The sequence below is a fragment of the Streptomyces sp. NPDC091377 genome (genome assembly GCF_044757045.1).
Lineage (GTDB): Bacteria > Actinomycetota > Actinomycetes > Streptomycetales > Streptomycetaceae > Streptomyces.
Genome location: NZ_JBIVUE010000001.1, coordinates 683,612 through 740,608 on the forward strand (window position 1 = coordinate 683,612; position 56,997 = coordinate 740,608).

The 56,997-nt window shown below is 71.7% G+C and carries 46 protein-coding genes and 1 pseudogene (2 of these 47 only partly in view); 19 read left to right on the forward strand and 28 right to left on the reverse strand.

Features of this window, described 5'->3' with window-relative positions; translation table 11 throughout:
* The 10 genes from ACIQNG_RS03050 to ACIQNG_RS03095 all read right to left on the reverse strand — a co-directional run.
* On the reverse strand, positions 1-1,569 hold the 5' portion of the coding sequence (locus tag ACIQNG_RS03050) for a SpoIIE family protein phosphatase (protein WP_401429679.1). Its footprint begins 567 nt before the window's first position; only the first 1,569 of its 2,136 coding nucleotides appear in the window; the start codon lies at positions 1,567-1,569; the stop codon falls past the left edge of the window.
* A gap of 319 nt (positions 1,570-1,888) precedes the next feature.
* The gene (locus tag ACIQNG_RS03055) at positions 1,889-2,581 is read right to left on the reverse strand and encodes a DUF402 domain-containing protein (protein ID WP_401429681.1); all 693 of its coding nucleotides are present in this window, start codon (positions 2,579-2,581) and stop codon (positions 1,889-1,891) included.
* Positions 2,582-2,698: 117 nt separating this feature from the next.
* Positions 2,699-4,108, reverse strand: a complete 1,410-nt coding sequence (locus ACIQNG_RS03060; RefSeq protein ID WP_401429684.1) for a class II fumarate hydratase — start codon at positions 4,106-4,108, stop codon at positions 2,699-2,701.
* A gap of 81 nt (positions 4,109-4,189) precedes the next feature.
* A complete protein-coding gene (locus ACIQNG_RS03065; RefSeq protein WP_401482383.1) occupies positions 4,190-4,936 on the reverse strand; it encodes a GntR family transcriptional regulator in 747 nt (248 codons plus the stop codon).
* A gap of 28 nt (positions 4,937-4,964) precedes the next feature.
* Positions 4,965-5,969, reverse strand: a complete 1,005-nt coding sequence (locus ACIQNG_RS03070) for a proline racemase family protein (protein ID WP_401429689.1) — start codon at positions 5,967-5,969, stop codon at positions 4,965-4,967.
* A 64-nt stretch (positions 5,970-6,033) separates the two neighbouring features.
* Entirely contained in the window at positions 6,034-6,930 is an 897-nt protein-coding gene (locus tag ACIQNG_RS03075; protein ID WP_401482384.1) for a dihydrodipicolinate synthase family protein, read from the reverse strand.
* Positions 6,927-8,384: an FAD-dependent oxidoreductase gene (locus ACIQNG_RS03080; RefSeq protein WP_401482385.1), complete on the reverse strand. Its 1,458-nt coding sequence runs from the start codon at positions 8,382-8,384 to the stop codon at positions 6,927-6,929. The genes ACIQNG_RS03075 and ACIQNG_RS03080 overlap by 4 nt, the downstream gene beginning before the upstream one ends.
* A complete protein-coding gene (locus ACIQNG_RS03085) occupies positions 8,374-8,703 on the reverse strand; it encodes a (2Fe-2S)-binding protein (RefSeq protein ID WP_401482386.1) in 330 nt (109 codons plus the stop codon). The genes ACIQNG_RS03080 and ACIQNG_RS03085 overlap by 11 nt, the downstream gene beginning before the upstream one ends.
* Positions 8,700-9,854, reverse strand: a complete 1,155-nt coding sequence (locus tag ACIQNG_RS03090) for an NAD(P)/FAD-dependent oxidoreductase (RefSeq protein ID WP_401482387.1) — start codon at positions 9,852-9,854, stop codon at positions 8,700-8,702. Before ACIQNG_RS03090 ends, ACIQNG_RS03085 begins: the two co-directional genes overlap by 4 nt.
* 418 nt (positions 9,855-10,272) lie before the next feature.
* Positions 10,273-11,940 (reverse strand): fumarate hydratase, encoded by a 1,668-nt coding sequence (locus tag ACIQNG_RS03095; RefSeq protein WP_401482388.1) that lies wholly within the window; start codon positions 11,938-11,940, stop codon positions 10,273-10,275.
* Positions 11,941-12,157: 217 nt separating this feature from the next.
* Between ACIQNG_RS03095 and ACIQNG_RS03100 the strand changes: the two genes are divergently transcribed.
* Positions 12,158-12,910: a DUF1707 domain-containing protein gene (locus ACIQNG_RS03100; RefSeq protein WP_401482389.1), complete on the forward strand. Its 753-nt coding sequence runs from the start codon at positions 12,158-12,160 to the stop codon at positions 12,908-12,910.
* A 228-nt stretch (positions 12,911-13,138) separates the two neighbouring features.
* The gene (locus ACIQNG_RS03105) at positions 13,139-13,516 is read left to right on the forward strand and encodes a WhiB family transcriptional regulator (RefSeq protein WP_401429703.1); all 378 of its coding nucleotides are present in this window, start codon (positions 13,139-13,141) and stop codon (positions 13,514-13,516) included.
* 404 nt (positions 13,517-13,920) lie between these two features.
* On the opposite strand, the gene glpX is transcribed toward ACIQNG_RS03105, so the two are convergent.
* A complete protein-coding gene (gene glpX / locus ACIQNG_RS03110) occupies positions 13,921-14,952 on the reverse strand; it encodes a class II fructose-bisphosphatase (RefSeq protein ID WP_401482390.1) in 1,032 nt (343 codons plus the stop codon).
* 128 nt (positions 14,953-15,080) lie between these two features.
* On the opposite strand from glpX, the gene ACIQNG_RS03115 reads away from it, so the two are divergent.
* Positions 15,081-15,614, forward strand: a complete 534-nt coding sequence (locus ACIQNG_RS03115; RefSeq protein ID WP_401429707.1) for a DUF4245 domain-containing protein — start codon at positions 15,081-15,083, stop codon at positions 15,612-15,614.
* A gap of 86 nt (positions 15,615-15,700) precedes the next feature.
* Here the strand turns inward: ACIQNG_RS03115 and ACIQNG_RS03120 are convergent, their stop codons facing one another.
* The 4 genes from ACIQNG_RS03120 to ACIQNG_RS03135 all read right to left on the reverse strand — a co-directional run bounded on the left by ACIQNG_RS03120 (position 15,701) and on the right by ACIQNG_RS03135 (position 19,496).
* A complete protein-coding gene (locus ACIQNG_RS03120; protein WP_401429709.1) occupies positions 15,701-16,291 on the reverse strand; it encodes a malonic semialdehyde reductase in 591 nt (196 codons plus the stop codon).
* Between the two features lie 278 nt (positions 16,292-16,569).
* The gene (locus tag ACIQNG_RS03125; RefSeq protein WP_401482391.1) at positions 16,570-16,818 is read right to left on the reverse strand and encodes an exodeoxyribonuclease VII small subunit; all 249 of its coding nucleotides are present in this window, start codon (positions 16,816-16,818) and stop codon (positions 16,570-16,572) included.
* On the reverse strand, positions 16,815-18,035 hold the full coding sequence (gene xseA, locus ACIQNG_RS03130) for an exodeoxyribonuclease VII large subunit (RefSeq protein WP_401482392.1): 1,221 nt from the start codon (positions 18,033-18,035) through the stop codon (positions 16,815-16,817). Before xseA ends, ACIQNG_RS03125 begins: the two co-directional genes overlap by 4 nt.
* An 87-nt stretch (positions 18,036-18,122) precedes the next feature.
* Entirely contained in the window at positions 18,123-19,496 is a 1,374-nt protein-coding gene (locus tag ACIQNG_RS03135; RefSeq protein WP_401482393.1) for an APC family permease, read from the reverse strand.
* 707 nt (positions 19,497-20,203) lie between these two features.
* On the opposite strand from ACIQNG_RS03135, the gene ACIQNG_RS03140 reads away from it, so the two are divergent.
* Both ACIQNG_RS03140 and ppgK read left to right on the forward strand, forming a co-directional pair.
* Positions 20,204-21,241: a 4-hydroxy-3-methylbut-2-enyl diphosphate reductase gene (locus tag ACIQNG_RS03140; RefSeq protein WP_401482394.1), complete on the forward strand. Its 1,038-nt coding sequence runs from the start codon at positions 20,204-20,206 to the stop codon at positions 21,239-21,241.
* A 29-nt stretch (positions 21,242-21,270) separates the two neighbouring features.
* On the forward strand, positions 21,271-22,017 hold the full coding sequence (gene ppgK, locus ACIQNG_RS03145) for a polyphosphate--glucose phosphotransferase (protein ID WP_401429722.1): 747 nt from the start codon (positions 21,271-21,273) through the stop codon (positions 22,015-22,017).
* Positions 22,018-22,028: 11 nt separating this feature from the next.
* Here the strand turns inward: ppgK and ACIQNG_RS03150 are convergent, their stop codons facing one another.
* The gene (locus ACIQNG_RS03150) at positions 22,029-22,469 is read right to left on the reverse strand and encodes a DUF6542 domain-containing protein (protein WP_401429724.1); all 441 of its coding nucleotides are present in this window, start codon (positions 22,467-22,469) and stop codon (positions 22,029-22,031) included.
* Positions 22,470-22,967: 498 nt separating this feature from the next.
* Here ACIQNG_RS03150 and ychF point away from each other — a divergent pair, with 498 nt between their 5' ends.
* Complete coding sequence (ychF, locus tag ACIQNG_RS03155) at positions 22,968-24,056, forward strand: redox-regulated ATPase YchF (protein ID WP_401429726.1); 1,089 nt, start codon at positions 22,968-22,970, stop codon at positions 24,054-24,056.
* A 146-nt stretch (positions 24,057-24,202) separates the two neighbouring features.
* Here the strand turns inward: ychF and ACIQNG_RS03160 are convergent.
* The 7 genes and pseudogenes from ACIQNG_RS03160 to ACIQNG_RS03190 form a co-directional block, all read right to left on the reverse strand.
* Positions 24,203-24,463 (reverse strand): annotated as a pseudogene (locus ACIQNG_RS03160) (type II toxin-antitoxin system RelE/ParE family toxin); the annotation flags it as partial.
* Entirely contained in the window at positions 24,456-24,725 is a 270-nt protein-coding gene (locus ACIQNG_RS03165; RefSeq protein WP_389115842.1) for a type II toxin-antitoxin system Phd/YefM family antitoxin, read from the reverse strand. The gene ACIQNG_RS03165 and the pseudogene ACIQNG_RS03160, both read right to left, overlap by 8 nt.
* A gap of 294 nt (positions 24,726-25,019) precedes the next feature.
* Entirely contained in the window at positions 25,020-26,342 is a 1,323-nt protein-coding gene (locus ACIQNG_RS03170) for a hypothetical protein (RefSeq protein WP_401482395.1), read from the reverse strand.
* Positions 26,339-28,324, reverse strand: coding sequence for a hypothetical protein (locus ACIQNG_RS03175; RefSeq protein ID WP_401482396.1), 1,986 nt, complete (start codon positions 28,322-28,324; stop codon positions 26,339-26,341). The genes ACIQNG_RS03170 and ACIQNG_RS03175 overlap by 4 nt, the downstream gene beginning before the upstream one ends.
* On the reverse strand, positions 28,321-29,124 hold the full coding sequence (locus tag ACIQNG_RS03180; protein ID WP_401482397.1) for a toll/interleukin-1 receptor domain-containing protein: 804 nt from the start codon (positions 29,122-29,124) through the stop codon (positions 28,321-28,323). Before ACIQNG_RS03180 ends, ACIQNG_RS03175 begins: the two co-directional genes overlap by 4 nt.
* A 1,030-nt stretch (positions 29,125-30,154) precedes the next feature.
* A complete protein-coding gene (locus tag ACIQNG_RS03185; RefSeq protein ID WP_401482398.1) occupies positions 30,155-30,631 on the reverse strand; it encodes an NUDIX domain-containing protein in 477 nt (158 codons plus the stop codon).
* Between the two features lie 24 nt (positions 30,632-30,655).
* Positions 30,656-31,558, reverse strand: a complete 903-nt coding sequence (locus ACIQNG_RS03190; RefSeq protein ID WP_401482519.1) for a LysR family transcriptional regulator — start codon at positions 31,556-31,558, stop codon at positions 30,656-30,658.
* Between the two features lie 120 nt (positions 31,559-31,678).
* Here ACIQNG_RS03190 and ACIQNG_RS03195 point away from each other — a divergent pair, with 120 nt between their 5' ends.
* The 8 genes from ACIQNG_RS03195 to ACIQNG_RS03230 all read left to right on the forward strand — a co-directional run bounded on the left by ACIQNG_RS03195 (position 31,679) and on the right by ACIQNG_RS03230 (position 41,759).
* Positions 31,679-32,509, forward strand: a complete 831-nt coding sequence (locus tag ACIQNG_RS03195) for an oxidoreductase (protein WP_401429736.1) — start codon at positions 31,679-31,681, stop codon at positions 32,507-32,509.
* Positions 32,510-32,898: 389 nt separating this feature from the next.
* The gene (locus ACIQNG_RS03200; protein WP_401482399.1) at positions 32,899-34,482 is read left to right on the forward strand and encodes a S8 family peptidase; all 1,584 of its coding nucleotides are present in this window, start codon (positions 32,899-32,901) and stop codon (positions 34,480-34,482) included.
* A gap of 319 nt (positions 34,483-34,801) precedes the next feature.
* Positions 34,802-36,004, forward strand: a complete 1,203-nt coding sequence (locus ACIQNG_RS03205; RefSeq protein ID WP_401482400.1) for a DUF4190 domain-containing protein — start codon at positions 34,802-34,804, stop codon at positions 36,002-36,004.
* A gap of 146 nt (positions 36,005-36,150) precedes the next feature.
* Entirely contained in the window at positions 36,151-36,903 is a 753-nt protein-coding gene (locus ACIQNG_RS03210) for a GntR family transcriptional regulator (protein WP_401429742.1), read from the forward strand.
* 440 nt (positions 36,904-37,343) lie between these two features.
* Complete coding sequence (locus tag ACIQNG_RS03215) at positions 37,344-37,541, forward strand: SPOR domain-containing protein (protein WP_401429744.1); 198 nt, start codon at positions 37,344-37,346, stop codon at positions 37,539-37,541.
* 299 nt (positions 37,542-37,840) lie between these two features.
* Positions 37,841-38,254: a (deoxy)nucleoside triphosphate pyrophosphohydrolase gene (locus ACIQNG_RS03220; RefSeq protein ID WP_401429746.1), complete on the forward strand. Its 414-nt coding sequence runs from the start codon at positions 37,841-37,843 to the stop codon at positions 38,252-38,254.
* Between the two features lie 171 nt (positions 38,255-38,425).
* On the forward strand, positions 38,426-38,869 hold the full coding sequence (locus ACIQNG_RS03225) for an ATP-binding protein (RefSeq protein WP_401482401.1): 444 nt from the start codon (positions 38,426-38,428) through the stop codon (positions 38,867-38,869).
* Positions 38,870-39,119: 250 nt separating this feature from the next.
* On the forward strand, positions 39,120-41,759 hold the full coding sequence (locus tag ACIQNG_RS03230; protein ID WP_401482402.1) for a SpoIIE family protein phosphatase: 2,640 nt from the start codon (positions 39,120-39,122) through the stop codon (positions 41,757-41,759).
* A 317-nt stretch (positions 41,760-42,076) separates the two neighbouring features.
* On the opposite strand, the gene ACIQNG_RS03235 is transcribed toward ACIQNG_RS03230, so the two are convergent.
* The 5 genes from ACIQNG_RS03235 to ACIQNG_RS03255 all read right to left on the reverse strand — a co-directional run bounded on the left by ACIQNG_RS03235 (position 42,077) and on the right by ACIQNG_RS03255 (position 47,666).
* Positions 42,077-43,636, reverse strand: a complete 1,560-nt coding sequence (locus ACIQNG_RS03235) for a hypothetical protein (protein WP_401482403.1) — start codon at positions 43,634-43,636, stop codon at positions 42,077-42,079.
* 108 nt (positions 43,637-43,744) lie between these two features.
* Positions 43,745-44,518, reverse strand: coding sequence for a succinate dehydrogenase/fumarate reductase iron-sulfur subunit (locus ACIQNG_RS03240; protein ID WP_401482404.1), 774 nt, complete (start codon positions 44,516-44,518; stop codon positions 43,745-43,747).
* Entirely contained in the window at positions 44,515-46,470 is a 1,956-nt protein-coding gene (locus ACIQNG_RS03245; RefSeq protein ID WP_401482405.1) for a fumarate reductase/succinate dehydrogenase flavoprotein subunit, read from the reverse strand. The genes ACIQNG_RS03240 and ACIQNG_RS03245 overlap by 4 nt, the downstream gene beginning before the upstream one ends.
* Entirely contained in the window at positions 46,470-47,303 is an 834-nt protein-coding gene (locus tag ACIQNG_RS03250; RefSeq protein ID WP_401429758.1) for a hypothetical protein, read from the reverse strand. Before ACIQNG_RS03250 ends, ACIQNG_RS03245 begins: the two co-directional genes overlap by 1 nt.
* A gap of 72 nt (positions 47,304-47,375) precedes the next feature.
* A complete protein-coding gene (locus ACIQNG_RS03255; RefSeq protein ID WP_401429760.1) occupies positions 47,376-47,666 on the reverse strand; it encodes a hypothetical protein in 291 nt (96 codons plus the stop codon).
* Between the two features lie 360 nt (positions 47,667-48,026).
* On the opposite strand from ACIQNG_RS03255, the gene ACIQNG_RS03260 reads away from it, so the two are divergent.
* From ACIQNG_RS03260 to ACIQNG_RS03280, 5 genes are all read left to right on the forward strand, one after another.
* On the forward strand, positions 48,027-50,165 hold the full coding sequence (locus ACIQNG_RS03260) for an ABC transporter family substrate-binding protein (RefSeq protein WP_401482406.1): 2,139 nt from the start codon (positions 48,027-48,029) through the stop codon (positions 50,163-50,165).
* Between the two features lie 587 nt (positions 50,166-50,752).
* Positions 50,753-52,660: a translational GTPase TypA gene (typA, locus tag ACIQNG_RS03265; protein ID WP_401429764.1), complete on the forward strand. Its 1,908-nt coding sequence runs from the start codon at positions 50,753-50,755 to the stop codon at positions 52,658-52,660.
* 549 nt (positions 52,661-53,209) lie between these two features.
* Positions 53,210-54,259 carry an ABC transporter permease gene (locus ACIQNG_RS03270; protein ID WP_401482407.1) on the forward strand — a complete coding sequence of 350 codons (1,050 nt, stop codon included), beginning with the start codon at positions 53,210-53,212 and terminating at the stop codon, positions 54,257-54,259.
* A 103-nt stretch (positions 54,260-54,362) separates the two neighbouring features.
* The gene (locus ACIQNG_RS03275) at positions 54,363-56,159 is read left to right on the forward strand and encodes an ABC transporter substrate-binding protein (RefSeq protein WP_401482408.1); all 1,797 of its coding nucleotides are present in this window, start codon (positions 54,363-54,365) and stop codon (positions 56,157-56,159) included.
* A gap of 99 nt (positions 56,160-56,258) precedes the next feature.
* A protein-coding gene (locus ACIQNG_RS03280) for an ABC transporter permease (RefSeq protein ID WP_401429772.1) crosses the window boundary here: on the forward strand, positions 56,259-56,997 show its 5' portion. Its footprint extends 239 nt past the window's final position; only the first 739 of its 978 coding nucleotides appear in the window; it begins with the start codon at positions 56,259-56,261; the stop codon falls past the right edge of the window.

Genomic DNA, 56,997 nt, shown 5'->3' on the forward strand with positions numbered 1-56,997 from the left:
CAGGCCGTCGGTGTACAGCAGCAGGGTGGCCCCGGCGGGGGCGTCCAGCTCCACCGCCTCGAAGTCCACACCGCCGACACCGATCGGAGCGCCCGCGGGCACCCGCAGCACCTCGGCCGCCCCGCCGAGGTGGAGCAGCACGGGCGGCGGATGTCCGGCGTTGGCGATGGTGATGCGGTGCGAGACCGGGTCGTAGACGGCGTACAGGCAGGTCGCCATGCGGTCGGTGCCCAGCCGCTGGGCCTGCTCGTCGAGGTGGTGCAGGACCTCCTGCGGCGGCAGATCGAGTCCGGCGAGGGTCTGGGCGGTGGTGCGCAGCTGACCCATGATGGCCGCCGAGGTCATGGAGTGGCCCATGACGTCACCGACGACGAGCGCGACCCGGCTGCCGGGCAGCGGGATCGCGTCGTACCAGTCGCCGCCGACCCGGGCGGTCTCGGCGGCGGGCAGATAGCGGGAGGCCAGCCGCACACCGGTGGGGCGGGGCAGGGTCTCCGGGAGCATGGTGCGCTGGAGTTCGTCGGCGATGTACGCCTCACGGCCGTAGAGCACCGCTTTGTCGATGCCGAGGGCGCTGTGGGTGGCGAGCTGGGCGGCCACCAGCAGATCGTCGGGTTCGAACGCGATGCGCTCGGGGCGGCGCAGGAACACGGCCGCGCCGATCACCCGGCGACGGCCCCGCAGCGGCGCGAGAATGGCCCGCTGACCCGCCGGTACGACGAGTTCCGCGTCGTCGCCGAGGAGTTCGGGGAGCGCGGCGCGGGCGGCGGGCGCGTCGGCGAAGACCGGCCGCACCCCGCGCAGCACCTCGGCGAGGGCGCCACCGGGCCGCACCTCGCACAGCTCGGCGGTGACCGCGGACAGCTCGCTGGGCTCGGGGATCTGCGCGGGCAGGAAGCCGCCTTCGGTGTCCCGCTCCTCGGGGATGCGGTCGGTGCGGCGCAGCCGCAGCACCACCGGTCCGGTCGGCCGCTCGTCGCCCACCGGCAGCGGGTCACGCAGATAGACCAGGATGGCGTCGGCGAAGGTCGGCACGGTGGCCCGGCACAGCCCCATGACGATCTCGTCCAGGTCCATGCCGCGGGCGATCCGCCGGGTCGCCGCGCCCACGAAGCGCAGCCGGTCCCCGTCGCGCCGCATCGGGGTGGGCTGACCGGCCGGGACCCCCTGTCCGCTGCGCCGCTCGGGGCCGGGGCCGCGGCCGGAGGCGTCCGGCTGGGCCGGGATGCCCTCCGGCACCGGGCGCGGGCGGTGGTCGCCCATCGCGGCGGTCACCGGGCCGGGGGCGGTGGCGAGGGGCTCGTCGGGGGCCGGCTGGGAGTGCTCGGGGCCGGTGTCGCCGTCCGGGGCCGCCGGAGCGCCCGGCGGGGTCTCGCCGGCCCGGGCCTGGGCCGGCCGCACGGGCGCGGGCTGAGCCGGCTGAGCGGACGGCGCCGGCTGAGCGGGCTGGAGGGGCTGGACGGGCTCTCCTGGAGCGGAGGGCGGCGGGGTGTGCAGCAGTGCCCCGCGGGGATCCACGGGGTCGACGCCCGGCTGGGGGCGTTCATAGGAGGTGGGATTCTCCGTCACGCGTGTCGCATCCGTCCGTCGGGGGCCGCGCGCCGCGCCCGTTCGGTGCCTGCGCGCCGCGCGTGTTCGTCCCGCAGAAGTCCCGATACCCGGAATACCTGCCCCAGGAACGGGATTCCCGCGTGGTCAGAGGCTTTTCCTGTCCGTGTGACCGCCGCCCGCTCGCGTCCCGCACGGGTGGTGCCGTCGTACCGCTCGCTCACGTCCGGTCGCCCCTTTGTGACATCTGGTCAGACTCCGTGCACGCTCCGGCAGTTGCCACCCTGCTCCCTTGCGGAGGACGATCCTACGTTTCTTGCCCGGGGGCGCATCAAGGGTCTCATGAGGACACATGCGCGGGCGTACGGTCCCAGTCGTCCGGCAGTGACGGTACCGCCCAGCCGGGGTCGGGGCGAAAGTCCTGCCAGCCGTCCGAGAACGGCGGGCCCCACGCGTGAATCACCTCCACCGCGGCCAGTCCCGCCGCCCGCACCCGCCCGGCCAGCGCGTCGTCCACCAGCCCGTCCCGCCGGGCCTGGGCGAACTCGTCCTCGTCGCGCCAGTACCAGGCGCGGTCCGGGTGCACGGAAATGTCCAGGAAATGATCCTCGGAGTCCACACCGCCCGCCCAACGGGCCAGCGGCTCCTCCAGGTTGACGTACCAGTTCTTGAACCGCCAGCCCGGTTCCCAGAACAGCCACACCGACCACGGTTCACCCGGCCGGGCCAGCTTCAGCACCCCGGTGCCGAACCAGCGGTCGCGCTGGACCGCGCGGGGCTTGGTGTAGCGGGTCTCCAGCGGTTCCAGATGCACGGGCGTGCCGTCGGCCAGCACCGGTTTCACACACTCCGTCCCCGGTGCCAGCCACACCGCCAGCAGTTCCGCGTCGTCCCGTACGACGGTGACCGGCCGGACGATGTGGAAGTCCGCGCCGCCGTTCTCCCGGTAGCGCCAGAGCACCTGGCTGCCCGGGGTCCAGTACGCCGTGCCTCCGCCCTCCGCCACCGCGCTCACCGTTCCCTCGTCCGTCATGCGCAGATATTAGGTGTCCTCGGCATACGACGCTGCGGTCCCGGTCACGGTTCACCCCAGGGCCGCATCACCCGTCCCGTCCGTCACACGGGCCCCGGTGGCTTCGCCCGCGGGCCGTCAGGGGCGGGTCATGCGCAGAACGTCCAGTGCCTCGTCCAGTTCCTGTTCGGTCAGGGCGCCGCGCTCGACGTAGCCGCCCTCCAGCACCGTCTGCCGGATCGTCTTCCGTTCCGCCAGCGCCTTCTTCGCGACCTTGGCGGCCTCCTCGTAGCCGAGGTACTTGTTCAGCGGGGTGACGACGGACGGCGACGACTCGGCGTACTCGCGGGCCCGCTCGCGGTCGGCGGTGATGCCGTCCACGGTGCGGTCGGCCAGCAGCCGGGACGCGTTGGCCAGAAGGCGGATCGACTCCAGGACGTTCCTGGCCAGCACGGGCAGCATCACGTTCAGCTCGAAGTTCCCCGCCGCCCCCGCGGTGGTGACGGTGAGGTCGTTGCCGATGACCTGTGCGCACACCATCAGCACGGCCTCGGGGACGACCGGGTTCACCTTCCCGGGCATGATCGAGGAGCCCGGTTGCAGATCGGGCAGCGCGATCTCGGCGAGGCCGGTGCGCGGCCCCGACGCCATCCAGCGCAGATCGTTGGAGATCTTCGTGAGGCCGACCGCGACGGTACGGAGCTGACCGCTGGTCTCCACCAGGCCGTCCCGGGCGCCCTGCGCCTCGAAGTGGTCGCGCGCCTCGGTCAGCGGCAGCCCGGTGGCCCGCGCGACCTCCTCGATCACCGCGGCGGAGAACCCGGGCGGGGTGTTGATGCCGGTGCCGACGGCCGTACCGCCCAGCGGCAGCTCGGCCAGCCGCGGCAGTGCGGCGGTCAGCCGTTCGACGCCGTACCGCACCTGTGCGGCGTACCCGCCGAACTCCTGTCCGAGGGTGACGGGTGTGGCGTCCATGAGGTGGGTGCGCCCCGACTTCACCACATCGGCGAACTCCGCCGCCTTGCGCTCCAGGGCGGTGGCCAGTCGGTCGAGGGCCGGGATCAGATCACGGGTGACGGCGGCCGTGGCGGCGATGTGGATGGAGGACGGGAAGACGTCGTTGGACGACTGCGAGGCGTTGACGTGGTCGTTGGGGTGCACGTCCCGGCCCAGCCGCTCGCCGGCCAGGGTCGCGATCACCTCGTTGGTGTTCATGTTGGACGAGGTGCCCGACCCGGTCTGGAACACGTCGATCGGGAAGTGCGCGTCCCACCGGCCCTCCGCGACCTCGCCGGCCGCCTCCTGGATCGCCTCCGCCACGTCCGCGTCGAGCACCCCGAGCCGCGCGTTCACCTTGGCGGCGGCGCCCTTGATCCGGGCGAGCGCCTCGATGTGGGCGCGTTCGATGCGCTGCCCGGAGATCGGGAAGTTCTCGACGGCGCGCTGGGTCTGCGCCCGCCACTTCGCGTCCGCGGGGACCCTCACCTCGCCCATCGAGTCGTGCTCGACGCGGTAGCCCTGCTCGTCGCCGCCGGCGGTCGTGGTCATCGTGCTCCTGCCTCCATGAGTGCGTACGGCCCCGAACGGGAGAGCGCGCGGCCCAGCAGGCGTATTCCCCGTCCGGCCCGGTCAGTCGCGCACCTCGGCGGAGCGGGCCGGTCCGGCCCACAGTCCGCGCACATGGCCCAGATGCCGGGTCATCACGGCCCGTACGGCGTCCTCGTCCCGGGCGAGCAGCGCGTCCAGCAGCTCCAGGTGCTCCTCGGCGGAGGCTTCCAGCCGGCCCTCCGCCACCAGCCGGGTCAGCCCGTACAGCCGGGACCGGCCGCGCAGCTCACGGACCACCTCCACCAGAGGGGCGTTGTCCGAGAGCGCCAGCAGCCCCAGATGGAAGCGGGTGTCGGCCTCGACGTAGGCGATGAGGTCCCCGGCCGCGGCGGCGGTGACGATCGCGTGGGCCAGAGGCCGCAGCGCCTCCAGGGCCGCCGGGTCGGCCGTCGCCGCGAGCGCCGCCGTCGTCGGGATCTCGATGAGCGCGCGGATGTGCTTGTACTCGTCCAGTTGGCGGTCCGACACCGCCGTCACCCGGAAGCCCTTGTTCGGGACCGGGTCGAGCAGGCCCTCCTTCGCCAGGTCCAGCAGGGCCTCGCGCACCGGGGTGGCCGAGACCCCGAAGCGGGCGGCCAGCGCCGGCGCCGAGTGCACCTCCCCGGCCCGCAGCTCACCGGCGATCAGCGCGGCCCGCAGCGCGTCGGCGACCCGCTCGCGGTAGCTGGCCCGCGGGCCGCCCAGATCGGGCAGGGGCGGGGAGGCGGCCGGCCGGGACAGGGGCGGGGAGGGGGGCCGGAGCCGGGGCGGGGGTGGGGGCGGGGTCATGCGGGGTCACTCCTCGAAGGTGCGCGCTTCAGAGTACGAATCCGGCCGGGAACGGGTCGTCCGGGTCCAGCAGATACTGCGCGGTGCCGGTGATCCAGGCCCGGCCGGTGAAGCTCGGCAGCACGGCCGGCCGGCCCCCGACCTCGGTGGTGCCGAGCAGCCGGCCGGTGAAACGGGTGCCGATGAACGACTCGTTCACGAACTCGGTGCCGAGCGGCAGCTCCCCGCGCGCGTGCAGTTGGGCCATGCGGGCGCTGGTGCCGGTGCCGCACGGGGAGCGGTCGAACCAGCCCGGATGGATCGCCATCGCGTGCCGGGAGTGCCGGGCGTCGGAGCCCGGGGCGAGCAGATGGACGTGGTGCACCCCGTGGATGGACGGGTCCTCGGGGTGGACCGGCCCGTCCCCCTCGGCCTCGATGGCGGCCATCAGCGACAGCCCCGCCTTCAGGATGTCGTCCTTGTACGCCCGGTCGAAGGGCAGCCCGAACTCCTCCAGCGGCAGGATCGCGTAGAAGTTGCCGCCGTAGGCGAGGTCGTACGTCACCGTCCGCCCGTCGGCGAGGGTCGCCTCGCGGTCCAGGCCGACGGAGAACGACGGCACGTTCCGGAGGGTGACGTCCCGCGCCCGGCCGTCCTCGACGGCGACCTCGGCGACGACCGGGCCCGCCGGGGTGTCGAGGCGGATGGTGGTGACCGGCTCGGTGACCTCCACCATGCCGGTCTCCACCAGGACCGTCGCCACCCCGATCGTGCCGTGCCCGCACATCGGCAGATAGCCGGAGACCTCGATGTACAGCACCCCCCAGTCGCAGTCCGGGCGGGTCGGCGGCTGGAGGATCGCGCCGCTCATCGCGGAGTGACCGCGCGGCTCGTTCATCAGCAGCCGCTTGACGTCGTCGCGGTGCTCACGGAAGTACAGCCGCCGCTCGTTCATCGTCGCGCCCGGGACGGTGCCGATCCCGCCGGTGACGACCCGGGTCGGCATGCCCTCGGTGTGCGAGTCGACGGCGTGCAGGACGAGCTTGCTGCGCATGAGGTCTCCTCGTTGATCCGCTCGTTGGTCCGCTCGTTCGTCCGCTCGTCGGTCCGCGGTGCGGTCAGACGAGCCCGGCGGCGACGGCCTTCTCGGTCGCCGTGCGCACCGCCGCCTCCTGCTCCGGCAGCAGCGGCATCCGCGGCGGACGGCACGGGCCGCCGTAGCGGCCGACGACGTCCATGGACACCTTGATGGACTGCACGAACTCGATCCGCGAGTCCCAGCGCAGCAGCGGGTGCAGCAGCGTGTACAGCTCGCGCGCGGTCTCCAGGTCCCCGGCGACGGCCGCCCGGTACAGCCGTACGCACGCCTTCGGCAGGGAGTTGGGGAAGCCCGCGATCCACCCCTTGGCGCCGGAGAGCGCCAGCTCCAGGAGTACGTCGTCGGCGCCGACCAGCAGATCGAGGTCCGGGGCGAGTTCGGCGATCCGGTAGCCGCGCCGCACATCGCCGGTGAACTCCTTCACCGCCCGCACGTACCCCTCCCCGTGCAGCTTGGCCAGCAGTTCCGGGACGAGGTCCACCTTGGTGTCGATCGGGTTGTTGTACGCCACCACCGGCACGCCCGCCTTCGCCACCTCGGCGTAGTGCGCGAGCACCGAGCGCTCGTCCGCGCGGTAGGCGTTGGGCGGCAGCAGCATCACCGCGCCGCAGCCCGCGTCGCGCGCCTGCTCGGCCCAGCGCCGGGACTCCGCCGAACCGTAGGCCCCGACCCCCGGCATCACCCGGTCGCCGCCGATCGCGGCCACCGCGGTCTCCACCACTTTCCTCCGCTCCTCGGGCGTGAGCACCTGGTACTCGCCGAGCGAGCCGTTGGGCACGACGCCGTCACAGCCGTTCTCGACCAGCCAGGCGCAGTGCTCCGCGAACCGGCCGTGGTCGACACGCAGGTCCTCGGTGAGGGGGAGGGCCGTGGCGACGAGAACACCGTGCCAGGGGCGGGCGGGGGAGACGGTCATGGGTTCCTCCTGTGAGTGGCGGTACGGGTGTCGGTCCGGGGGCGCGCGCGGGCCGGGTCGTCGGCCGGCGCGGGGGCGGTCGCGGGGGGTTCCTCGGCGGCGGGTCCGGGACCGGCCAGCACCCCGAGCGGCACCGGCCGGGCGAGCGAGCGGCGGCCCGGGGTGAGCGCGCACCCGGCGACCCCGGCGACACCCGGCGCGCACATCCGCCCCTGGCACCAGCCCATCCCGGCCCGGGTCAGCAGCTTCACGGTCCGCAGATCCCGTGCGCCGAGCGCGTCGACGGCCTCCCGCACGGTCCCGGCGGTGACCTCCTCGCACCGGCACAGCACCGTCGGGTCCGTGACCCGGTCGGGCCAGTGCGGGTCGGGGACGTAGACCCGGTCGAGCACCTCGGCGAACCGGCGCATCCGCGCCCGGGCCTTCGCGGCGGCGGACCAGCCACCCGGGTCGGGGTCCCGGCCCGCCAGCCGCGCGGCGATCGAGCGTCCGGCGACATGTCCCTCGGCGAGTGCGAGGGCGGCCCCGCCGACCCCGGTGCTCTCGCCGGCGGCCCAGACGCCGGGGACGTCGGTGCGCTGCTCGTCGTCCACGGCGACGACGAGCCCGTCGAGCCGGCAGCCGAGCGCCTCGGCGAGATCGGTGTGCGGCAGCATGCCGTGGCTGACGGCGAGGGCGTCGCAGCGGATCCGGCGGGCGGCGCCGCCCGCGAGGGGGACGACGGTCACCGCCTCGACGCGCTCGGTGCCGTGCGCCGCGACGACCGTGTGCCGGGCGAGGAAGGGGACGCGGTGGCGCAGCAGCCCGGCCGCGTACCCCGCCCCTTCGGGCGCCTTGGCCGCGAGGGCACGGCCGTACCGCAGGAAGTCCCTCGGGTCCGCCGACTCCACCAGCGCGGCGACCCGCGCGCCCGCCGCCGCGAGCCCGGTGGCCACCGGCAGCAGCAGCGGTCCGGTCCCGGCCACGACGACGGTACGGCCCGGCAGCACCAGCCCGCCCTTGAGCATGGCCTGGGCGCCCCCGGCCGTGACGACCCCGGGCAGGGTCCAGCCGGGGAAGGGCAGCACCCGTTCGTAGCCGCCGGTCGCCAGGAGCACCGCGTCCGCGTGCACGGCGGTCGCCTCCTCCTGGAGCGGGCCGAGCAGCGCGTGGACGGTGAAGCCGCCCTCCGGACGCCGTTCGACGCACCACACATGACGGTCGGGGAGACGGATGACGAGGCCGTCGTCCGCCAGGTCCTCCAGCCCGGCGCGCAGCCGTTCCCAGGTCCGCCACTGATGGTGCAGCGCCTCGGGCCGACGGGCGCCGAGGCCGGGCGCGGGCCGGCGGTAGAACTGCCCGCCCGCCGCGGGCGCCGCGTCCACGAGCGCGACCCGCACCCCCCGGGCCGCCGCCGCGAGGGCCGCCGCGAGCCCGGCGGGACCCGCGCCGATCACCGCGAGGTCAGTCCTCATGACCGGTCCCCTCCTGGGTGCGGACGGCGGCGCCGGGGACGGCCGGGACGAGACAGGCCCGCTGGTTGGGCCGTCCGTCGACGGTGACCAGGCAGTCGTAGCAGACCCCGATCCCGCAGAACACGCCGCGCGGGCGGCCGGCGTCGCGGGTGGTGCGCCAGGAGGTGATCCCGGCGGCCCACAGCACGGCGGCGACGGTCTGTCCGGGCAGGGCGGGCAGTTCACGGCCGTCGAAGGTGACGGTGAACGGGGGGCCGGGCCGCGCCCGGGCGAGCCGGAGCGGACCGGAGACGGCGGCGTTCGGGTCGTGGGACGTCATACGGGCTCGGCCTCCGGGAAGCGGTCGGGGCGCAGGGGGTGGAGATCGAGGTCGGGGCGCTGGCCGCCGAGCACCTGCGCGATCAGATGGCCGGTGCCGGTGGCGAGCCCGATGCCCGCGCCCTCGTGCCCGCAGGCGTGGAAGAGCCCCGGCGCCCGGGGGTCGGGTCCGATCGCGGGCAGATGGTCCGGCAGATACGGCCGGAAACCGGCGTACGTCCGCATCACCCGCACCTGTTCGAGGAAGGGGAAGAGCCGGGTCGCCCCGGCGGCCAGCGCGCGCACGGCGGGCAGGGAGAGGCTCCGGTCGAAGCCGACCCGCTCCCGGCTGGCGCCGATCAGCACCGGTCCGGCGGCCGTGCCCTCCACGACCGGCGAGGTCTGGAGCGCGGCGGAGTCGCTGGCGACGTCGGCGACATAGGCGGCGGCGTACACCTTGTGCCGGACGCGGACCGGCAGCGGTTCGGTGACCAGGACGAAGCCCCGCCGGGGCAGCACCGGCAGCCGCACCCCGGCGAGCGCGGCGACCTCGCCGCCCCAGGTCCCGGCGGCGTTGACGACATGGGGCGCGCGCACCTCCCCGTGGTCGGTCCGCACCCCCCGCACCGCCCCGTCGGGGCCGCGCGGCACGCCGGTCACGGTGCGGCCGGTGAGCAGCCGGGCGCCGGAGGCCCTGAGCAGCCGCGCGGCGGCGAGCGCGGGCATCACCTGGGAGTCCTGCGGATACAGCACCCCGCCGGCCACCTCGGGCGACAGCCAGGGCTCCAGTTCCGCGAGCCGTTCCCGGCCGACGCCCACCGCGTCGACCCCGGCACCGCGCTGAGACGTGGCGAACGCCTCCAGCGCGGCGAGTTGTGCACCGTCCTCGGCGACGACGATCCCGCCCTTGGCCTCGTACTCGACCGCGGCGCCGAACTCCCGCGCCAGTTCGGTCCACAACCGGTGGGACAGCAGGGCGAGTTCCAGTTCGGGCCCCGGTTCCTTGTCGGAGACGAGCAGATTCCCCTCCCCGGCCCCGGTGGTGCCCCCGGCGACGCCTCCCCGGTCCACGACGACCACGTCGAATCCGGCGCGGGCCGCGTAGAACGCACAGGCGGCACCGACCATGCCGGCGCCCACGACGACGATGTCGCAGGTCAATTGCTTGCCCATGGCAGTAATATGTCACACGCTACTGCTACTGGGAATGCTCCGGACGACACCGGACGACACCGGACGACACCGGACGACACCGGACGACACCGGGGGGAGGCGGGGCGACGGCGGGGCGGGACGGCCGGGCGCTACGGCGGGGCGGGGCGGCCGGGCGCTACGGCGGGGCGGGGCGGCCGGGCGCTACGGCGGGGCGGGGCGGGACGGCCGGGCGGGGCCGAGCGCTGCGGCCGGGCGGGCGGAACGCGAAAGGGCGGTCGGAGGCGTGAGCCTCACGACCGCCCCGGACACGAGCACGCGGGCGAACCCGCCTGTGCCCGCGCCCGTGTTCGTGCCCGTGTTCGTGCCCGTGTTCGTGCCCGTGTTCGTGTCTGTGTTCGTGTCTGTCTCTGTCTCCGTCCGCCCGTCCGGTGTTCCCTCAGCCCAGCCCGGGACCCCGCACCGGGATCGAGGTGAACGTCGGCGCGGGCGCCGGGTCCTGGAAGAAGTCGTTGCCCTTGTCGTCCACCACGATGAACGCCGGGAAGTCCTCGACCTCGATCTTCCAGACCGCCTCCATCCCCAGCTCCTCGTACTCCACGACCTCGACCTTCTTGATGCAGTCCTGGGCGAGCCGGGCGGCCGGGCCGCCGATGGAGCCGAGGTAGAAGCCCCCGTGCGCGTCGCAGGCGTCGGTGACCTGCTGGGACCGGTTGCCCTTGGCGAGCATCACCTTGGACCCGCCGGCCGCCTGGAACTGCTCCACGTACGAATCCATCCGCCCGGCGGTCGTCGGGCCGAAGGACCCGGACGCGTAACCCTGCGGGGTCTTGGCCGGACCGGCGTAGTACACCGGGTGGTCCTTCAGGTACTGCGGCATCCCCTCGCCCGCGTCGAGCCGCTCCTTGATCTTGGCGTGCACGATGTCCCGGGCCACGACCAGCGGACCGGTGAGCGAGAGCCGGGTCTTGACCGGGTACTTGGTCAGCTCGGCGAGGATGTCGTCCATCGGCTGGTTGAGGTCGATACGGACCACGTCGCCGTCGGCTTCGAGGTGCTCGTCGGTCGTCTCCGGCAGGAACCGCGCCGGGTCCGTCTCCAACTGCTCCAGGAAGACGCCCTCGGCGGTGATCTTCGCGACGGCCTGCCGGTCGGCCGAGCAGGAGACGGCGATGGCGACGGGGCAGGACGCGCCGTGCCGGGGGAGCCGGACCACCCGGACGTCGTGGCAGAAGTACTTGCCGCCGAACTGCGCGCCGATCCCGATCCGCTGTGTCAGCTCGAAGACCTTCTCCTCCAGCTCCTTGTCCCGGAAGCCGTGGCCGAGCGGCGAGCCCTCGGCGGGGATCTCGTCCAGGTAGTGCGCGGAGGCGTACTTCGCGGTCTTCAGCGCGTACTCGGCCGAGGTGCCGCCGACCACGATCGCGAGGTGGTACGGCGGACAGGCGGCCGTACCCAGCGAACGGATCTTCTCCTCCAGGAACTTCATCATGGAGGACTCGTTCAGGACGGCCTTGGTCTCCTGATAGAGGAAGGACTTGTTGGCGCTGCCGCCGCCCTTCGCCATGAACAGGAACTTGTAGGCGCCGCCGTCGGCCGCGTACAGCTCGATCTGCGCCGGGAGGTTGGAGCCGGTGTTCTTCTCCTCCCACATGGTGAGCGGGGCCATCTGGGAGTACCGCAGGTTGAGCCGGGTGTAGGCGTCGTAGATGCCCCGGCTGAGGGCCGCCTCGTCGCCGCCCTCCGTCAGCACCTGCTGCCCGCGCTTGCCCATGACGATCGCCGTGCCGGTGTCCTGGCACATGGGCAGCACGCCCGCCGCCGCGATGTTGGCGTTCTTCAGCAGGTCGAGCGCCACGAACTTGTCGTTGCCCGACGCCTCAGGGTCGTCGATGATCCGGCGGAGCTGGGCGAGGTGGGCCGGGCGCAGATAGTGCTGGATGTCGTGGATGGCCTCCTCGGCGAGCTTGCGCAGCGCCTCCGGCTCGACCTTGAGGAACGTGCGCCCGTCGGCCTCGAAGGTGGAGACACCCTCGGCGGTCACCAGCCGGTAGGGGGTGGTGTCCGCTCCCATCGGGAGCAGATCGGTGTACGCGAACTCAGGCATCTCGGCCCATTCCTCACTCACGGCAGACAGCGGCTGGCAACCATTGGCAGCGTCCACCAGCGTAGGCCGTGCCCCGGACGGCGGGCCGGTGAGGTAAGGCTCAGTTCTCCCGGGTCTCCCGGGTCTCCCGGGTCTCCCGGGTCTCCCGGGTCTCCCGGGGCGAGGCGGCGGGGATTCCGGGGTGTCGCGATCTATCGTGTGTGGGTAGTCTGCTGCCGTGGACCTTCACAAGCAGAGCAGTCCCGAGCCGCCGCGTCCCCAGGCCCCGGTCCGCCAGGACGCCGAGGTGGCCCCCGCCGAACTGCGCGCCTCCGACGCCGAGCGCGACCGGATCGCGGACATCCTGCGCGAGGCCCACGCGGAGGGCCGGCTGACCGCCGAGGAGCACGCCGAGCGGATCGGCGGGGTCTACGAGGCGAAGACGGTCGGCGAGCTGGAGCCGCTGATCCGCGATCTGCCCGGCGCCCACCAGCGCCGCCCGGCGCCGACGCGCACCACCGCGCCGAACCGCCCGGCCGACGGCGAGATACCCGCGGAGGCGGACGACAACGTCGTCGCGGTGTTCTCCGCCTCGGTCCGCAAGGGGCGCTGGCGCGCGGGCCGCCGTATCCACGCGTACGCGGTCTTCGGCAGCGTGGAGATCGACCTCAGCGAGGCGCTGTTCGAGTATCCGCGGGTCATGATCAAGGCGTTCTCGGTCTTCGGCAGCGTGGAGGTCCGCGTCCCGGAGAATGTGTCGCTGCGCGGCACCGGCGGGGGTGTGCTCGGCAACTTCGAGGTGTCCACGCTCGATTCGGACGATCCGGACGCGCCCGTGGTCTTCATCGACGGCTGGGCGATCCTCGGCAGCGTCGAAGCCCGGCCCAAGCGCGGCAAGTTCGTGGCGGACATAGCCGACAAGCTGGGCATCTCGGACAAGGCGGGCAAGGGTCGGCGCAAGACGGAGAAGACAGAGCGCAAATATCTGTGACGACCCCTCGGGGGCGTGGAGGGCGTGCGCCCGCGGCAGGGGTTTGCGTGCGCGGCGCCGATCATTGGCGGTTGCGAACTTCCGCCCCGAAACGAACGCGTCCGCTTCCCGCAGCGGAAAAGAACCGCCATGCTCTGGCGATTGGGAACTCCCTGCATAGGCACGCGCACAGCGGGTAGACCTTGCTGCATCGTCTCTCGCTCGCGAAGCCGTCGTCAGGAGTAGACCGTGCTGCAACCGCCGCATTCGTCCCTGCAGGTAGCCGCTGTTCCGGCCCAGCGGGTGCCAGCGCGAGACAGGGACCAAGACGCTCCCTGGCACACCGAGGCGGTGTGCCGACGCGACGAGGCCGGCCTGTTCTTCGCCCCCTCCAAGGAACCCACCGCGGCGCGGCTCTCCCGCGAGGAAGCCGCCAAGCGGGTGTGCGCCCGCTGTCCGGTGATGGTCGAGTGCCGCGAACACGCGCTGCTCCAGCCCGAGCCGTACGGCGTCTGGGGCGGCCTCACCGCCGCCGAACGCCGGGTCGTCCTGGCCCGCCGCCGCCGACGGGACCTGGAACTGCAGAAGGCGGCCAGGACGACGGGCCGCATAGCCCAGGCCGGCTGACCCACACGGCACCGGGAGCGCCCCCACCGCACCGGGGACGCTCCCACCCACCCCAACACCGGGTCCCCTGACAACCGGCGACACGAAGTCCGACCTCGGGCGACGCCGGATTCCGGCCGCCGGGAGGCGACTTCTACGGACGCCGGCTCCCCGACGACCGAGGGCCCGGGCTCCCACCCCAGGGGCGCGGGGAACTGCGCGACCAGCCCCCCACGACGGCCGCCCGCCCACAAACCCCAGCCCCCACCCAAAGGGGCGCGGGGAACTGCGCGACCAGCCCCCACCCACCCGCACCCGCCCACACACCCCAGGCCCCCGGGGCAGCCGCGCCCCAAGCTCCCGAGCACCCCCACCCCCCCCGCACCCCACCCCTAGCGCAGCCGCGCCCGCCCCCCGCCCCCACATCACCGCGCCCGCCCGAAATCCACCGCGCTGTAGGCCCGCAACTTGCTCAACCGATGCTCGGAGTCGATCCTCCGCACCGTCCCCGACTTCGACCGCATCACGATCGAGTCGGTCGTCGCCGTCTCCGACCGATACCGCACCCCCTGCAACAACTCCCCGTCCGTGATCCCCGTGGCGACAAAGAACACGTTCTCGCCCGACACCAGATCGTCCGTGGTCAGCACCCGGTCCAGATCGTGTCCCGCGTCCAGCGCCCGCTGCCGCTCCTCGTCGTCCTTGGGCCACAACTTGCCCTGGATGGTGCCACCGAGGCACTTCACGGCACACGCCGAGATGATGCCCTCCGGCGTACCGCCGATACCGAGCAGCAGATCCACCCCGGTGCCCTCGCGCAGCGCGTAGATCGAACCGGCCACATCGCCGTCCGAGATCAGCTTGATGCGCGCGCCCGCGTCCCGGATCTCCTGGATGATCCCCTGGTGCCGGGGCCGGTCCAGGATGACCACGGTCACATCCTCGGGCTGGCGCCGCTTCGCCTTCGCGATCCGCTTGATGTTCACCGCCACCGGCGCGTCGATGTCCACGAACTCGGCGGCCTCGGGGCCGGTGACGAGCTTGTCCATGTAGAAGACGGACGACGGGTCGAACATCGACCCGCGCTCGGCGGCGGCCAGCACGGAGATCGCGTTCGGCATGCCCTTGGCCGTCAGCGTCGTACCGTCGATCGGGTCCACCGCGATGTCGCACTCGGGGCCGGTGCCGTCGCCGACCCGCTCCCCGTTGAACAGCATCGGCGCTTCGTCCTTCTCGCCCTCCCCGATGACGACGACGCCGTTCATCGACACGGTGGACACGAGGGTGCGCATCGCGCGCACGGCGGCGCCGTCGGCGCCGTTCTTCTCCCCGCGCCCGACCCAGCGACCGGCGGCCATCGCGGCGGCCTCGGTCACCCGGACCAGTTCCAGCGCGAGGTTGCGGTCGGGGGCTTCGGAGGGGACGTCCAGTTCGGACGGCAAGTGATGCTCGGTCATCGGAGCGCACCTTTCTGATACGACGACGGCCGGATGAGGGTTTCGAACATCGACTCTATCGTCAGACCGACAAAATGAGCAGGGCCCCCCACGGATGAGCGCAACGGGCACCTGCGACGATAGGGGGCGTGGCAGGTACGAACGGCAAGCAGAAGACGGCCCGGGACATGATCCTCTCCCTGGGCCTGATCGTGCTGGCGGCATGGGTCATATACCTCTTCATCCCGCACGACGACTCGGAGCCCGATCTCAAGCCGGTGGACTACCGGGTGGAGCTGCTCACGGCCCAGCGGGCGGCGTCCTACCCGGTCGCCGCGCCCGAGGGACTGCCGGACAGCTGGAAGGCGACCTCGGTCCGGTACCAGGGCCAGGAGGGCGAGGCGTGGCACCTGGGCTTCCACTCGCCGCGCGGTGAGTACGTGGCGGTGGAGCAGTCCACCCAGGCGCGCGCCAAGTACATCGACGAGACCAGCCGGGGCGGCACCGAGACCAAGGTCACCCAGGAGATCGACGGCCGCAACTGGACCCGCTACACCGGCGGCCGGTACAGCGCGCTGGTCCTGGACGGCGCCGACGGCAAGCAGGGCTCGACAACTATGGTCATCGGCACGGGTTCGTTCGGCGAACTGACGAAGATGGCGACGGCCCTGAAACTGGACTGAGCCGCGCCCGCGCGCATCGCCCCTCCCGGCACCCCGAGACACGGAAAAGCCCCCGGCATCGCGCCGGGGGCTTTCTCGTGTCGGGCTCAGAGCGTCGTCACGACCTGCTCGTACGCCAGCCGCGGCGAGCGCGGGAACCAGGCGTCCGGGCCCGGCCTGCCGATGTTGACCACCATCAGCGGGGCGTGGTCGTCGTCCAGGAACTCCTTGCGCACGCCCTCGAAGTCGCACCCGGTCATCGGACCGGCCGCCAGGCCCGCCGCGCGCACGCCGATGATGAAGTACGCGGCCTGGAGGGAGGCGTTGAACGCGGCGTGGTCCTCGCGCACCACGCGGTCGGCGAAGACGGTGTCCTTGGCCTGCGGGAAGTGCGGGAAGAGATGCGGCATCTCCTCGTGGAACTCGTTGTCCGCGGAGAGGATCGCGACCAGCGGGGCGGTGGCGGTCTTGGCCCGGTTGCCCTCGGACATGAGGGGGACGAGACGCTCGCGGGCCTCGGCGGAGCGGATGAGGGTGACCCGCAGCGGCGACTGGTTCATGGAGGTCGGGCCGTACTTGACCAGGTCGTAGATCGCCTGCACCTGCTCCTCGGTGACGGGCTCGTCGGTGAAGGCGTTGGCGGTACGGGCCTCGCGGAACAGCAGGTCCTGGGCGGTGGGGTCGAGGACGAGGGACATGCGTGTGCTCTCCGGTGCGGGTGAAGGGAGGGGAAAGGGGTGCCGGCCCCGGGGAGAGGTCGGCGGGCTTACGGAGGACGACAGTACGCCGTAGAAGATTCAAGCTTCAACAAAAAGCGGGGTGTCGTGATCCGCTTCACAGAAACGGACCCTGGTCCGCATGTCTCTCGGCGGCTGGCCGCCCGTCGGCGAACGCCCTTCAGCCCAGCCGCCTGCTCAGCCGAGCGGCCCCCCGCTCGCAGCCGAGGCGCCGCCCCTCTCCCCCTCCCCGTGTCCGGCTACTCGCCCTCCCCCTCGACGCCCTCCCCGTCCGGGCGCCCGTCCTCGCCCTCCGCGAGGGCCGCGTCCAGCCGGGCCCGCGCCCCCTCCAGCCAGCGCCGGCACACCTTGGCCAGCTCCTCGCCGCGCTCCCACAGCGCCAGCGACTCCTCCAGCGTCGTACCGCCCGCCTCCAGGCGCCGCACGACCTCGATCAGCTCGTCGCGGGCCTGCTCGTAGCCGAGCGACTCTTCCACCTTGCTGCTCATCCACCCACCTCGGGATCCACACGTACGGAGAACTCGCCCTCGGCCACCCGCGCCCGCAACGGCTCGTCGGCCGTGACCTCGCCGGGGGCCCGGACCACATGGCCGTCGGCCTTCTGGAGCACCGCGTAGCCGCGCTTGAGGGTCGCCGCCGGGGAGAGGGCCACCACGCGGGCGTGCGTGTGGGCCAGCTCGGAGTCGGCGCGGTCCAGGAGATGGCCGAGGGTACGGCGCCCGCGCGCGAGCAGGGCGTCCACCTGCTCGGCGCGCCCGTCGATCATCCGGTGCGGGTCCTGTATCGACGGACGGCTCAGCGCCTGCGCCAGCCCGCGCTCCTCGCGCTCGACGTACGCCTCCACGCACCGCCGCGCCCGCGCGCGGAGCTGCCCCACCCGCTCCAGCTCCTCGCCCACGTCCGGGACGACCTTCTTCGCCGCGTCGGTGGGCGTGGAGGCCCGCAGATCGGCCACGTAGTCGAGCAGCGGGGTGTCCGGCTCGTGCCCGATCGCGGACACCACCGGCGTACGGCAGGCGGCGACCGCGCGCACGAGCTGTTCGTCGGAGAAAGGCAGCAGATCCTCCACGCTGCCGCCGCCGCGCGCCACGACGATCACATCCACGTCCGCGTGCTCGTCCAGCTCCTTCACCGCCTGCGTGACCTGCGCGACCGCGTGCACGCCCTGCACCGGCACATTGCGCACCTCGAAGCGGACGGCGGGCCAGCGGTGCCGCGCGTTCTCCAGCACATCCCGCTCGGCGGCCGAGGCCCGCCCGCAGACCAGCCCGATGAGCTGCGGCAGGAACGGCAGCGGCTTCTTGCGCTCGGGCGCGAACAGCCCCTCCCCGGCCAGCTTCTTCTTCGTCTGCTCCAGCCGGGCCAGCAGCTCACCGACGCCCACCGGCCGTATCTCGGCGGCCCGCAGCGACAACTGCCCACGCGGCGCGTACCACTCCGGCTTCGCCAGCACGACGACCCGCGCGCCCTCGCCGACCACGTCGGCCACCGCGTCGAACACCTGCCGGTAACAGGTCACCCCGACCGAGATGTCGTACGACGGGTCGCGCAGCGTCAGGAACACCACCCCGGCGCCCGGCCGCCGCGACAACTGGGTGATCTGCCCCTCGACCCACACCGACCCCAGCCGGTCGATCCAGCCCCCGATGAGCCGCGAGACCTCCCCGACGGGCATGGGGGTCTCGGCGGACGTGTTGACAGCCATGTCCGCGAGCGTAGCCCCCACCACTGACAGCCGGGCCGTGCCCGGCCGTACCGGTCCGGGCGGGCGCGGCCGGGACCGCCGCGCGGCTCAGGCCGGCTCCTTCCACCCTCGCTGCACGAGCAGCACCCCGATCCCCAGCACCAGCCAGACCACGCCCACCACCTGCGCCGTACCGGACGCCTCCACGATCACGGCGATGGTGATGGCCGCGCCGAGCAACGGGATCAGGACGTGCTTCCACCAGATCACCGGCCCGCCCCGGCGCCGTACCGCGAACCAGCCGATCACACTGGCGTGCAGCAGCGTGAAGGCGGTCAGCGCGCCGATGTCGACCACCGACACCAGATGGTCCATCCCGTCGCTCGCCCGCGCCGCCCACACCGCCGCGACCAGGGTGATCACGGCCGCGCACAGCAGCGCCACGCGCGGCACGCCCGCGTCGGTCCGCGACAGGACGCGCGGCAGGCGCCGGTCGCGGCCCATGGCGAACAGCAGCCGCCCGGCCGCCGCCTGCCCGGCCAGCGCGGCGAACGCCGCCCCGATCGCCTTGCTGGCCGCCACCAGATCGTGCAGCCAGGTCCCCACCGAGGCGTCCACGGCGTCGTAGAACGCCGAACCCTGCTTGCTCGGGTCGGCGGCGAACTCGGCGGACGTCGTCGGCTCCAGCAGGGCCACCAGATACGTCTGCACGATGAACAGGAAGCCCGCGAGCGCCAGACAGAACAGCACCGCGCGCGCGACCTTCCGCGAGCCCCCGGTGACCTCCTCCGCGAAGGAGGCGATCGCGTCGAAGCCCAGATACGACAGCACCGCCACCGACACCGCCCCGAGCACCGCCGACAGCGCGAACGCGCCCTGCGAGCCGTCCCCGGACAGCGGCGACAGCCAGCCCCGCTCCGCGCCGTCCCGCACCAGGACGACGATCGCGGACACCACGAACACCAGCAGGACCACGATCTCCATCGCCAGCACCAGGAAGCCCACGCGCGCGGCGGCCCGTACGCCCCACAGGTTCAGCAGGGTCGTGATGACGACGGCGATGGCCGTCCACACCCAGCGCGAGACCTCCGGGACCAGCGCCTCCATGGCGATCCCGGAGAAGAGGTAGGCCACCGCGGGGATGAGGAGGTAGTCGAGCATGGCCATCCAGCCGGCGATGAAGCCGACGTCCCGGCCGAGCGCCGCGCGCGCGTAGGCGAACACCGAGCCCGCCAGCGGCACCACCCGCACCATCTGCGCGTAGCTGAACGCGGTGAACGCCATGGCGACCGTCGCGACGATGTAGACCAGCGCCACCGCGCCGTGCGAGCGCGCGTCCAGGGTGCCGTAGATACCCACCGGGGCCATGGGGGCGATGAACAGCAGACCGTAGACGACCAGGTCCCGGAAGCCCAGACTGCGCTTGAGCCGGTGCTCGGCGTCGGCGGGGGGAGCGGCGGCGGTGGTGCCGGGGTCGGACATCAGTTCCTCCGCGGGTCGGATCGACTTCCCTGCGAGCCGGAACGACGGCCGTGCGGGCCGCACCGACCGCTGTGCGCGGCGGATCGACCGCTGAACGGCCGCACGGACCGACCTCCACGGCCCGTCCGACCGCGGCGCGGCCCGCCCGACCGCGGTCGCACAGGCCGCGCCACCGTGACGCGGCCCACGCGACCGCGCCACGGCCAAGCGACCGCGCTACGGCCACCCAGCCGAGCTACGGCCACCCAGCCGAGCTACGGCCACCCAGCCGAGCTACGGCCACCCGGCCGAGCCACGGCCCACGCGACCGTGACGCGGCCCGTGAGACCGTGTCCCGGCCCACGCGCCCGTGACGCGGCCGTTCGCCCGTGACGCGGCCTATGCGACCGCGGTACGGCCCTGCCCGACCGTGACGCGGCCGGCATGGGCACGCGCGGCCCGGCCGGGCAGGGCCACAGCGCGGCCCCGTACGACCACAGCGGGCCTGCCCGACCACAGCGCGGCCCCGTACGACCACAGCGCGGCCCTACGACCGCCGCCCGGCGCGGCCTGCTGTTGCGGGCGGGCCGGATCGATCGCGGTGGGGCTGGATCGACCGGCGGACGCCGCACCGCACCGCACCGCGCGGACCCCGTCCGACTCCTGCGGCCCAGTCTCCCGGTGATGCGCCGGGGAGACGCTCTCGACCCGCCGAACACGGCCGTACGATGGTTCGCATGACTGCTTCGACTGGCCGCCGTGTCCTGCTCGCCGCCCCCCGTGGCTACTGCGCGGGTGTGGACCGCGCGGTGATCGCCGTCGAGAAAGCCCTGGAGCAGTACGGGGCCCCGATCTATGTCCGGCACGAGATCGTGCACAACAAGTACGTCGTCCAGACCCTGGAACGGAAGGGTGCCGTCTTCGTCGAGCGGACCGAGGAGGTCCCGGCCGGGAACATCGTGATGTTCTCCGCGCACGGTGTGGCCCCCGTCGTCCACGAGGAGGCCGCGCGCGGGCAGCTCGCCACCATCGACGCCACCTGCCCCCTGGTCACCAAGGTCCACAAGGAAGCCGTCCGCTTCGCCGACGAGGACTACGACATCCTCCTCATCGGCCACGAGGGCCACGAGGAGGTCATCGGCACCTCCGGCGAGGCCCCCGACCACATCCAGTTGGTCGACGGCCCCGCCGACGTCGCCAAGGTCCAGGTCCGCGACGAGTCCAAGGTCGTCTGGCTCTCCCAGACCACCCTCTCCGTGGACGAGACGATGGAGACCGTCGACGCCCTCAAGGAGAAGTTCCCGCAGCTGATCGCCCCGCCGAGCGACGACATCTGCTACGCCACGCAGAACCGCCAGCTCGCCGTGAAGCAGATGGGCGAGGAGGCCGACCTGGTCATCGTCGTCGGCTCCCGCAACTCCTCGAACTCCAAGCGGCTTGTGGAGGTCGCCAAGCTGGCCGGCGCCCGCGCCGCCTACCTGGTCGACTACGCCAGCGAGATCGAGGAGGCATGGCTGGAGGGCGTGACCACGGTCGGTGTCACCTCGGGTGCCTCCGTGCCGGAGGTGCTGGTCGAGGAGGTCCTGGAGTGGCTGTCCCAGCGCTCCTACCAGGACGTCGAGCTGGTCAAGGCGGCCGAGGAGACCATCACCTTCTCGCTGCCGAAGGAACTGCGCCGGGATCTGCGCGACGAGGCGGCGGCCCTGGTCGCCGAGCGCGGCGGCGCGGGCACCGGGGCCGCCCCGGGTGAGCGATCCGGGGAGTGACCGTCAGTCGTCCGTCGTAACGTGGAGCCATGCAGATCTTCGGCGTGGACATCGGCGGATCCGGCATCAAGGGTGCCCCTGTGGACCTCGACAGGGGTGACCTGGCCGAGGAGCGCTTCAAGGTGCTCACCCCGCACCCGGCGACGCCCGAGGGCGTGGCCGACGGAGTGCGGCAGGTCGTGGAGCACTTCGGCTGGACGGGCCCGGTCGGACTGACCTTCCCCGGGGTCGTCACGGGCGGCGCCATGGTCCGTACGGCGGCCAATGTGGACAAGAGCTGGGTCGACAGGGACGCGCGCGCGTTGTTCTCCGACGCGCTGGGCGGGCTGCCGGTGACGGTGGTCAACGACGCGGACGCCGCGGGCGTCGCCGAGATGTCGTTCGGCGCCGGGCGCGACCGCCAGGGCACGGTCATCCTGCTCACCTTCGGCACCGGCATCGGCAGCGCCGTCTTCGTGGACGGCGTCCTGGTCCCCAACACCGAGCTGGGCCATCTGGAACTGCACGGCCACGACGCCGAGAAGCGGGCCTCCAGCAAGGCCAAGGAGGACCACGAGCTGACGTGGGAGCACTGGGCCCACCGGGTCCAGAAGTACCTCGCGCACGTGGAGATGCTGTTCTCGCCCGAACTCTTCATCATCGGCGGCGGCGTCAGCCGCAAGTCCGAGAAGTTCCTCCACTACATCGAGGGCATCACGGCGGAGCTGACCCCGGCACAGCTCCAGAACAACGCGGGCATCGTGGGCGCGGCGATGCGGGCGGCCAAGTCGGAGTGACGGGTCCGGGGCTACGGCCCCGAGGGCGCCCGGCGCCGGACGGGCGCCGCCTCCGCCCGGCGCCGGGCCATGAGGCGGACCTTCCGCACGGTGGCGATCGAACCGGCGACGAGGGTGCCGCCGTAGAGCCAGCCCGCGTGGGTGGCGAGGGCGGTGAAGAGCCCCATCAGACGGGCGAGGAACCCCGCCCCCTCGGCGATGGGGAACAGCCCGACGGCGAAGGCGATCGGTACGACGACGGGCGCGGTCACCAGATCGCCCGGCCGCACCCACAGCGCGGTCAGCGCGCACACGGGCAGGAACAGGACGCCGTAGACCGTCGGCGACGAGCCGAGGAGCAGCGCGTCGAGGCAGGCGAGGACGAGCATGGTCGCCGTGCAGAAGAGCCCGCCGCCCAGACCGGTGAGCCGGGGACCGGGAAGGCCGGGGGCCGGGGGAGCGGGGCGTCGCACGGCGGCGGGCCGGCGGGGCGAGACCCGGGACGGCCGCGAGGCTTGCGCCCCTCGGGGGGCCCGGGAGCCGCGTGCCGCGTTTGCGGGCGGGTCGGCCGTACGGGCCCTGGGCGGCGCGGGACGATCCGCGGGCCCCGGGCGACCGGCGGAGGCATCGCGGGCACTGCGGGTGTCGCGCGCGGCCTGCGGCGGCAGGGGCGGGACGCCGCGGCGCGGTCCGGGCTGAGGGGGACGCGTCCTGGGTTGCTCCACCGGACCAACTTAGGTCGGTTTATGTGCCGAATAGGCCGACAGACACGCCGTGGGGCGGAGCTTGTCGGAGAGCGCGTGGGACAGTGCGGGCACCTGTTCGAGCGGGGCGGGTGCGGGGCGGGTGCGGGGCGGCCCGGCGCGGGCAGGCACCCCGTAGACTGGTGGATCGGCCAGTCAACGCCGTGCCGGGCCGGCCCCGGCCCGCCGGCCCCTCCCCAGGCCCTCTCACGTACGGGAAGACGCAACGTGTCGCTCACGATCGGAATCGTCGGTCTGCCGAATGTCGGCAAGTCGACCCTGTTCAACGCCCTGACCAAGAACGACGTGCTGGCGGCCAACTACCCGTTCGCCACGATCGAGCCCAACGTGGGCGTGGTCGGCGTCCCCGACGCGCGCCTCACGAAGCTGGCGGAGATCTTCTCCTCGGACCGGATCCTCCCGGCGACGGTGGACTTCGTGGACATCGCGGGCATCGTGCGCGGCGCGTCCGAGGGCGAGGGACTGGGCAACAAGTTCCTGGCGAACATCCGTGAGTCCGACGCGATCTGCCAGGTCATCCGCGCCTTCAAGGACGAGAACGTCGTCCACGTGGACGGCAAGGTCTCGCCGAAGGACGACATCGAGACCATCAACACCGAGCTGATCCTGGCCGACCTCCAGACCGTCGAGAAGGTCTTGCCGCGCCTCCAGAAGGACGCGCGGATCAAGAAGGACCTCGCGCCGAAGGTGAAGGCGGTGGAGGAGGCCAAGGAGATCCTGGAGAAGGGCGAGACGCTCTTCGCCCACGGCATCCTCCAGGGCAGCGAGCGCGCCGAGCCGCTGCACGACCTGCACCTGCTGACCACCAAGCCGTTCCTGTACGTCTTCAACGTGGACGAGGACGAACTCCTCGACGAGGCGTTCAAGGACGAACAGCGCGCCCTGGTCGCCCCCGCCGAGGCGATCTTCCTCAACGCCAAGCTGGAGTCCGAGCTGGCGGAGCTGGACGAGGCCGACGCCATGGAGCTGCTGGAGTCCGTCGGCGCCGAGGAGCCCGGCCTCGCCACCCTGGCCCGCGTCGGCTTCAACACCCTCGGCCTCCAGACCTACCTCACCGCAGGCCCCAAGGAATCCCGCGCCTGGACCATCAAGAAGGGCGCCACCGCCCCCGAGGCCGCCGGTGTCATCCACACCGACTTCCAGAAGGGCTTCATCAAGGCGGAGGTCATCTCCTTCACCGACCTGGTCGAAACGGGTTCGGTAGCCGAGGCGAGGGCGAAGGGCAAGGCCCGGATGGAGGGCAAGGAGTATGTGATGCGGGACGGGGATGTGGTGGAGTTTCGGTTCAATGTCTGAGCGGATGAAATGACACCACGTCGCTGACGCGGCAAACATGCAGGTCAGGAGGGGGCGGACTCTATCGAGTCGGCCCCTTCGTCGGCACCGTGCTGGAGGGTCGCTGGATATCGCTGGATATCCTGACGGTGGGTCAGCGGCGGTCGGGTCTCATGGACGGTGGACCGGTGTCCCACATGAACGACCCAGACCACCAGCTCCCCGTTGTCGATCGTGTAGACGACGCGGTAGTCGCCGACGCGCAGACGGCGTCGCTCGGGCTGGGACACGAGCGCGGTGGTGTTGAAGCCGAGGGGGTCGGTCTCCAGCTCAGTCAGCTTGGCCAGGATGCGCAGTGCCATGTCGCGAGGGATCTTCCGAAGCTCGGCCTGCGCCTCGGGGCGGAAGACGGTTCGGTACTCACTCACCGCGTGCCAGCGTCTCCCTCATGATGTCCTCGATCGGGATGCCGGGAGCAGGGTTGGCCATGCGCTCGTCGATGATCCGGTTGATCTCGCGCTCTTCCCATTCCTGGTACTTGCGCAGCACCTCGATGGAGACCACGGCGGCGACTTCCTTGCCCCGGCGCGTGATCACCGTGGGTACGTCGTCGCGGTCCGCGCGCTCCACGACCTCCGCCAAGTGCGCGCGCACGTCACGGATGGACTCTCTGGGCAGTGGCTGCGTCATGCGCCCAAGGGTACCGAGTGTCCCATGTGTACACAACGGCTGGAATCCGCAGTGGCCCTCCGCTTGCGCCGGATGAACTCGCACCGTGCTGGATTTGGTGCTGGGTGAGAGCGGCGGGAACACCATCTTCGCAGGTGGGGGCAGTGCACGTCAGATTGCGCTTCAACGTGTGGCGCGTCACCGATGTGACAGCAAGGTGCCCCGCGAGGTGCCCTGGGGCTCGGGTGCCGGGTGGGGCTCCCCTGTCGCGTTGGGTGGTGAAGGGGAGCCCCGGTGGGACGGCCGGCTGCTGGGTCAGCTTTCGTCCTCGTCCTCGTCCTGCGCGTGCGGGGCGGCGGGTCGATGAGGGTTGTGTGAGGTCTCCCAGAAGTACGGGGGTGCCGGGGTTTCCTCGCTCGTTTCCCGGCGGCCTTGAATCCCGTCGCCCGTGCCGAACTCCGCCGCACCTGGTGTGAACGTGCCCGTGCCGGCGTCGTCCGTGGCTGGGGCGGTGAACGGTGAGCCCTCAGGGCCCGGGAAGGGCGAGGGCTCGGGCTCCGTGGTGTTTCCGTCGCCCGTCGGTCCGCTCTCCGGGCCCTCGTCCCCGCTCTCGTCGGGCGTGGGGAGAAGGTTCCGCCTGATCTCCTCGGCGGCCTCGTCCAGACCGGTCATCTCCAGGCTCCGCATCACACGGTGGGTGAGCACCGTGTACTCGTCCATGTCCGGCTTCAGGCCCGCCGCGGCCAGCAACAGGAGCAGCCGGTCCGAGACCCCCACGTCCTCCTCGCGGTCGAACACCACGTCTCCCCGCCCGTGTCCGTCCCACGGTGAGTCCGCGACGGGCGGGACGAGCAGATGGCGGAAGAGTTCGGGCACCTCCTCGTCGTTGGCCGCCGCCGCGATCCGGGCGAGCGGGCCGATCATCTCGACCGCCTTCTCGATCTCGTTCTCGTGACGGGTCAGCCACCACACCACCGCGCTGCCCGCGCTCTTGAGGACGTCGTCACCGAGGTAGCGACGCTTGTTGCGCTCGTGCTGACGCTCGGACTCCCAGACCTCCTCGTCCTTGCGAAGGTCGTTCAACTTCCGCAGACGCTCGCGGTCGGCGGGGGCGAGGGTCAGTGTCACATCGGCCGCCAGCGCCTTCACCCGCCCGCTCCGGTCCGGGAGCGGGACGCCCAGTTCCCCGTCCAGGAGATAGCGCGCGAAGCCGGCCCGGCCGGGTTCCTCGTGGCGGACGACAGCCAGGGCCCGGCTCATGACGGAGGACACGGCAAGGGCCGGGAAAGCGCCGTCGGACCGTTCCGTGTGCTCGGGGAACGGCCGCCACCAGACCGTGGCGGAGAAGAGGAAGTCGTAGCCGGCCGCCGCGCTCGGCAGGGCCGCGTCGACCACCCGCGTCTCCTGGTACGGCTGCTCGGTCGGCGCCGCGGGCGGCTCGGGTTCCCCGGGCTCGTCGGGCTCGGCCGACGCGCCTCCACCGCTGAGGACCGTCATCACGAGCAGCAGGGAACCGGAGATCGTGACCATGGACACGAAGCCCCACAGCCACATCGACCAGTGCAGGGAGTTTCCGAGTACAGCCGGTGCGAGGCCGCAGAGAGCGACGAACAGCAGGCTGGGAAAGCGGTGCTTCATCGTGCCTCTTCCGTGGTCCGTGGTCCGGCGCCGGCCCGGTCCGCACTCCCGGCGCGGGCGTACTGCGCTTGGTCGATGTGCCGCCAGAAGCGTGCGGCGACGGGCGCCCGGGACGCGTGGGGCCCGGGCCTCGCCCAGTCGTAGGCGATGGAGTACAGGCGGTGCAGGGCGGCCGGGCGGCCGTGCGTCGCCCGGACCAGCACACCCAGCGCCATTTCCCGCGTACTGTCGCGGGCCACGGCGTTCAGCCAGCTGTTCACCAGCGGCTTCCAGTGCTCCGTCGGCGGCAGGGAGAGAACCGCCTCCCAGCCCAGGAACAGGTCCGGCCACCGCGGAGGGTCCGGTGCCCGGTCGCTTCTCAACAGCTCCGCGAGCAAACGAAGATGGGGCTCCGCCCTGCGTGGATCTCGATGGGTCCGTTCCCGCACCCGGTCGATGAGCAGTCGGTAGAGCCGGCCGTCGCGGCGGGCGAGGTCGAAGAGTGCCTCCTGGGCCTCGCGCGCCGCCTCACCCGTCCGTACGGCGAGATGATGGAGCCGCACCATCGCCTGATCCGGGTGGGTCGCGCCGAGGCTCTGGACACACACCACGGTCAGGGCGCGGACGAGACCGTCCGACAAGGAACCGGATCTCGCGCAGTCGTTCATCCGCCTGCGGAACCATCCCCCGAACCGCTCGTGGCTCAGACCGAGTTCGAGGGCCGCCACGGCCCGAGGGTCGCAGGACGCCCCGGTCGCGCTGTCCGCCCAGCGGACCACAAGGTCGAAGAGGTGGTCGGGCCGCCCGACGGCCAGAGACTGCTTGCCGAAGCGGACGACGACGTTCACCCGATCGTCGGTGGTCAGACCACGGAGCCCGGCACCCTCGCCGACCCAGTCCCTGAGGTCGTGGCGTAACCCGGGGAAGTTCGTCCAGAAGTACGTCCGTACCGCGTCCGCGTAGGCCAGCCGCTCGAAGCGGAGCGGCCCGTCCGGGGCCCGCTCGATCCCGAGGGCGGCCAGTCGCTCACCGAAGTCCGTCCGCGCCAGCTCGGTCGTCGCCTCTTCCTCGTGCCGCACTGTCCTCATCAGGCCGTGCCACGCCTCGTACACGGTGTCGGCCCCGGCCTCCTCGAACATCGCCGTCGCGAGCAGCAGGGCCCGCTCGGGCGCGGTGCGGGCCGCGGCCACCTGGCGGCCCACCTCATGGGCGCGGTCGGTCACCGCGTGCATCGCCTGGTCGAGCCATCCCGCGAAGTCGGCACCGAACCGGCCGCTGTCCCGAGCGGTCCTCACCAGCCCCGCGAGCCGTGCCAGTTCCCGCATGGGGGAGCGGTCGCACAGACGCTGGAGGTCGGCACTCCCCAGGTCCGCCGCGCGAAAGACCATCCGGTCCATACGGAGGTACCGGGTGACGACGGCGACCCCCCGTGGGCGCCCCAGCGTCACCGTGTGCGGTTCGAGGTCCGGCACGTGGGCGTGCTCCAGTCCCGACGGCAGGACGACGACCAGATGGGCTCCCGCCTCCTGGACCTGCGACCGGCGCACTGCCAGGCGGTGCTGGGCTGCGGCGTACGTCTCCTCGTCGGTGACCCCGGAGAGGTCGAGGAGGTAGCGGTCCCCCTGACCGGGGGCGAAAGGTTCCTCGTCCTTGTCCGTCGCGGGAAGCTCCTCGAACCGGACGCCGTCCTCGTCGGCGCCCCCCTCCTCACCGAGCCCGTGCAGCAGCATGATCGCCGCGGCACGCCGGCCGCTACCGGGCGGAGCCCCCAGCAGCACCACCGATCCGGGCTTCTCCAGGCGGTCGACGGCGACGCGATAGCCCACCGGCGGAACGAACCGGTCGGCCAGCCGCATCCGGTCCTCGTGGATGATCGGAAGGGGTCCCACCCTCTTGCGGATCACGCGATCCGTGCCGATGCCGTAGAAGATGTACTGGGATCCCACGCCGTTGTTCACCGGGCCACGCGCATCGTTGAGGGTGACCCGGTCCCGCTCGGTCATCGTCTGCCGTCCGAGGGCCGGCGCTCGCGCTCGAAGCGCTGGTGGACCGCTCCGCTGTTGTCGCCCGCGGTGAACTGGACCCCGGTGTTGTCGCCCTCGAAATGGGGCGCGTTGTACTGGTGGCCCCGACCGGTGTTCACGGGCCCCTGCGGTTCGTTGACGAAGGTGCCGGACAGATCGCCGTTGAGGCTTCCGACGCCGCCGCGCACGCGCTGCTCGACGTCGCGCATGCGCATCCTGGCGTTCTCGGCGTCCCTGCCGTGCCGGACCGACTTCTTGCGTGACGCCGCCTCCGCCCGCTCCCGCGCCTGATGCGCGTTGCGGTCCACTGCGCCCAGCTCGGGCAGCAGACGGGCGAGGGCGTCGCCGAGCGCCGCCAGATCAGTCTCGGCGTTGCGGTGGTCGAACCGCCTGTACTGGTAGTCCGCCAGCTCCCGCAGGTCGTCCGGGAGGACGGCGCGGTCGATCCGCGTCGCTCTTCCGACGAGCACCGGGATCACCAGGATCCCGCGCTCCAGCGCGGTGCGGATCTCCCGACGGGTCCAGTCCTGCTCGTTCTCCAGGGTGAATCGGCCGCTGGCTCTCTGTACCTCTGACCAGCGTCGGCCGATCACGGCGAGTAGCGCCTCGCACTGCTCCACCGCCGTGATCAGTCCCGTCGGGAAGCGGTGCCCGGGCTCGATCGAGTGGCTGGCGAAGAAGATCCGCTCGCTGCCGAACCGCCGGGCGAGCTCCCGGGCGATCATGGTGGCGGTGGATTCCTCGTCTCCCGTGCGGTAGTTGACGAAGACGTCGGGCATGAAGGTTCCCTTCGTGAGAGAAAGACGGAAGGCGGGGCGAAACGGGTACGAGTCGGAGGGCTGTTGACCCGGAATCCGAGGTCCCGGCTTCGCTCTGGCTCATGAAGTCCCCACCGTGCGACGGCATGGCGCGTCCTCGGGAGGGCGTACGGGTGGAGAGGAGCGGCCCGGTGTCGCTGGTCGCGAGCAGCTCGAAGAAGCCGGAGGCATGGTGGGGCACGCCGGACGGGAACAGCGCGTTCCGCCGGGGATTGCGGGAACCGAAGGGCTGGAGGGATGAGGCGGCCCGTCGAGCCGGACGGCTTGAGGCAGCGTCAGCCGTGCACGGGGGCAAGGACTCGTGCCAGTGCCAGTTGCATCGCATACGTTTCGGCTGCTCTGGAACCGTGACACTTCCTGCGCGAAGCGCCGGAGGGTGCTGTTCACCGTCGGCGAGGGCACGGCCGGCATCACCCTCATGAGCTTCTCGGCAATCGCGCACGCGTGCTCGACCTTCCGGAGGCGCGCCCCGCCAAGGCTGTGGAGACAGTCGCGTTCGTCATCGACGAGCGTGTGTCCCTGTGCCTCATGCTGGGCCGCGCGTCCTGATACATGGCGGGAGTTCGTCGTTCTGGGCCTGGCGGGCCAGGGCGACGGGACCACGGCGTCGGCCGCTTTGAGCGTGATCAGGGTGCGTCGCACGAGAACGCAGGAACGGAGGACGGATCTCCGCGCGGCGCAGGTCAGTTCGACGGCATCACCGGCCAAGCCGAGCGCCGAGCGGTGTTCCCGACACCCTTGGCCATCCAGCCGGTGAACTCCGCGAATCGTGAGGCGAACAGGAGCGCGGGGGTCCCGGTGGCGGACGAGGTGCCGACGGCAGAGGGGCCTGAGGCCGAGTTTCAGGCCGGGGTCGATCAGCGGCCCCGTACCCGAGGCGAGGACCGCCCTACGCGCGACGAACCGGGGACCGGGCAGCGAAAGTGTCCTCCGGCAGTCACCTCAGGGCCGGCCAGTGAGCCCAACCGCCTCGGCCACACCCTTCTTCGAGTCACCCCCGGGTGAGTCTGGCGAGGTACGCGTCAAGCGGCTGAAGACGCTCGACCTCCCGGCCCCCGGGGTCCCACCACCGCATCGCGCAGATCTCCTCGTCGGGCCGGAAGACGGAAGGCGTACCGCCCCGTACCCGTCCGCTGAACAGCGCCCCGTACTCGGCACGCAGATCGGGCGCCAGGATGAAGCGCGCGAAGCCGACGAACCGCAACAGGCCCTCCGGGACCTGGCCCGACTCCTCCAGCAGCTCCCTCTCCGCCGCCTCCCGCGCGCTCTCGCCCGGGTCGATCAGGCCGCCGGGCAGTTCCCAGCAGCGGCGGAAGCGGTTGAACACCAGGAGGACGTGATCGCCCCGCCACAGGGACACCAGCGCGAGGGGCGTGGGGGCGTCCTGCGGCGGTGGGTGCTCCCCGGGGGCCGCCAGGAAGCTGATGAGCGCGTTGCCGTGGCTGTCGACGGCCAGAGGAGTAGGCATGCTCCATGCTGACCCAGGGCCCCGTCACCCCCTCCCCGTAACCAGCCGGCAAGCCTCCGCGTACCCCCGTACCAGCGCCCGCCGGCCCTCCTCCTTCCGCCAGGCCAGGGCGTACTGGCTCGGGCTCAGGCCCGTCACCGGGCGGGTGACGACGCCGCCGAGGGTGATCAGGGGGGCGTTGCCCGTGGCGACCAGGCAGATGCCCAGGCCGGCGACCAGGGCCTCGTACGTCTCCTCCGTGCTGGCGATCTCCGCACCGATGCGCGGCGCTGCGGCGCGGGCGTCCAGGGCGAGCCAGTAGTCGCGCAGCCGGCCCGCGCTGCGCGGCAGGGCGAGGAACGGCTCGTCGGCGATATCGGCGAAGGCCACCTCGGGCCGGGCGGCCAGGGGGTGGCTCTCCGGCAGCGCTATCAGGCGGGGCTCCTCCGCCACCACCGTCCACCCGTACCGCTCCTGCTGCCGCAGCGGCAGCCAGACGAAGGCCACGTCCGTGTCGCCGTCCGCGAGCCCGGCGCTCGGGTCGTCCCAGCTGATCTGCCGCAGCCGTACGGTCGCCTCGGGATGCGCCGCCGTGAAGCGGGAGCGGATCGCGGGGAGCAGCCCGCCCCGGCCCGGACTGGTGCTCATCCCCACGACCAGCGTGCTGCGCTGCGCCGCGCGCGCCTCCTCGACCGCCGCCGCCCCCCGCGCCCAGGCGTCCAGCACCCGCCGGGCGTGCGGCAGCAGCGCCTCTCCGGCGGGGGTGAGCGTCACGCCCTGGGGATCGCGCCGGAACAGGTCCACGCCGAGTTGCCGCTCCAGCGCGCGGATCTGTTTGCTGAGCGCGGGCTGGGAGACGTACAGCCGTTCGGCGGCACGTGTGAAGTGCAGTTCCTCGGCGACCGCGACGAAGTAGCGCAGGTCACGGCCGTGGACGTCCGGTGTCATAACCATGGGTTATCACGCTAGATCTTGGACGTCCCTCCCCGCCACGGGCACGCTGGATGTCAAGAGCTGGGAAGCCAGGACCAGAGGTCGAAGACCAGGCTCAAGAACCGGAGGGCCGAGATGAACAAGGTGTGGTTCGTGACGGGCGCCAGCAGCGGTTTCGGACGCGCTCTCACCGAGGCGGCCCTGGAGGACGGCGACGTGGTGATCGGGGCCGCGCGCCGGGCGGAGGCGCTGGACGACCTGGTGGCCGCCCACCCCGACCAGATGGAGGCGCTCGTCCTCGATGTCACCGACACCCAGGCCGCCGAGGAGGCCGTCCGGGACGTGGTGATCCGCCACGGCCGGATCGACGTCCTGGTCAACAACGCCGGCCGGACCCACGTCGGCGCCCTGGAGGAGACGACCGACGACGAGTTGCGCGATCTGTTCGACGTGCATGTCTTCGGCCCGGCGACGCTGATCCGCACGGTGCTGCCGTACATGCGTGACCGCCGCACCGGTGCGATCGTGCAGATGAGCAGCATGGGCGGGCAGATGTCGTCGGCCGGGTTCGGTGCCTACAGCGCCACCAAGTTCGCCCTGGAGGGCATGTCCGAGGCGCTCGCCGACGAGGTGCGCGAGTTCGGCATCAAGGTGCTGATCGTGGAGCCCGGCGCCTTTCGGACCTCCCTCTTCCAGGGCGGGGTCGCCGGCGCCAGCGAGGACAGCGAGGTCTATCCGACGGTGACCCGGACCCGTGAGTACGTCGCCGGCGGCCACGGCACCCAGCCCGGCGACCCGGCGAAGGCCGCGACCCTCGTCCTGGCCGCGCTCGCCGCGCCGGAGACCCCGCTGCGGCTGCCGCTCGGCGAGGACGCCGTCACCGCCGTGCTCGACCACGCCGACCGGGTACGGGCCGAGGTCGCGGTCTGGGAGAAGCAGGCCCGCGACACCGCGCTGGACGGCTGAGTCCGGCTCGGCGAAGCGGAGGTGCGCTGTACCGTCAGTCAGTAATCAGTAGGTGGCAGTCCCATGGACGGCCGGTGGTCGCTCGATAGTCGCTGAATCACCGGTCAGTAGGGAAGTGCGTACGCGTCGGCCGGGGTCGTCCCCCCTCGGCCGGCGCGTCGTCATGTGGGTGGGGGGACGGCGGCCCTTCTCCCCGTCATGTCGACCGTGTGGCCCGACTGTTACGTCCGTGCACGGCCCCTTGTGCAAATCCTGTGGAGGCCGCAGTCTTTCGCCTGGCACTCCGGCGCGAGGCATGTGTTGTCATGGACCTGACATTCACGGGCATCGGCTCCTTGTGTCGCGCCACCCCCACATCGGCGCACCACCGAATGAGGAGAACCCTCCAGATGGCAGTGATGCGTACTCCCCACCGCTCCACCCGGCGAAGACTGACGGCGATCAGCGCGTTCGCCTCGGCGGCCCTCGCCGCCGGACTGGTCTCCGCGCTTCCCGCCGGCGCGGCCCCCGCCGCCGAGGGGAAAATCCAGTACGAGGGCGCGGCCAACGCCGTGGACGGCAGCTTCATCGTCACCCTGAAGGCGGACCGGGCCCGTTCCGGCTCGGCCGCGGGCCAGGCGATCGCGAAGAAGTACGGCGCCAGCATCGAGCGCACCTACCGGAAGGCCCTCAACGGCTACGAGGTCGAGGCCACCGACGCCGAGGCCAAGCGGCTCGCGGCCGACCCGGCCGTCGCCTCCGTCGTGCAGAACCGCACCTATCGCGTCGCCGCGACCCAGCCCAACCCGCCCTCCTGGGGCCTGGACCGCATCGACCAGCGCAACCTCCCGCTGAACAACTCGTACACCTACCCGGACCACGGCGGGCAGGGCGTCACCGTGTACGTCATCGACACCGGCGTACGGATCACGCACAGCGACTTCGGCGGACGCGCGAGCTACGGCTACGACGCGATCGACAACGACAACACCGCCCAGGACGGCCACGGCCACGGCACCCATGTCGCCGGCACGGTCGCGGGCACCGCCTACGGTGTCGCCAAGCGCGCCAACGTCGTCGGCGTACGGGTGCTCAACAACTCCGGGTCCGGTACGACCGCCCAGGTCGTCGCCGGGATCGACTGGGTCGCCCGCAACGCGGTCAAGCCCGCCGTCGCCAACATGTCCCTCGGCGGCCCCGCCGACACCGCGCTCGACACCGCCGTACGCAACGCGGTCGCCTCCGGGGTCACGTTCGCCGTCGCGGCGGGCAACGAGTCCACCGACGCCTCCACCCGCTCGCCCGCCCGCGTCGCCGAGGCGATCACCGTCGGCGCCACCACCTCCACCGACGCGCGCGCCAGCTACTCCAACTACGGCACCATCCTCGACCTGTTCGCGCCGGGCTCCTCCATCACCTCCGCCTGGAACACCAACGACACCGCCACCAGCACCATCTCCGGTACGTCGATGGCGTCCCCGCACGTGGCCGGAGCGGCGGCGCTCCACCTGGCCGCCAACCCGACGGCCACGCCCGCCCAGGTCTCCTCGGCGCTGACCGCCGCGGCCACCCCGAACGTGGTCACCAACCCGGGCACCGGCTCCCCGAACCGGCTGCTCTACGTCGGCAGCGACACCCCCAACCCGCCCGGACCGCGGTTCGAGAACACCGGTGACTACGCGATCGCCGACAACTCCACCGTGGACTCCCCGGTGACGGTCTCCGGCGTCAGCGGCAACGCGCCCGCCTCCCTCGCCGTCGAGGTGCACATCGTGCACACCTACATCGGTGACCTCCAGGTCCAGCTCATCGCCCCGGACGGCACGGCGTACACCCTCAAGGCGTACGGCACCGGCGGCAGCGCGGACAACATCGACACCACGTACGCGGTGAACGCCTCCTCGGAGGCCGCCAACGGCACCTGGCGGCTGAGGGTCAGCGACAACGCCGCGGCGGACGTCGGCCGCATCGACGCCTGGGCCCTCCAGTTCTGAACCCCGCCCCGCGCGCGGTGACCCCGCGCCGGTGAGCGGCGCCCGAACCCCCCGAACCGCCCTCGTCCCCGCCGACGGACCCGGAGCCCCGGACCGCGGCGGGGACGAGACACGTCACGGACCGCCGACACAGACACAGACACCGATACGGGCAGGGGCACGGGCACGGGCACGGGTCCGTGCCTGCGCGGCGGGGGCTGTCCTGAATGGGCGGGTTCCTCACCCGTGTTCCGCCCCCGTGTGCCCGCCGCTTAGGATGCCCCTCCCGCGCGTCCCGTCGCGGACCCCCCGAGTCGCCAGAGCCAGGAGCACGGCCCACGTGTCCATACCCCCGCCGCCCCCGCCCCCGGGGCCGGGCCCGCAGCAGCCGCAGGGTCCGTATCCGCCGCCTCTCGGGCCGTACCAGCAGCAGCCCTGGACGCCGTACCCGCCGCAGCGGCCCTCCCTCAACGCGCTCGCCGTGGCCGCGCTGGTTCTCGGCGTCCTCTGCCTGGTGCCCGGGGTGGGACTCGTCCTCGGTCTGATCGCGCTGGCGCAGATCCGGCGCAAGGGCGAGCGCGGCAAGGGCATGGCGATCGCCGGGGTGTCGCTGTCGACGGTGGGCCTGGTGCTGTGGGCGCTGTTCTTCACCACGGGGGCGTCCTCGGACTTCTGGGACGGCGTCAAGGACGGGGTGCGCGAGAACAGCACGCTGTACGTCGCCACCGGCGAATGCTTCAACACCCCCGACGGCACGTCCGAGGGGGTGATGTACGACGTCGAGGAGGTGCCGTGCGCGGACCGGCACGAGGGCGAGGTGTTCGCCACCGTCACCCTGCCCGAGGGCGGGTTCCCCGGCGACGCGCGGGTCGCGGAGATCGCCGAGGACCGCTGCTACGCGCTCCAGAGCGACTACGCCATGGACACCTGGGCGGTGCCGGACCACGTGGACGTGTACTACCTGGTGCCGATCCGCAGCAGTTGGTCCCTCGGGGACCGGGAGATCACCTGCTTCTTCGGCCATACGAAGAGCGGCGGCACGCTCACCGGCTCGCTGCGGGCCGACGCGACCACGCTGGACCAGGACCAGGTGGCCTTCGTGGAATCCGAACTGCCGGTGATCGAGGCGCTGGACTCGGTCCCGGAGGAGGAGTACGTCGAGGACGATCTGCCGGGCCACAAGGAGTGGGCGGGGCGGATCGAGACGGCGCTGGGCGACCAGATCGAGCGGCTGGAGGAGCACGCCTGGTCGGGCACCGCCGACGGACCGGTCACCGAACTCCTGGCCGACCTGCGCTCGGCGCGCGAGGAGTGGGGCGCGGCGGCGGACGCGCGGGACGCCGACACCTACTACGTCCATATGGACAAGGGGTTCGTGCTGACCGATCCGGAGCGGTCGGTACCGGCGCGTGAGGCGCTGGGGCTGTCGACCGAGCCGCCCTTCGAGGGTGAGGGCGGCGGCGAGGGTGACGGCGGGGGCGGCTCCGGGGGTGACGGGAGCGGCTCCGGGGGCGGCGGGGGCGCGGGCGACTTCGAGGTATGACCGGCGCCATAGCGGGGAGAGGCGCCCGCGTAAAGCCTGCCCAGCCGCCATGTCATCACATCGAGTGATTCTCTGGCCTTTGCTTGCATGGCGGAACCCACGGTTGCCACGCTGTTGCTGTCTGTACAACCTGATGGGAGCGGCTAGTGACATTCGGTGAGCAGCCGGCGTATCTGCGTGTCGCGGGTGATCTCCGCAAGAAGATCGTGGACGGACAGCTGCCCCCGCACACCCGGCTGCCGTCGCAGGCCCGCATCCGCGAGGAGTACGGCGTCTCGGACACGGTCGCGCTGGAGGCCCGCAAGGTGCTGATGGCCGAGGGCCTGGTCGAGGGCCGCTCGGGCTCCGGGACGTACGTCCGCGAGCGCCCCGTGCCCCGCCGCATCGCCCGCTCCGGCTACCGCGGCGGCAGCGGGGCCACGCCCTTCCGGCAGGAGCAGGCAGACGCCGGGGCGCGCGGCACCTGGGAGTCGGGCAGTGTGCAGACCGAGGCGAGCGGGGCCATCGCCGAGCGGCTCGGGGTCGAGCCGGGCGACCGGGTGATGTGCACGAAGTACGTGTACCGGGAGGCGGGGGAGCCGATGATGCTCTCCACCTCCTGGGAGCCCCTCGCCGTCACCGGCCGGACACCGGTGATGCTGCCCGAGGAGGGGCCGCTGGGCGGGATGGGCGTGGTCGAGCGGATGGCCGCCATCGATGTCGTCGTGGACAACGTCACCGAGGAGGTCGGCGCCCGCCCCGGCCTCGCCGAGGAACTACTCGCCCTGGGGGGTGTTCCCGGCCATGTCGTGATCGTCGTCCAGCGCACGTTCTACGCGTCCGGGCGGCCGGTCGAGACGGCGGACGTGGTGATCCCCGCGGACCGCTACCGGGTGGCGTACCACTTGCCCGTGAGATAGCGGACGGCCCGGGAAATCGGGCGCGTCGGCCGTACGGCCCCGCTCCGCGCGGGTGTTCCCCGCGCCCGGCGCGCTCCCGGAGTCGAGGTGCGCTCCCGGAGAACCGGCGCACGCCGTCGCGCAAGACCGCGTGTGGCGTTGGCCGATCGGGGGGTGTGGTGCGTACGGCTGTGCCTCGGATGTCTGCGCAGGTCGTGGGCGCGGAACCGGGGTCGCTCATCCGATGGGGGCTCGGGTGCGCGCGGACGGCGCGTTTTATGGCGTGCGCCCCCTGTGGTCTGGCTGGTTGCGTACCTCGTTGTGAAAAGCCGTATTCGCTGCGTGAAGGTAAGGCGTACGCTCGGGCATATGCGGACTGCGGTTTCCTCATCGGGTGGGGCGCACAAGGGGACGCGCGCGGGGGCCGGGCGCGTCGCGGCGGAAGGGAGCGGTGGGGGGCGATGAACGACGGCACGGTCACGTATCCTTGGCTCGTCATACGGCAGGACGACAACGGCAACCGCTACCGCGTGGGGCGCTACACCACCCGCGCCGAGGCCCAGCAGATCGCCGACCGCCTGGACGACCGCGGACACAAGCAGCTCTACTTCGTGGAACGCGTCCCCGGCCCCAACGGCACGGCGAACGAACCGGGCTGACGCCGGATCGCGCAGAACCCCTGCCCCCTCCCCGCCGGCTCACGGATCCGGGTCGCGCGGTCCGTACGGTCCGTAGGGTCCTCCGTGGAAGTTCGTGGAGTGTGCCCGGTCCTCCCATGGAGTCCGTGGAGTGTGCGCAGTCCGTGCCGCCCGTGCCGCCCCTGCCGCCCTCCGTGGAGTGCGTGCGGTCCGTACGGGTGTCCGCCGCCCCGTACCCCGGCCCGCCTGCCGCCGACGCACCCCCGGGCCGTACCCCTCGGTACCCCTCGGCCGGGACGTCGTCCCGTAGGCTCCCGCGCATGCGTGAAAAGGTCGTTGTCGTCGGGGCCGCTCTGTACGACGAGGGGCGGTTGCTCGCCGCGCGGCGCAGTGCGCCGGTCGAGTTGGCCGGGGGCTGGGAGCTGCCGGGCGGCAAGGTCGAGCGCGGGGAGGCGGCCGAGGCGGCGCTGGTACGGGAGTTGCGCGAGGAACTGGGCGTCGACGCCCAGGTCGGTGAGCGGGTTCCCGGGGAGTGGCCGCTGAGGGCGCCCTACGTGTTGCAGGTGTGGACGGCGCGGCTGCTGCCGGGCTCGCCGGGCCCCGAGCCGCTGGAGGACCACGACGACCTGCGCTGGCTGAACCCGGACGAGGTCTGGGACGTGGACTGGCTGGAGCAGGACGTGCCCGCGGTCCGGGCCGCCGTCGAGTGGGGCGCGGCGGGCGCATCCCGCTGACCCCGGCCGGACCCGGGGCGCATTTTTCGGCGCACGGACCCTGGCGCGACCCCCGGGGCCACGCGCCGCTTACGCCCTCGGTGCCTCGGTGCGCTGACCGCTTCCTTACCCGAGTCTCAGATTCGATGGCGATATTCCACCCCTGATTTCGGGTATGTGCCTATTAATCCCATGAAACCCGGCATTCATGGGCTCGCGGTCTGGGAAGTGATCGGTGTGATCGACACCGAAGGTGACTGTGCCGAGTGGACCTTCGCCGCGGACCCGGGCGCGGTGCGCGTCGCCCGTGCCAAGGTCCGTGACCAATTGGACGGCTGGGCGCTGGAAAGCCTCAGCGACATCACGGCGCTGCTGGTCAGCGAGCTGGTGACCAACGCGCTGCGGCATGCCCACGGCCCCGTCGGACTGCGGCTGACTCGTCGCCCCGGTCCGCCCGAGGTGCTTCTCGTGGAGGTCTCCGACTCCCTCCCGGACCTCCCCACCGAGAAGGTGCCCGCCCCCGAGGACGAGAGCGGACGGGGGCTGCTTCTGGTCGCGTCCTCCGCCCGCAGATGGGGCACACGCCCTGACGACAGCGGTAAGACCGTGTGGTTCGAACTGGCGGTACCGGGGTGAATCGGGTGTACATCCGGGGCGCCCCTGTTCCGCATCTGGTTCAGGCCACTGGCGGTTGTCGCGGAGCGTGGTTCGATGGCGTGTCCGCTGGTTAGAAGACTGGAAGTGTTCATGCTGCACGGGCCGAAAAGCACCCGGACCGTGCTGTGATCGTGAACACCGTGTGTTGCGGCCCCGTAGTGCTGGATACTGCGGGCAGCCGCCGCCGGTGACCGGTGCCGGACGCGGTGAGCTGGAGGGGACGGTTCGCGTGAGCGAGATACCAGCGAAGGCCACGGGGGCCGAGGACCCGTCGCACGGCGCGGGGTGGACTGCCGCACAGGCACCGTCCCGCCCGCTGCACGGCGCGCTCGCCCGCGGTGAGGCGCGCCCGGACGACGCCCTGTGGCAGAGCAGTCCGCCCGGCTCGATCTACGACTACATCAAGGTCGCCTCCTTCTCCATCGGCCCCGACGGGCTTGTCGATCAGTGGAGCCTGCGCGCCGAACAAGTCTTCGGCATCCCCGCCGAACGTGTGGTCGGCATGGACCCGATCGAGACGTTCATCGACCCCCGGCTGCGCGAGCGCGGTCAGCGGAAGATGGCCGAGATCCTCGATGGCCGGGAGTGGACCGGACTGGTTCCGTTCCGGGGACCGGACCGGGCCGACGGCTCGCCCGGCGCCGATGGCCTGGCCGAGGTGTATGTCATGCCGACCCGCGCGGAGAGCGGTGAGAAGGCCGCCGTGTGCATCGTGGTCGACGTCCGGGTGCTGCGGCGCATGGAGACCGACCTCGCCGCCTCACAGTCGATTTTCGGTCAATCTCCCTTCGGCTTCGTACTGATCGACACCGACTTCAGGGTCCGCCGCGCCAACGACCGCTTCGCCTCCGTCTTCGGCGGCGTCCCCGACGACCACCGCGGCCGGAGCGTCCACGACTACCTCCCGCGCCCCGAGGCCGACCGGATCGCCGCCACCCTGCGCCGGGTCCTGGAGACCGGCGAGGCCATCACCGACATGCATGTCACCGGGCACGTCCCCGGCTCCCGGGACCGCCGCCACTGGTCGGTCAACCTCTACCGGGTGCACAGCGGCACCGGCCGCCCCATCGGTATCGCCTGGCTCGGCACCGACATCACCGCCCGCCGCGCCGCCGCCCGCGAGGCCGCCGCCGCCCGGCGCAATCTCGCCCTGCTCAACGAGGCCGGCGCCCGCATCGGCAACTCCCTCGACCTGGAGACCACCGCCCGCGAACTCCTCGACGTCGTCGTCCCCGGCTTCTGCGACCTCGCCAGCGTCGACCTCTACCAAGGGCTCCTCGTCGGTGACGAGACCCCGCCCGGCCTCGCCGACGGCAGCGCCGAACTGCGCCGGGTCGCCTACGCCAGCGCCGTCGCCGACCTCCCCTTCGCCGGTACGGCCAGCCCCGTCCCGGTCGGCGCGGTCCACCACTACGCCTTCAACTCGCCCTCCGCGGACGCCCTGCGCGCCGCCCGCCCCCGCTCCGTCCCGCCCGAGGAGGGCGGCCTCGTCCAGTCCACCCTCGCCGTCCCGATGGTCGCCCACGACACCGTCGTAGGACTCGCCCAGTTCTCCCGTACGAAGGGCAGCGAGCCGTTCGGCGAACGGGACCGGGACCTCGCCGTCGAACTCGCCGCGCGCGCCGCCGTCTGTATCGACAACGCGCGCCTCTACCGCCGCGAGCACGAGCGCGCGTTGATACTGCAACGGTCCCTGCTCCCGCCCGGCGACCCGGTCGCCTCCGGACTCGACATCGCCTGCCGCTACCGGCCCGGCAACGCCTCCACCGGCCGCCCCAGCGAGGTCGGCGGCGACTGGTTCGACGTCATCGAACTGCCCGGCCACCGCACCGCGCTCGTCGTCGGTGACGTCATGGGCCGCGGACTGCGCGCCGCCGTCGCCATGGGCGAACTGCGCACCGCCGTACGCACCCTCGCCCAGCTCGACCTCGAACCCGCCGAGGTGCTCTCCCAACTGGACGAGATCGCCCGCGGCCTCGGCGCCCCCGGCGGCATCCAGCAGGCCACCCGCGCCGCCCGCCGCCACCCCCGCGAGGCCGACCTGTCCGAGGTCTACCTCGCCACCTGCGTCTACGCCGTCTACGACTCCGTCACCCGCCGCTGCACCTTCGCCAACGCCGGTCATCTGCCGCCCGTGCTGGTCGAACCCGGCGAGAGCGCGCTGATGCTCGACGTCCCGCCCGGTCTGCCGCTCGGCGTCGGCGGTGAGCCCTTCGAGGAGGTCGAGGTCGAACTCCCCGAAGGCGCGCTGCTCGCGCTCTACACCGACGGACTGGTCGAGTCCCGTGACCATCCGCTGGACGAGGGGCTCCAGGCGTTCGTCGGCGCGCTCACCGACCCCTCCCGCCCACTGGAGGACGTCTGCGACCACGTCCTCGGCACCCTCGACAGCCACCACGGGGAGGACGACATCGCCCTCCTCATGGCCCGGGTCCAGGGGCTGCCGACCGAGTCCGTCGGCGACTGGACGCTGCCGCGCGAGCCGCGCAGTGTGGGCCGCGCGCGGGAGTACGCGCGGGCGCAACTGCTCAGCTGGGACATGGAAGCGCTGGTCGACACCGCCGAGTTGCTGGTCAGTGAGCTGGTGACGAACGCTCTGCGGTACGGCGAGGGGGAGATCCGGCTCAGGCTGCTGCTGGACCGGACGCTGGTGTGCGAGGTCTGGGACTCGGGGCTGGTGCAGCCGCGGCGGCGGCGGGCGCGGGACACCGACGAGGGGGGGCGGGGGTTGCAGCTGGTCGGGTTGCTGTCCGCGGCGTGGGGCTCGCGGCGGACCCCCCGGGGGAAGACGGTGTGGTTCGAGTTGCCGTTGCCCGACGGGGAGCACGGGGTGCTCGATCCGGCGGAGGCGTTGCTCAGTCTGTTCTAGGGGACGGTTCGTGGGGGTTGGGGGGCGGGGGAGGGTGGTGCGGGTGGTGGGCGGCTGACCGTTGTGGTGGGTGTTTGCGCAGTTCCCCGCGCCCCTGAAACGGGAGGTTGTTCGCGGCCTGGGACAAAGGGCTGGCCGTGTGGCTGGAATCGGTGGGCTTGTGGTCCGGGGACGTGGGCGGCTGACGGTCGTGGGTGGTGTTTGCGCAGTTCCCCGCGCCCCTGGTGGGGGTGGGCTGGGGTGTGACTTTGACTGTCTGCCGGGGGTGGGTTTGCGCAGTTCCCCGTGCCCCTGAGGAGGGGGTTGCTGGGAGGGTTTCAGGGAGTGGGTGGGGTTCTGCGGGCCCTTGTGCGGGGGCCGCCGTAGCTTGCCGGGGGGTCCGCGTCGGGGGTGTGGTTCAGGAGGAGACCGCCCAGGACGGCTCCGGCCACGCCCGCCGTGTGGTCGGCGGGGTCGGGGTAGGGGTTGCCGTGGCTGAGGACATCGCGTTCGGCCAGGTCGCGGGCCCGGCGCGCGGCTTCCTCGCAGGCCGGGCGGTCCGTGGCGAGCAGGCGGAACGCGCTGGCCAGCAGGGTGCGGGGGCGGGCCGAGACCGCGGCCCGGTGGGTGGACACATAGGCGTCCGCGCCCGCGAGCGCGTTACGGGCCAGCAGTTCCGCCGCCGAGGGGAGCACCCCGGAGTGTCCGTCGGCCGCCGGGACGACCGCCCGGACGACGCCGCGGAGCAGCGCCAGGGGGTCCTGGGCCGTGCCCGCCGTGAGGTTCTTCCGTACGACCGCCAGCACCGTGTCGGCATGGCCGACCCGGGCCCGTAGCTCACCGGGCGGGAGGTCCGTCGCGGTGCGCTCGCGCGCGGCGGTCAGCTCGCTCTCCGCACCGGTCAACGCGGCCGGCAGCAGGGACTCGGCGGTCCGCAGGTCCGCGGCGTGGCCGTCCACCGCGTCCAGCAGCACCGCCGCCTGGGCCGTCGCCCCCTCGGCGGCCCGGAGCCGGGCCGCGGCCCGCTCGGATTCGCCCAGGTCGGAGCGTTGACGGGCCTCGTTGAGGCGGAGCGCGGCGAAGACCAGCCGGTCCCTGGCCTGTTCCACGAACCCGGTGACCGGGGCCGTCGCGCCGGGGGAGTGGACCCGGGCGAGGTCGGTCAGGGCGGCCTCGGCCGGGGTCACCCGGGCGGTCAGCTCACGGAAGCGGGCCTCCGCCACCTCCAGCGCCGGGGCGAGCCGGGTCTCCAGCGCGCGGGCCGCGTCCAGCCCGGCCGCCTCGGCGTCCAGCAGCCGGCCGGCCTCGCCGCAGCGGCCCGCGATCCCGGTGAGCGCCTGCCGCCGGGCCGTCTCCTCCTCCGGGAGCCCGTCGTCGTAGCGCTCGCGGATCGCGAAGGCCGCCGCCAGTTCGGTCCCGGCGTGCCGCAGGGCCTTCACGAAGGGCTCGGCCGTCGCCCGGTCCCAGCCGGCGGTGGCGAAATCCAGTTCCTCACGGCTGGTGCGGACGCAGTCGTCCGCCTCGACCAGCGCCGCCGCGGCCTCGGCGTCGAGCAGCCGCGAGGGCGCGGTGGCGGGCGGGCCCGCGGCCGTGGCGGGGAGTGCCGCGCCCGGGGTCGTACGGGAGCGGGTGCGGCGGGTGCGGCGGACGTAGCCGTACGTGCCGGCCGAGACGGCGGCCACCCCCGCGATCAGCGGGAGCGCCAGGTCGGCGGTGGACGTGCCCTCGTCCCGGGCGAGCGGCCCCGGGCCCGCCCCCGGCGGGGCGTGGTGCGCCCCCGGCAGCGCCAGACACAGCCACAGCACGGCGATCACACCGCCGAGCACCGACTGCGCCAGGCGCGCGGATATATGGGCCTTGGCCCGCTTGGGCCTGCCCCGGATCAGAGAGCGCGTCACATTTCGGAGGGTATGAGGCGTGATGCGCCCCCGCGAGCGGGGTGGGGCAGCGGTGGGAGAACCGCCTGTACGGGACCTCCCCCCGCCGCCTCCCGCCCCTGACCCGTCCTACGGTGCCGAGCGCCTCCTGATCTTCGAGCCCAGCCAGACCAGCGGGTCGTACTTGCGGTCCACCGCCCGCTCCTTCAGCGGGATCAGGGCGTTGTCGGTGATCTTGATGCCCTCGGGGCAGACCTCCGTACAGCACTTGGTGATGTTGCAGTAGCCGAGGCCGTGCTCCTCCTGGGCGGTGGTCTTGCGGTCCAGGCCGGAGTCGGCGGCGGCGTCCAGCGGATGCATGTCCAGCTCGGCGACCCGCATCAGGAAGCGGGGGCCGGCGAACGCCGGCTTGTTCTCCTCGTGGTCACGCACCACATGACAGGTGTCCTGGCACAGGAAGCACTCGATGCACTTGCGGAACTCCTGCGAGCGGTCCACGTCCTCCTGGAACATCCGGTACTCGCCCGGGCCCAGCTTCTCCGGCGGCACGAAGGCCGGGACCTCACGGGCCTTGGTGTAGTTGAAGCCGACGTCCGTGACCAGGTCGCGGATGACCGGGAAGGCCCGCAGCGGGGTGATCGTGATCGTCTCGTCCCGCTCGAACACCGACATCCGGGTCATGCACAGCAGCCGGGGCCGGCCGTTGATCTCCGCCGAGCACGAACCGCACTTGCCCGCCTTGCAGTTCCAGCGCACCGCCAGATCGGGGGCCTGGGTCGCCTGGAGGCGGTGGACGATGTCCAGCACCACCTCGCCCTCATGGACCTCGACCGTGAAGTCCTCCAGACCGCCGCCCCCGGTGTCACCGCGCCACACCTTGAAACGGGCCTCGTAGCCGCTCACTCGTACAGCTCCTCTTCGGCGAGGTACTTGACCAGCTCCTCCTTGTCGAACAGGGCGAGCAGGTCCGGGCGGATCGGTTCGGTGTTCTCCCGGGCCAGGTCGATCTGGCCGTGGGCGGGGTCGGTCGCGGCGCGGACGCCGGTCGGATCGCCCAGCCGGCACAGCAGATTGACGTTGCGCCACCGGCGGTCCATCCCCGGGTGGTCCTCACGGGTGTGCCCGCCGCGCGACTCCTCGCGCTCCAGCGCCGCCCGGGCCACACACTCGCTGACCAGCAGCATGTTCCGCAGGTCCAGCGCGAGATGCCAGCCCGGGTTGAACTGGCGGTGCCCCTCCACCCCGGCCCGCCGGGCGCGCACCCGCAGCTCGCCCAGCTTCTTGAGGGCCTGCCTCATCTCGCCCTCGCGGCGGATGATGCCGACGAGGTCGTTCATGGTCTGCTGCAACTCCTGGTGGAGGGTGTACGGGTTCTCCGGTGCCTCGTCGGGAGCGGCACCGTCGCCCGCGGGAGCGCTCTCGGTCCCGGCCGAGAACGGCCGCAGCGCCTCCGCCTCCGCCGCCTCCACCTCGGCGTCCGCCGCGTGGGGCCGCGCTTCGAGCGCGGCGGCGTACTCGGCCGCGTGCCAGCCCGCGCGCCGGCCGAAGACCAGCAGATCGGAGAGGGAGTTGCCGCCGAGCCGGTTGGAGCCGTGCATCCCGCCGGCCACCTCACCGGCCGCGAACAGCCCCGGCACCCCGCGGGCCGCCGCCGTGTCGGACTCGACGGCGACGCCGCCCATCACATAGTGGCAGGTCGGGCCGACCTCCATCGCCTCCGCCGTGATGTCGACATCGGCCAGCTCCTTGAACTGGTGGTACATCGACGGCAGCCGGCGCCTGATCACCTCGGCGGACATCCGGGTGGAGACATCCAGGAAGACCCCGCCGTGCGGGGAGCCCCGGCCCTCCTTCACCTCGGAGTTGATGGCCCGCGCCACCTCGTCACGGGGGAGCAGCTCGGGCGGGCGCCGGTTGTCCTCCGGATTGTCGTACCAGCGGTCGGCCTCGTCCTCGGTCTCGGCGTACTTCTCCTTGAAGACGTCCGGGATGTAGTCGAACATGAACCGCTTGCCCTCGGAGTTCCTGAGCACCCCGCCGTCGCCGCGCACCGACTCGGTGACCAGGATGCCCTTCACGGAGGGCGGCCAGACCATGCCGGTGGGGTGGAACTGCACGAACTCCATGTTCAGCAGGGGCGCCCCGGACAGCAGGGCCAGCGCGTGGCCGTCGCCGGTGTACTCCCACGAGTTCGACGTCACCTTGAAGGACTTGCCGATGCCGCCCGTGGCGATCACCACGGCGGGGGCCTCCAGGACGAAGAAACGGCCGCTCTCGCGGTCGTAGGCGAAGACGCCCGAGACCCGGCCCTGCTCGTCCTTGAGGATCCGGGTGACCGTGCACTCCTGGAAGACCTTCAGCCGGGACTCGTAGTCGCCGCTCTCCCGGTGGTCCTCCTGCTGGAGGGCCACGGTCTTCTGCTGGAGGGTGCGGATCAGCTCCAGGCCGGTGCGGTCGCCGACATGGGCGAGGCGCGGGTACTCGTGGCCGCCGAAGTTGCGCTGGGAGATCCGGCCGTCCTTCGTACGGTCGAACAGGGCGCCCCAGGTCTCCAGCTCCCACACCCGGTCCGGGGCCTCCTGGGCGTGGAGTTCGGCCATCCGCCACTGGTTGAGGAACTTGCCGCCGCGCAGGGTGTCACGGAAGTGGACCTGCCAGTTGTCGTGCTCGTTGGCGTTGGCCATGGCCGCGGCGATTCCGCCCTCGGCCATCACCGTGTGGGCCTTGCCGAACAGCGACTTGCAGATCACCGCCGTACGGGCGCCCCGCTCGCGCGCCTCGATCGCCGCCCGCAGCCCGGCGCCGCCGGCCCCGATCACGACGACGTCCCACTGCTGGCGGTCGATCACGGACATCAGAAGAACCTCGGATCGTCGAAGGCGCCGGACGCCACCAGGTACACGTAGAAGTCGGCGAGCGCCACGCTCACCAGCGAGGCCCAGGCGAGCTGCATGTGGCGGGCGTTGAGTCGGCCCACCCACTGCCACATCCGGTAGCGCACGGGATGCTTGGAGAAGTGCTTCAGCTTGCCGCCGACGATGTGCCGGCACGAGTGGCACGACAGGGTGTACGCCCAGATCAGCACGATGTTCAGCAGGAACACCAGGGTGCCGAGGCCCATGTGGCCCCACGCGTAGTGCTCGTCGCGGAAGGAGAGGACGGTGTCCCAGGTGAGGATCCCGGCGACGGCGAGCGCGGCGTAGAAGAAGTACCGGTGGATGTTCTGCAGGATCAGCGGGAAGCGGGTCTCACCCGTGTACTTCTTGTGCGGTTCGGCGACCGCGCAGGCGGGCGGCGAGGCCCAGAAGCCCCGGTAGTACGCCTTGCGGTAGTAGTAGCAGGTCAGCCGGAAGCCGAGGGGGAAGATCAGGATCAGGATGGCGGGGGAGATGCCCCACCAGCTGCCGAAGATCTCCCAGTTGGGGCCGCCGCGCATGGGCTCGCAGTTCTCCGCCAGACAGGGGGAGTAGAAGGGCGAGACGTACGGGGCCGCGTAGTAGTCGGCGTTGGCGAAGGCCCGCCAGGTCGAGTACGCGATGAAGGCCAGCAGTCCGGCGGCGGTGGCGGCCGGCGCGAGCCACCAGCGGTCGGTGCGCAGATGAGGGGCGGCGATCGCGGCGCGTCCGGCACCGCGTACGCCGCCGCGGGGATGGGGTCGGGTGGCTGGGGGTTCCGTACCAGTTGCCAAGGATGACTCCGGTCGGGGGTTCGGGGGCCGTGCCGCCGAGGGGACGGGTTGCCGTCCGGCCGCTCGGCGGGATCAGGGCGCACGCCGGTCGCGAGCGCCGAGGCCCTCGTCGTCCGTGTCCACCCAGAGGCTGTTGTCGTAGGGCGTGTCGGGGATGGTGACCAGTTCCGGTCGCCGGTGGGTGGCCGGCGCGCTGTCCGCCGTCTCACGCAGCAGGGCGACGCTCTCGCGCAGATGTTCGCAGTCGGTGCGGACCCGGCGGATGTCGAGGCCGTTCCCCATCTGCTGCTCCAGCCGGCCCACGGACCGGGCCAGGTCGTCGAGGCTTCTCTGGACTGACGTCAGTTCGTCGTGGACGGACATGACGTGACCTCACTTCCGTCGGGAACTCCGTCGGACGCGGCCCCGGACCGGCCGGGGACGGCGACGTTCATGCGCCTGCGAGTGTTGCGCGTCACACCGGCCGGTGGGAAGGGACGTGCACCGATTGGCCGAGGCGTACGGGTGTGACGGCGGAGTGACGGCGGGTGGCCGTCTCTGCGCTCGGCCGCTCGGGTGAGCTTCCCGCGCGTCGGCGCCGTGTCGCCCCGTGTTGCCGAACCCTTTCCTCTTCAGTGGCCGTATAGGTCAGAAATGATCTGATCAGCTCTCTATATCGCTACATACCGTCATATACGGCCAACCGTGATCATAACTCCCGCGGCCCCCCGGAGGTAAGCAGAGATGTCCCACCCCGTCGGACCGCGCGCGGTGCTGCGCTCGGTCGCCTTTCTCGCCGCGGGCGCCCTCGCGGTGCCGGCCCTGTCCGGCTGCGGCTCGGACGACCAGGCCGGCAAACCGCTGGCCGGCCAGGACATCGCCCCGGCCGCCCGCGCCGACATCGCCGACGGCGGCACCCTGCGCTGGGCCGTGGACGCGGTGCCGGAGACCCTGAACGCCTTCCAGTCCGACGCCGACGCCACCACCACCAAGGTCGCCCAGGCCGTGCTGCCTTCGATGTTCCGGCTGGACAGCAACGGCCGGACCGAGATGAACACCGCCTACCTGGAGTCCGCGAAGGTGGTGAAGACCGAGCCCCGCCAGGTCGTGCTGTACAAGCTCAACCAGCAGGCGGTCTGGAGCGACGGCCGGGAGATCGGCGCCGCCGACTTCGCCGCGCAGTGGCGGGCTCTGAACGGCAAGGACAGCGGCTACTGGACCGCGCGCAACGCCGGGTACGACCGGATCGAGCGGATCGAGCGCGGCAAGAACGATCTGGAGGTCAGGGTCACCTTCGCCCGCCCCTACGCCGACTGGCGTTCGCTCTTCTCGCCGCTGTACCCCAAGGAGGTCATGGGCACGCCCGACTCCTTCAACGACGGGGCGCGGCGCAAGCTCAAGGTCACGGCCGGGCCCTTCGCCGTGAAGAAGATCGACCGCAAGAACGACCGGATCACGCTGGCCCGCAGCAGCCGCTGGTGGGGCGAGCCGGCCAAGCTCTCCGAGATCGAACTGCGGGCCGTCCCGCGCGAGGACCGCGTCAAGGCGCTGACCGAGGGCCGGGTCGACCTCGCCGAGATCGACCCGGCGGCGGCCCGCACGGTGGGACTCGCCGGGCCCGAGGGCGACATCGCGGCGGAGAAGAAGTGGGAGAAGGAGCAGAAGGAGCAGGAGGAGCGGCAGAAGAAGGAGGGGGAGGGCGAGGGCGGCGGTCAGAAGGGCGCCCCCGGCCAGCCGCCGCCGCGGGTGCTGACCAAGGAGGAGAAGGCGCTGCGGGGCTACGAGGTCCGCAAGTCGCTGGAGCCCGCGTACACCCAGCTCGCGATGAACGGCGCCGACGGGCCGCTGGCCGACGAACGGGTGCGGCGGGCGGTGGCCCGGGCGCTGGACCGCAAGGAGCTGGCCAAGCTGGTCCTCAAGCCGCTGGATCTGCCCGCCGTGCCGGTCGGCAGCCATCTCGCCCTGTCCGGGCAGGCCGCCTACGCCGACAACAGCGGGGCGATCGGCGACCAGAACCCGGCGGAGGCCCAGGCGCTGCTCGCGGACGCCGGGTGGGTGCCGGGGGCGGGGCCCAAGGGGAAGGGCGAGAAGGCGGCGGGAGCGGAGGGGAAGAAGGGCGAGAAGGGTGAGTCCTCCGCCTCCGAGGAGCCGTCGGAGGGCGGGGACGACGGGACGTACATCGTCGGGCAGGACGACAAGGCGGGCGACGCCGGGGACGACGGCGACGGCAAGCAGTACGCCGGTGACCGGCTGACCCAGGGCGGGGCGCCGGGGGCGTACGCCCCCAAGGGCACCGCGGCGCCGGCCGGGGCGCCGGCGGGGCCGCTGGCGAAGGACGGCAAGCCGCTGACGCTGCGGTTCGTGGTGCCGTCGGGCAAGGGCGCGGAGACCCTGCGGGCGGTCGCCGACCGGATCGCGCGGATGCTGGACCGGGTGGGCATCCGGACCGAGACGAAGAAGGTGTCCGACGACAGCTACTTCAAGGACCATGTCGCGTCCGGGGAGTACGACCTCGCGCTGTACTCGTGGCCCACGTCGGCGTTCCCGGCGACCGACGCGCGACCGATCTACGCCAAGCCGGTGCCGGCGGCGGACGGGTCGCTGAACGTCGAGCAGAACTACACGCGGGTGGGGACGGACCAGGTCGACCAGCTGTTCGACCAGGCGATCTCCACGCTGAAGGAGGGCGAGACGAAGTCGCTGATCCGCAAGGCGGACGCGCGGATCTGGGCGTCGGCGGGGTCGATCCCGCTGTATCAGCGGCCTCAGCTGGTGGCGGCGAAGCGGGGGCTGGCGAATGTGGGGGCGTTCGGCTTCGAGACGCCGCTGTACGAGGACATCGGCTTCCTGAAGCGGGGCGAGCGGGGTAAATCGGGGGAGTAGCCCACGGGGCCCTGCGGGGGGCGGGGCCGGCGTTCTGGGTGTGAGTGCGGGTGCGGTGCGGATGCGGGTGCGTCGTGGTTTGTCGCGCAGTTCCCCGCGCCCCTTGGGGTGGTGCGGTGGTTGTTCGGGTGCGGGTGGTCTGTGGCTTGTCGCGCAGTTCCCCGCGCCCCTTGGGGTGGTGCGGTGGTTGTTCGGGTGCGGGTGGTCTGTGGTTTGTCGCGCAGTTCCCCGCGCCCCTGGGCGTTGCGGCCCAGGGAAATCGATGGCGGCCAACGTGTACTCGACAGACGCCACCACCCCCACCCACCTGGGGGCGCGGGGAACTGCGCGACCGGCCACGACGCAGCCGCACCCGGAATGACGGGCCGTACCCCCACTCACCCAGGGGCGCGGGGAACTGCGCGACAAGCCACGACGCAGCCGCACCCGGAAGAACGGCAGACGCACCCCCCATACCCCCACCAACCTCCCCCGCGAGCCCCCACCGCGGTGGCCACGTAGGATGGGGTGAGGCCGTGGCATGTCAAGCCCGGCGGGGCCTGACACTGACGCAGGCCGTCCTCACCACTCCGGGAGTACGTCGCAATATGGCCACGCGCCACGACATCCGCAACGTCGCCATCGTCGCCCACGTCGACCACGGCAAGACCACCATTGTCGACGCCATGCTCAAGCAGGCCGGCGCCTTCGCAGCCCACCAGCTGGAGTCGGTGGACGACCGGGTCATGGACTCGAACGACCTGGAGCGTGAGAAGGGCATCACGATCCTCGCCAAGAACACCGCGGTGAAGTACCACCCGAAGGCCGGCGGGGACCCCATCACGATCAACATCATCGACACCCCCGGCCACGCCGACTTCGGCGGCGAGGTCGAGCGCGGCCTGTCCATGGTCGACGGTGTCGTCCTGCTGGTCGACGCCTCCGAGGGCCCCCTCCCGCAGACCCGCTTCGTGCTGCGCAAGGCGCTCCAGGCCCGGCTGCCCGTGATCCTCTGCATCAACAAGACGGACCGCCCGGACGCCCGGATCGACGAGGTCGTCAACGAGACGTACGACCTCTTCCTCGACCTGGACGCCGACGAGGAGCAGATCGAGTTCCCGATCGTCTACGCCTGCGGCCGCGACGGCATCGCCTCGCTGACCAAGCCGGACAACGGGACCGTACCCGCCGACTCCGACAGCCTGGAGCCGTTCTTCTCCACCATCCTGGAGAGCATCCCGGCCCCGACGTTCGACGCCGACGCCCCGCTCCAGGCGCATGTCACCAACCTGGACGCCGACAACTTCCTCGGCCGTATCGCGCTGCTCCGCGTCGAGCAGGGCGAGCTGCGCAAGGGCCAGACGGTCGCCTGGATCAAGCGGGACGGCTCGGTCGGCAATGTCCGTATCTCCGAGCTGATGATGACCGAGGCGCTCACCCGCAAGCCCGCCGAGAAGGCCGGCCCGGGTGACATCTGCGCGGTGGCCGGTATCCCGGACATCATGATCGGCGAGACCCTCGCCGACCCCGAGAACCCGATCGCGCTGCCGCTGATCACGGTGGACGAGCCCGCGATCTCCATGGTCATCGGCACCAACACCTCGCCGATGGTCGGCCGTGGCGGCTCCGGCAAGGGCGCCGACGCGAAGGCCGTCGTCAAGGACCGCAAGGTCACCGCCCGCCAGGTCAAGGACCGGCTCGACCGTGAGCTGATCGGCAATGTCAGCCTCCGGGTGCTGGAGACCGAGCGGCCGGACGCCTGGGAGGTGCAGGGCCGCGGTGAGCTGGCGCTGGCCATCCTGGTGGAGACCATGCGCCGCGAGGGCTACGAGCTGACGGTGGGCAAGCCGCAGGTCGTCACCAAGGACGTGGAGGGCAAGACGTACGAGCCGGTCGAGCGGATGACGGTCGACGTGCCCGAGGAGCACATGGGCGCGGTCACCCAGCTGATGGGGGTGCGCAAGGGGCGGATGGACAACATGTCCAATCACGGCTCCGGCTGGGTCCGGATGGAGTTCGTGGTGCCCTCGCGCGGGCTGATCGGATTCCGGACGGAGTTCCTCACCCAGACCCGCGGCACGGGCATCGGGCACTCCATCCACGAGGGCTTCGAGCCCTGGTTCGGCCCGCTCCAGACCCGGAACAACGGCTCGCTGGTCGCCGACCGCTCCGGCGCGGTCACCGCGTTCGCGATGACGAACCTCCAGGAGCGCGGGGTGCTCTTCGTGGAGCCGGGCACCGAGGTGTACGAGGGCATGATCGTCGGCGAGAACTCCCGCGCCGACGACATGGACGTGAACATCACCAAGGAGAAGAAGCTCACGAACATGCGGTCCTCCACGGCCGATGTGACCGAGTCGATCGTCCCGCCGCGCAAGCTGTCGCTGGAGCAGTCGCTGGAGTTCTGCCGCGACGACGAGTGTGTGGAGGTGACCCCGGAGTCGGTTCGCATCCGCAAGGTCAACCTCGACCAGCGGGAGCGGGCGCGCGCCGCGAGCCGCGCCAAGCACAGCTGAGCGCGAGCGCCGCGCCACCGAGGGTGAGCGCGGCGCCCCGCGGCCCCGGAACCCGGCTCTCCGCCCCGGAGGGCCGGGTTCTTCGGTGTTCGGCCCACGGGCCCCCGCGGGGCCCCGTACGCTCCCTCCAGGGGTCGTCACGGGGCTGTCAGGGGTCACCGGGGCGGTCTCATCGGGGGGTGTTCAAGACTTGAACGCGGCGAGCCGTCCCGCGGACGCTTCGACGGGTGCTCCGGGGTGCGTTGCGGATCACCCGTCGAGACTCTTAAAGCACTGTTCGGATATCGGTGAGCGAGCGATCAAGTTTCGGACATGTAAACCAAAAACTCGTCCATATATGTCCGATTCGCCGGTTTGTCGTCTCACATGTCAAGCGCGCGCAGGTGTCAATCCGCGCAATTTTTGCTCAAAAAATTGGTTGTAGGGAGATCCCTATGCCTTCCGCCCTTGACGCGCGTTGATGCACTTGGCGAAAGTTCCCCCAAACCACAGAACCTGCCGGTATCTGTGCTGCGCTCAACTCTCCAACCCCCCGGGGGAAGAACACACATGACCAGTCCAACCAAGGCCGAGGGCTCCGGGTCGTCCACGGTCGCCTTGGACCCAGAGCTCGAAGCGACCTCCGAGGTCGACAAGGGTGCGAAGAAACTTGAGGGTCGCTCCCCCGGGCAGTTGATGTGGCAGCGCTTCAAGCGTGACCGTACAGGCATGATCTGCGCGGGCGTAGTGATTTTCTTCTTCGTCGTCGCACTGGCGGCCCCGCTGCTCACCGCGATCAGCGGCACCAACCCGTACACCCTCTACGGCCAGGACCCCACCTACGCCCACAAGCCCGTCCTGGACGACTTCGGTCTGCCGCTCGGCTACTTCGGCGGCGTCTCGGCCGACCACTGGTTCGGTGTCGAGCCGCAGTTCGGCCGCGACCTCTTCGCGATGCTGGTGTACGGCATGCGCACCTCGCTGTTCATGGCGCTGGGCGTGACCACCCTGCTGATGATCACCGGTGTCGCCATCGGCCTCATCGGCGGCTACTTCGGTGGCCGTACCGACTACTGGCTCGGCCGGGTCACCGACTTCTTCCTCTCCTTCCCGCAGCAGCTCTTCTTCATCGCCTTCATGCCCGTGGTCACCGCGTTCTTCGTCGACCCCACCGAGAAGACCCCCACCTACTTCCGGGCGCTGGCGATCCTGATCGTGCTCTGGCTGCTGGGCTGGATGGGCATGGCCCGACTGGTCCGCTCCACGGTGCTGTCGCTGCGCGATCGCGAGTTCGTGGAGGCCGCCAAGGTGTCCGGCGCCTCGCCGCTGCGGATCGTCCGCAAGGAGATCCTGCCGAACATCGTGTCGCCGATCCTGGTGCAGTTCACGTACATCCTGCCCAGCACGATCCTGACCATCGCCTTCCTCTCCTTCGCCGGTGTGGGCTTCATCGAGCCGACCCCGGACTGGGGGCGGCTGTTCGCAGCCGGCGCCAAGTACGCGGAGCAGGACCCGGCGTTCATGTTCTTCCCCGGAGTGGCACTGGTGATCTTCATCCTCTGCTTCAACCTCCTCGGGGACTCCGTACGGGATGCCTTCGACCCGAAGTCCGGGCGGTAAAAGCGTCCATTGGTGGGGGGTGACTGCCGCCCCCGCGTCGGCCTACCAGCCGCGTCAGGCAGTACTCATGGATAACAACCGACAGGTAGGTGCATTCACCGCTATGAAGACCTTCACCTCGCGCAGAGCGCGCGCCGCAGTCGTCGCCCTCGCGGCCGGCTCGCTCGCGCTCACCGCTTGCTCGGAGAACACCGGTTCGACCGGCTCCGGGAAGGACTCCAAGAAGGACCAGAAGGAAGCCGCGGCCCAGTCGAAGGCGGTCGTCTACGCGGACGCGGCGGCCTCCACCGGCCCCGCCGAGGAGGTCCCGGGTGCCAAGCCCGGCGGCACGATCAACGTCTACCAGGAGGCCGGTCTCTCCCACCTGGACCCGGGCCAGATATATGTCTCGGACGCCGGCCAGGTCGCCAACCTGCTCTTCCGCGGGCTGACCAACTTCGAGGAGGACGGCAAGGGCAACGTCTCGGTCGTCGGCGACCTCGCCACCGACTCGGGCAAGTCGTCCGACGACGGCAAGACCTGGACGTTCACGCTCAAGGACGGTGTCAAGGACGAGAACGGCAAGGAGATCACCTCCGCCGACGTCCGCCACACCATCGAGCGCACCTACTCCGAGTTCATCTTCGACGGCCCGAACTACGTCCAGACCTGGCTGAGCGGCGCCGACTACAAGAAGAAGCTCCCCGACGGCGGCTTCGGCGACAAGCACCTGCCGGACGACGTGCTGGAGACCCCGGACGACAAGACGGTCGTCTTCCACTTCGACAAGCCGCGCCCGGACCTGCCGCAGACGCTGGCCATGCCGGGCTACACCCTGGTGCCGGAGGAGACCGACACCAAGGAGAAGTACGACAAGGCCCCGGTCTCCACCGGCCCGTACAAGATCGCCGAGTACAAGGTCGGCAAGTCCCTCAAGCTGGTCAAGAACGACCAGTGGGACCCGAACAGCGACTCCGTGCGCCACCAGTACGTCGACGGCTTCGACATGCAGTTCGGTGTCACCGAGTCGACCCAGACCAAGCGTCTGATCTCCGACCAGGGCGACGCCAAGAACTCCATCCAGCTCACCGGCTCCGTCGAGGCCACCCAGATCCAGGACGTCGTCGGCGACGCCGCGGTCAACAAGCGCACCATCCAGGGCTTCCAGCCCTACGTCCAGGTGCTGAACTTCAACCTGGACCGGGTCAAGAACAAGGTCGTCCGCGACGCGATCACCTACGCGGTGAACTCCAAGTCGCTGATCGCCGGTGAGGGTGGCGCCTACGGTGGCGACGTCGCCCCGAACCTGTTCGCCCCGACCCTGCCCGGCTACGAGGCCGACTACGACCCCTACGGCCGTCTGAAGACCCCGCAGGGCAACATCGCCGAGGCCGAGAAGCTCCTCAAGGACGTCCCGGCCGAGGAGAAGAAGCTCGTCTTCGCCTACGCCAACAGCGAGGCCGGCCAGAAGCGCAAGGTCGCCATCGAGGACGCCCTGACCAAGGTCGGCTTCGAGGTCGTCGCCAAGGAGATCGACGCGGCGAGCTACTACGAGCAGATCGGCAAGCTCGACAACCCGTACGACATCTACATCTCCGGCTGGGGCCAGGACTGGCCGTCCGCCGCCACGGTCGTCACGCCGGTCTACGACGGTTCGCTGGTCTCCGACGGTGCGCCGAACTACTCGCACATCAAGGACCCCAAGGTCCAGGAGCTGATCGACAAGGCCGTCACCCAGGAGCCGACCGAGGCCGCCAAGACCTGGCAGGAGGCGCACCGCTACATCCTCGAAGAGGTCAACCCGGCCGCGCCGCTCTGGTACACCAAGCAGTTCCAGCTCTACGGCTCGAACATCGGCGGTGCCCGCTACAGCACCGAGTCGAGCTACATCGACGTGACCCGACTGTTCCTCAAGTCGTAGCTCTCTACGGCTGATCGCGGGAGTGCGCACCAGGCGGAGCGCACTCCCGCGGTTCCGCGCAAACCTCCCACCGTCTCCGCAGAGAGCAGCCTCCCCGCCATGCTTCAGTTCATCCTCCGGCGCTTGGTCGGTGCCTTCGTCACTCTGTTCCTCATCGGCGCAGCCACCTTCTTCCTCTTCGTCGCCGCGCCGTCCGACTACGCCTCGCTGGCGTGTGGCAAGGACTGCTCTCCAGGGAGACTGGAGGACATCCGTGAGGCGCTCGGCCTCAATCTGCCGATCGCCCAGCAGTTCTGGGACTTCATGTCCGGCATCGTCACCGGGCGTGACTTCCCGGCCGGCCACTGCGACGCCCCGTGCCTCGGGCAGTCCTTCTACTCCGGTGACATGGTCTGGGACACGATCATGGACCGCTTCCCGCTGACCCTGTCGCTGACCGCCGGCGCCATGGCGGTCTTCCTGACCCTCGGCATCGGGGCCGGAATGATCGCCGCGTACCGCCGCGGCACCCTGATCGACAAGATCGCCACCGGCACCTCGATGGTGCTCAGCTCCTTCCAGATCTACTTCCTCGGCCCGATCGTCCTGCTGATCTTCGTCTACAGCACCGGCTGGGTGGAGGACCCCAAGTACGTCCCCTTCACCGAGGACCCGTTCGGCTGGCTGGCCGGACTGTGGATCCCGATGATCGTGATGGCCACCATCTTCACCGCGCAGTACACGCGTATGGCCCGCGCCTCCCTGATCGAGCAGCTCTCGGAGGAGCACGTACGCACCGCCCGTGCCAAGGGCATGCCGAAGCGCTATGTGTTCTTCCGCTACGCCTGGCGCGGTTCGC

Excerpts from the sequence above, each read along its gene's own strand:
- ACIQNG_RS03055 (WP_401429681.1), bottom strand. The coding sequence starts at position 2,581 with ATGACGGACGAGGGAACGGTGAGCGCGGTGGCGGAGGGCGGAGGCACG.
- ACIQNG_RS03060 (WP_401429684.1), bottom strand. The coding sequence starts at position 4,108 with ATGACCACGACCGCCGGCGGCGACGAGCAGGGCTACCGCGTCGAGCAC.
- ACIQNG_RS03065 (WP_401482383.1), bottom strand. The coding sequence starts at position 4,936 with ATGACCCCGCCCCCACCCCCGCCCCGGCTCCGGCCCCCCTCCCCGCCC.
- ACIQNG_RS03070 (WP_401429689.1), bottom strand. The coding sequence starts at position 5,969 with ATGCGCAGCAAGCTCGTCCTGCACGCCGTCGACTCGCACACCGAGGGC.
- ACIQNG_RS03075 (WP_401482384.1), bottom strand. The coding sequence starts at position 6,930 with ATGACCGTCTCCCCCGCCCGCCCCTGGCACGGTGTTCTCGTCGCCACG.
- ACIQNG_RS03080 (WP_401482385.1), bottom strand. The coding sequence starts at position 8,384 with ATGAGGACTGACCTCGCGGTGATCGGCGCGGGTCCCGCCGGGCTCGCG.
- ACIQNG_RS03085 (WP_401482386.1), bottom strand. The coding sequence starts at position 8,703 with ATGACGTCCCACGACCCGAACGCCGCCGTCTCCGGTCCGCTCCGGCTC.
- ACIQNG_RS03090 (WP_401482387.1), bottom strand. The coding sequence starts at position 9,854 with ATGGGCAAGCAATTGACCTGCGACATCGTCGTCGTGGGCGCCGGCATG.
- ACIQNG_RS03095 (WP_401482388.1), bottom strand. The coding sequence starts at position 11,940 with ATGCCTGAGTTCGCGTACACCGATCTGCTCCCGATGGGAGCGGACACC.
- glpX (WP_401482390.1), bottom strand. The coding sequence starts at position 14,952 with ATGACCGAGCATCACTTGCCGTCCGAACTGGACGTCCCCTCCGAAGCC.
- ACIQNG_RS03120 (WP_401429709.1), bottom strand. The coding sequence starts at position 16,291 with ATGTCCCTCGTCCTCGACCCCACCGCCCAGGACCTGCTGTTCCGCGAG.
- ACIQNG_RS03125 (WP_401482391.1), bottom strand. The coding sequence starts at position 16,818 with ATGAGCAGCAAGGTGGAAGAGTCGCTCGGCTACGAGCAGGCCCGCGAC.
- xseA (WP_401482392.1), bottom strand. The coding sequence starts at position 18,035 with ATGGCTGTCAACACGTCCGCCGAGACCCCCATGCCCGTCGGGGAGGTC.
- ACIQNG_RS03135 (WP_401482393.1), bottom strand. The coding sequence starts at position 19,496 with ATGTCCGACCCCGGCACCACCGCCGCCGCTCCCCCCGCCGACGCCGAG.
- ACIQNG_RS03140 (WP_401482394.1), top strand. The coding sequence starts at position 20,204 with ATGGTTCGCATGACTGCTTCGACTGGCCGCCGTGTCCTGCTCGCCGCC.
- ppgK (WP_401429722.1), top strand. The coding sequence starts at position 21,271 with ATGCAGATCTTCGGCGTGGACATCGGCGGATCCGGCATCAAGGGTGCC.
- ACIQNG_RS03165 (WP_389115842.1), bottom strand. The coding sequence starts at position 24,725 with ATGACGCAGCCACTGCCCAGAGAGTCCATCCGTGACGTGCGCGCGCAC.
- ACIQNG_RS03170 (WP_401482395.1), bottom strand. The coding sequence starts at position 26,342 with ATGAAGCACCGCTTTCCCAGCCTGCTGTTCGTCGCTCTCTGCGGCCTC.
- ACIQNG_RS03175 (WP_401482396.1), bottom strand. The coding sequence starts at position 28,324 with ATGACCGAGCGGGACCGGGTCACCCTCAACGATGCGCGTGGCCCGGTG.
- ACIQNG_RS03180 (WP_401482397.1), bottom strand. The coding sequence starts at position 29,124 with ATGCCCGACGTCTTCGTCAACTACCGCACGGGAGACGAGGAATCCACC.
- ACIQNG_RS03185 (WP_401482398.1), bottom strand. The coding sequence starts at position 30,631 with ATGCCTACTCCTCTGGCCGTCGACAGCCACGGCAACGCGCTCATCAGC.
- ACIQNG_RS03190 (WP_401482519.1), bottom strand. The coding sequence starts at position 31,558 with ATGACACCGGACGTCCACGGCCGTGACCTGCGCTACTTCGTCGCGGTC.
- ACIQNG_RS03195 (WP_401429736.1), top strand. The coding sequence starts at position 31,679 with ATGAACAAGGTGTGGTTCGTGACGGGCGCCAGCAGCGGTTTCGGACGC.
- ACIQNG_RS03200 (WP_401482399.1), top strand. The coding sequence starts at position 32,899 with ATGGCAGTGATGCGTACTCCCCACCGCTCCACCCGGCGAAGACTGACG.
- ACIQNG_RS03215 (WP_401429744.1), top strand. The coding sequence starts at position 37,344 with ATGAACGACGGCACGGTCACGTATCCTTGGCTCGTCATACGGCAGGAC.
- ACIQNG_RS03220 (WP_401429746.1), top strand. The coding sequence starts at position 37,841 with ATGCGTGAAAAGGTCGTTGTCGTCGGGGCCGCTCTGTACGACGAGGGG.
- ACIQNG_RS03225 (WP_401482401.1), top strand. The coding sequence starts at position 38,426 with ATGAAACCCGGCATTCATGGGCTCGCGGTCTGGGAAGTGATCGGTGTG.
- ACIQNG_RS03245 (WP_401482405.1), bottom strand. The coding sequence starts at position 46,470 with ATGTCCGTGATCGACCGCCAGCAGTGGGACGTCGTCGTGATCGGGGCC.
- ACIQNG_RS03255 (WP_401429760.1), bottom strand. The coding sequence starts at position 47,666 with ATGTCCGTCCACGACGAACTGACGTCAGTCCAGAGAAGCCTCGACGAC.
- ACIQNG_RS03260 (WP_401482406.1), top strand. The coding sequence starts at position 48,027 with ATGTCCCACCCCGTCGGACCGCGCGCGGTGCTGCGCTCGGTCGCCTTT.
- typA (WP_401429764.1), top strand. The coding sequence starts at position 50,753 with ATGGCCACGCGCCACGACATCCGCAACGTCGCCATCGTCGCCCACGTC.
- ACIQNG_RS03270 (WP_401482407.1), top strand. The coding sequence starts at position 53,210 with ATGACCAGTCCAACCAAGGCCGAGGGCTCCGGGTCGTCCACGGTCGCC.
- ACIQNG_RS03275 (WP_401482408.1), top strand. The coding sequence starts at position 54,363 with ATGAAGACCTTCACCTCGCGCAGAGCGCGCGCCGCAGTCGTCGCCCTC.